Source organism: Paraclostridium dentum, from assembly GCF_048568265.1.
Classification (GTDB): Bacteria; Bacillota; Clostridia; order Peptostreptococcales; family Peptostreptococcaceae; genus Paraclostridium; species Paraclostridium dentum.
The window spans coordinates 1,326,442-1,384,112 of the sequence record NZ_CP183813.1; the positions used below are offsets into that span (position 1 = coordinate 1,326,442).

55 protein-coding genes and 1 riboswitch (1 of these 56 running past the window's edge) are annotated in these 57,671 nt (G+C 27.1%); of the genes, 48 read left to right on the forward strand and 7 right to left on the reverse strand.

The annotated features are described in order from the left end of the window. Positions 1–405: the 3' portion of a serine O-acetyltransferase EpsC gene (gene epsC, locus ACN6I1_RS05895; protein ID WP_419743077.1), read on the forward strand. Its footprint begins 111 nt before the window's first position; only the last 405 of its 516 coding nucleotides appear in the window; the start codon falls outside the window, past its left edge; its stop codon occupies positions 403–405. Between the two features lie 73 nt (positions 406–478). On the opposite strand, the gene ACN6I1_RS05900 is transcribed toward epsC, so the two are convergent. Then, positions 479–1,117 carry a heme oxygenase (biliverdin-producing) gene (locus ACN6I1_RS05900; protein ID WP_419743078.1) on the reverse strand — a complete coding sequence of 213 codons (639 nt, stop codon included), beginning with the start codon at positions 1,115–1,117 and terminating at the stop codon, positions 479–481. A 192-nt stretch (positions 1,118–1,309) separates the two neighbouring features. On the opposite strand from ACN6I1_RS05900, the gene ACN6I1_RS05905 reads away from it, so the two are divergent. After that, positions 1,310–2,098, forward strand: coding sequence for an EcsC family protein (locus ACN6I1_RS05905; RefSeq protein WP_148550583.1), 789 nt, complete (start codon positions 1,310–1,312; stop codon positions 2,096–2,098). A gap of 61 nt (positions 2,099–2,159) precedes the next feature. On the opposite strand, the gene ACN6I1_RS05910 is transcribed toward ACN6I1_RS05905, so the two are convergent. Both ACN6I1_RS05910 and ACN6I1_RS05915 read right to left on the reverse strand, forming a co-directional pair. Next, positions 2,160–2,897, reverse strand: coding sequence for a LytR/AlgR family response regulator transcription factor (locus tag ACN6I1_RS05910; protein ID WP_419743079.1), 738 nt, complete (start codon positions 2,895–2,897; stop codon positions 2,160–2,162). 26 nt (positions 2,898–2,923) lie between these two features. Continuing rightward, on the reverse strand, positions 2,924–3,859 hold the full coding sequence (locus ACN6I1_RS05915) for a sensor histidine kinase (RefSeq protein ID WP_419743080.1): 936 nt from the start codon (positions 3,857–3,859) through the stop codon (positions 2,924–2,926). 207 nt (positions 3,860–4,066) lie between these two features. Here ACN6I1_RS05915 and ACN6I1_RS05920 point away from each other — a divergent pair, with 207 nt between their 5' ends. From ACN6I1_RS05920 to ACN6I1_RS05940, 5 genes are all read left to right on the forward strand, one after another. Beyond that, positions 4,067–6,646, forward strand: a complete 2,580-nt coding sequence (locus ACN6I1_RS05920) for an ABC transporter permease (RefSeq protein ID WP_419743081.1) — start codon at positions 4,067–4,069, stop codon at positions 6,644–6,646. A gap of 10 nt (positions 6,647–6,656) precedes the next feature. Beyond that, on the forward strand, positions 6,657–7,340 hold the full coding sequence (locus ACN6I1_RS05925) for an ABC transporter ATP-binding protein (RefSeq protein WP_419743082.1): 684 nt from the start codon (positions 6,657–6,659) through the stop codon (positions 7,338–7,340). A 199-nt stretch (positions 7,341–7,539) separates the two neighbouring features. Continuing rightward, on the forward strand, positions 7,540–8,094 hold the full coding sequence (locus tag ACN6I1_RS05930; protein WP_419743083.1) for a GNAT family N-acetyltransferase: 555 nt from the start codon (positions 7,540–7,542) through the stop codon (positions 8,092–8,094). 66 nt (positions 8,095–8,160) lie between these two features. Beyond that, entirely contained in the window at positions 8,161–8,841 is a 681-nt protein-coding gene (locus ACN6I1_RS05935; RefSeq protein ID WP_419743084.1) for a class I SAM-dependent methyltransferase, read from the forward strand. 245 nt (positions 8,842–9,086) lie between these two features. Next, positions 9,087–9,677: a GNAT family N-acetyltransferase gene (locus ACN6I1_RS05940; protein ID WP_195947649.1), complete on the forward strand. Its 591-nt coding sequence runs from the start codon at positions 9,087–9,089 to the stop codon at positions 9,675–9,677. A gap of 105 nt (positions 9,678–9,782) precedes the next feature. On the opposite strand, the gene ACN6I1_RS05945 is transcribed toward ACN6I1_RS05940, so the two are convergent. Further along, the gene (locus tag ACN6I1_RS05945; RefSeq protein WP_419743085.1) at positions 9,783–9,965 is read right to left on the reverse strand and encodes a hypothetical protein; all 183 of its coding nucleotides are present in this window, start codon (positions 9,963–9,965) and stop codon (positions 9,783–9,785) included. 196 nt (positions 9,966–10,161) lie between these two features. Between ACN6I1_RS05945 and ACN6I1_RS05950 the strand changes: the two genes are divergently transcribed. Both ACN6I1_RS05950 and ACN6I1_RS05955 read left to right on the forward strand, forming a co-directional pair. Further along, positions 10,162–10,623, forward strand: a complete 462-nt coding sequence (locus ACN6I1_RS05950; RefSeq protein WP_419743086.1) for a GNAT family N-acetyltransferase — start codon at positions 10,162–10,164, stop codon at positions 10,621–10,623. A gap of 111 nt (positions 10,624–10,734) precedes the next feature. Continuing rightward, a complete protein-coding gene (locus tag ACN6I1_RS05955; RefSeq protein WP_419743087.1) occupies positions 10,735–11,145 on the forward strand; it encodes a PH domain-containing protein in 411 nt (136 codons plus the stop codon). Between the two features lie 51 nt (positions 11,146–11,196). Here ACN6I1_RS05955 and ACN6I1_RS05960 read toward each other — a convergent pair whose 3' ends face one another. Beyond that, positions 11,197–11,592 (reverse strand): ParB N-terminal domain-containing protein, encoded by a 396-nt coding sequence (locus tag ACN6I1_RS05960; protein ID WP_419743088.1) that lies wholly within the window; start codon positions 11,590–11,592, stop codon positions 11,197–11,199. A 292-nt stretch (positions 11,593–11,884) separates the two neighbouring features. Between ACN6I1_RS05960 and ACN6I1_RS05965 the strand changes: the two genes are divergently transcribed. The 19 genes from ACN6I1_RS05965 (at position 11,885) to ACN6I1_RS06055 (ending at position 30,656) form a co-directional block, all read left to right on the forward strand. Further along, positions 11,885–12,727 carry an MBL fold metallo-hydrolase gene (locus tag ACN6I1_RS05965; RefSeq protein WP_419743089.1) on the forward strand — a complete coding sequence of 281 codons (843 nt, stop codon included), beginning with the start codon at positions 11,885–11,887 and terminating at the stop codon, positions 12,725–12,727. A gap of 102 nt (positions 12,728–12,829) precedes the next feature. Continuing rightward, positions 12,830–13,633 (forward strand): ABC transporter ATP-binding protein, encoded by an 804-nt coding sequence (locus tag ACN6I1_RS05970; RefSeq protein ID WP_419743090.1) that lies wholly within the window; start codon positions 12,830–12,832, stop codon positions 13,631–13,633. Further along, positions 13,623–15,710 (forward strand): ABC transporter permease subunit/CPBP intramembrane protease, encoded by a 2,088-nt coding sequence (locus ACN6I1_RS05975; protein WP_419743091.1) that lies wholly within the window; start codon positions 13,623–13,625, stop codon positions 15,708–15,710. Before ACN6I1_RS05970 ends, ACN6I1_RS05975 begins: the two co-directional genes overlap by 11 nt. Positions 15,711–15,913: 203 nt before the next feature. Then, a complete protein-coding gene (locus ACN6I1_RS05980; protein ID WP_419743092.1) occupies positions 15,914–17,335 on the forward strand; it encodes an NAD(P)/FAD-dependent oxidoreductase in 1,422 nt (473 codons plus the stop codon). Positions 17,336–17,337: 2 nt separating this feature from the next. Further along, on the forward strand, positions 17,338–18,234 hold the full coding sequence (locus tag ACN6I1_RS05985; RefSeq protein WP_419743093.1) for an FAD-dependent oxidoreductase: 897 nt from the start codon (positions 17,338–17,340) through the stop codon (positions 18,232–18,234). 81 nt (positions 18,235–18,315) lie between these two features. Beyond that, a complete protein-coding gene (locus tag ACN6I1_RS05990) occupies positions 18,316–19,143 on the forward strand; it encodes a MerR family transcriptional regulator (protein WP_419743094.1) in 828 nt (275 codons plus the stop codon). Between the two features lie 98 nt (positions 19,144–19,241). Beyond that, complete coding sequence (locus tag ACN6I1_RS05995; RefSeq protein ID WP_419743095.1) at positions 19,242–19,721, forward strand: deoxyuridine 5'-triphosphate nucleotidohydrolase; 480 nt, start codon at positions 19,242–19,244, stop codon at positions 19,719–19,721. Positions 19,722–19,896: 175 nt separating this feature from the next. Further along, positions 19,897–20,583: a ferric reductase-like transmembrane domain-containing protein gene (locus ACN6I1_RS06000; RefSeq protein ID WP_419743096.1), complete on the forward strand. Its 687-nt coding sequence runs from the start codon at positions 19,897–19,899 to the stop codon at positions 20,581–20,583. A 148-nt stretch (positions 20,584–20,731) separates the two neighbouring features. Next, complete coding sequence (locus ACN6I1_RS06005) at positions 20,732–21,892, forward strand: iron-containing alcohol dehydrogenase (protein WP_419743097.1); 1,161 nt, start codon at positions 20,732–20,734, stop codon at positions 21,890–21,892. A gap of 185 nt (positions 21,893–22,077) precedes the next feature. Then, positions 22,078–23,049, forward strand: coding sequence for a hypothetical protein (locus tag ACN6I1_RS06010; RefSeq protein ID WP_419743098.1), 972 nt, complete (start codon positions 22,078–22,080; stop codon positions 23,047–23,049). A gap of 209 nt (positions 23,050–23,258) precedes the next feature. Beyond that, positions 23,259–23,735 carry a hypothetical protein gene (locus ACN6I1_RS06015; protein ID WP_419743099.1) on the forward strand — a complete coding sequence of 159 codons (477 nt, stop codon included), beginning with the start codon at positions 23,259–23,261 and terminating at the stop codon, positions 23,733–23,735. Positions 23,736–23,964: 229 nt separating this feature from the next. Continuing rightward, positions 23,965–24,498, forward strand: coding sequence for a DUF4825 domain-containing protein (locus ACN6I1_RS06020; RefSeq protein WP_419743100.1), 534 nt, complete (start codon positions 23,965–23,967; stop codon positions 24,496–24,498). 290 nt (positions 24,499–24,788) lie between these two features. After that, on the forward strand, positions 24,789–25,109 hold the full coding sequence (locus ACN6I1_RS06025) for a CD3324 family protein (RefSeq protein WP_220796477.1): 321 nt from the start codon (positions 24,789–24,791) through the stop codon (positions 25,107–25,109). Continuing rightward, complete coding sequence (locus ACN6I1_RS06030; RefSeq protein ID WP_419743101.1) at positions 25,102–27,006, forward strand: endonuclease MutS2; 1,905 nt, start codon at positions 25,102–25,104, stop codon at positions 27,004–27,006. Before ACN6I1_RS06025 ends, ACN6I1_RS06030 begins: the two co-directional genes overlap by 8 nt. Positions 27,007–27,252: 246 nt before the next feature. Continuing rightward, positions 27,253–27,801, forward strand: coding sequence for a GNAT family N-acetyltransferase (locus ACN6I1_RS06035; protein ID WP_419743102.1), 549 nt, complete (start codon positions 27,253–27,255; stop codon positions 27,799–27,801). Positions 27,802–28,107: 306 nt separating this feature from the next. Then, entirely contained in the window at positions 28,108–28,788 is a 681-nt protein-coding gene (locus tag ACN6I1_RS06040; protein ID WP_419743103.1) for a 5'-methylthioadenosine/adenosylhomocysteine nucleosidase, read from the forward strand. 137 nt (positions 28,789–28,925) lie between these two features. Beyond that, entirely contained in the window at positions 28,926–29,174 is a 249-nt protein-coding gene (locus tag ACN6I1_RS06045; protein WP_419743104.1) for a maltose acetyltransferase domain-containing protein, read from the forward strand. A 3-nt stretch (positions 29,175–29,177) separates the two neighbouring features. Further along, entirely contained in the window at positions 29,178–29,495 is a 318-nt protein-coding gene (locus ACN6I1_RS06050) for a DapH/DapD/GlmU-related protein (RefSeq protein ID WP_419743105.1), read from the forward strand. A gap of 87 nt (positions 29,496–29,582) precedes the next feature. Next, positions 29,583–30,656: a DUF362 domain-containing protein gene (locus ACN6I1_RS06055; RefSeq protein ID WP_419743106.1), complete on the forward strand. Its 1,074-nt coding sequence runs from the start codon at positions 29,583–29,585 to the stop codon at positions 30,654–30,656. A 50-nt stretch (positions 30,657–30,706) separates the two neighbouring features. On the opposite strand, the gene ACN6I1_RS06060 is transcribed toward ACN6I1_RS06055, so the two are convergent. Then, complete coding sequence (locus tag ACN6I1_RS06060; protein ID WP_419743107.1) at positions 30,707–32,104, reverse strand: glycosyltransferase family 2 protein; 1,398 nt, start codon at positions 32,102–32,104, stop codon at positions 30,707–30,709. Between the two features lie 202 nt (positions 32,105–32,306). On the opposite strand from ACN6I1_RS06060, the gene ACN6I1_RS06065 reads away from it, so the two are divergent. The 13 genes from ACN6I1_RS06065 (at position 32,307) to ACN6I1_RS06125 (ending at position 47,893) form a co-directional block, all read left to right on the forward strand. Further along, a complete protein-coding gene (locus tag ACN6I1_RS06065) occupies positions 32,307–32,657 on the forward strand; it encodes an SdpI family protein (RefSeq protein WP_220796472.1) in 351 nt (116 codons plus the stop codon). Positions 32,658–32,834: 177 nt separating this feature from the next. Next, a complete protein-coding gene (locus ACN6I1_RS06070) occupies positions 32,835–33,359 on the forward strand; it encodes a dihydrofolate reductase family protein (protein WP_419743108.1) in 525 nt (174 codons plus the stop codon). A gap of 112 nt (positions 33,360–33,471) precedes the next feature. Continuing rightward, positions 33,472–33,759 carry a DUF503 domain-containing protein gene (locus ACN6I1_RS06075; protein WP_406967044.1) on the forward strand — a complete coding sequence of 96 codons (288 nt, stop codon included), beginning with the start codon at positions 33,472–33,474 and terminating at the stop codon, positions 33,757–33,759. Positions 33,760–33,849: 90 nt separating this feature from the next. Then, the gene (locus tag ACN6I1_RS06080; protein ID WP_406967045.1) at positions 33,850–34,308 is read left to right on the forward strand and encodes a hypothetical protein; all 459 of its coding nucleotides are present in this window, start codon (positions 33,850–33,852) and stop codon (positions 34,306–34,308) included. 545 nt (positions 34,309–34,853) lie between these two features. Continuing rightward, a complete protein-coding gene (locus ACN6I1_RS06085; RefSeq protein WP_419743109.1) occupies positions 34,854–35,303 on the forward strand; it encodes a C-GCAxxG-C-C family protein in 450 nt (149 codons plus the stop codon). Positions 35,304–35,315: 12 nt separating this feature from the next. Continuing rightward, complete coding sequence (locus ACN6I1_RS06090) at positions 35,316–36,293, forward strand: TDT family transporter (RefSeq protein WP_419743110.1); 978 nt, start codon at positions 35,316–35,318, stop codon at positions 36,291–36,293. Between the two features lie 535 nt (positions 36,294–36,828). Continuing rightward, complete coding sequence (locus tag ACN6I1_RS06095; RefSeq protein WP_419743111.1) at positions 36,829–40,482, forward strand: bifunctional 2',3'-cyclic-nucleotide 2'-phosphodiesterase/3'-nucleotidase; 3,654 nt, start codon at positions 36,829–36,831, stop codon at positions 40,480–40,482. Between the two features lie 930 nt (positions 40,483–41,412). Beyond that, positions 41,413–41,712 carry a (2Fe-2S)-binding protein gene (locus ACN6I1_RS06100; RefSeq protein ID WP_419743112.1) on the forward strand — a complete coding sequence of 100 codons (300 nt, stop codon included), beginning with the start codon at positions 41,413–41,415 and terminating at the stop codon, positions 41,710–41,712. 171 nt (positions 41,713–41,883) lie between these two features. Next, complete coding sequence (locus tag ACN6I1_RS06105) at positions 41,884–42,297, forward strand: hypothetical protein (RefSeq protein WP_419743113.1); 414 nt, start codon at positions 41,884–41,886, stop codon at positions 42,295–42,297. Between the two features lie 231 nt (positions 42,298–42,528). Then, positions 42,529–45,123: an ATP-dependent chaperone ClpB gene (clpB, locus tag ACN6I1_RS06110; RefSeq protein ID WP_025162262.1), complete on the forward strand. Its 2,595-nt coding sequence runs from the start codon at positions 42,529–42,531 to the stop codon at positions 45,121–45,123. Between the two features lie 178 nt (positions 45,124–45,301). Beyond that, on the forward strand, positions 45,302–46,447 hold the full coding sequence (locus tag ACN6I1_RS06115; RefSeq protein ID WP_419743114.1) for a DUF362 domain-containing protein: 1,146 nt from the start codon (positions 45,302–45,304) through the stop codon (positions 46,445–46,447). A 19-nt stretch (positions 46,448–46,466) separates the two neighbouring features. After that, positions 46,467–46,610, forward strand: a complete 144-nt coding sequence (locus ACN6I1_RS06120; protein ID WP_021429391.1) for a DUF4177 domain-containing protein — start codon at positions 46,467–46,469, stop codon at positions 46,608–46,610. Positions 46,611–46,783: 173 nt separating this feature from the next. After that, positions 46,784–47,893: a glycoside hydrolase family 10 protein gene (locus ACN6I1_RS06125; protein ID WP_220796460.1), complete on the forward strand. Its 1,110-nt coding sequence runs from the start codon at positions 46,784–46,786 to the stop codon at positions 47,891–47,893. A gap of 73 nt (positions 47,894–47,966) precedes the next feature. Here the strand turns inward: ACN6I1_RS06125 and ACN6I1_RS06130 are convergent, their stop codons facing one another. Continuing rightward, complete coding sequence (locus ACN6I1_RS06130; RefSeq protein ID WP_419743115.1) at positions 47,967–48,509, reverse strand: metal-dependent hydrolase; 543 nt, start codon at positions 48,507–48,509, stop codon at positions 47,967–47,969. A gap of 204 nt (positions 48,510–48,713) precedes the next feature. On the opposite strand from ACN6I1_RS06130, the gene ACN6I1_RS06135 reads away from it, so the two are divergent. The 7 genes from ACN6I1_RS06135 to ACN6I1_RS06165 all read left to right on the forward strand — a co-directional run bounded on the left by ACN6I1_RS06135 (position 48,714) and on the right by ACN6I1_RS06165 (position 57,668). Further along, positions 48,714–50,435: a S41 family peptidase gene (locus ACN6I1_RS06135; protein ID WP_419743116.1), complete on the forward strand. Its 1,722-nt coding sequence runs from the start codon at positions 48,714–48,716 to the stop codon at positions 50,433–50,435. A gap of 118 nt (positions 50,436–50,553) precedes the next feature. Continuing rightward, entirely contained in the window at positions 50,554–51,381 is an 828-nt protein-coding gene (locus ACN6I1_RS06140; protein WP_419743117.1) for a DUF2971 domain-containing protein, read from the forward strand. A gap of 94 nt (positions 51,382–51,475) precedes the next feature. Beyond that, positions 51,476–51,579, forward strand: a riboswitch (glycine riboswitch). A 155-nt stretch (positions 51,580–51,734) separates the two neighbouring features. Beyond that, positions 51,735–52,847 (forward strand): glycine cleavage system aminomethyltransferase GcvT, encoded by a 1,113-nt coding sequence (gene gcvT, locus ACN6I1_RS06145; protein ID WP_419743118.1) that lies wholly within the window; start codon positions 51,735–51,737, stop codon positions 52,845–52,847. A 47-nt stretch (positions 52,848–52,894) separates the two neighbouring features. Continuing rightward, on the forward strand, positions 52,895–54,295 hold the full coding sequence (gene gcvPA / locus ACN6I1_RS06150) for an aminomethyl-transferring glycine dehydrogenase subunit GcvPA (RefSeq protein WP_419743119.1): 1,401 nt from the start codon (positions 52,895–52,897) through the stop codon (positions 54,293–54,295). After that, positions 54,296–55,732 (forward strand): aminomethyl-transferring glycine dehydrogenase subunit GcvPB, encoded by a 1,437-nt coding sequence (gene gcvPB, locus ACN6I1_RS06155; RefSeq protein ID WP_419743120.1) that lies wholly within the window; start codon positions 54,296–54,298, stop codon positions 55,730–55,732. Positions 55,733–55,860: 128 nt separating this feature from the next. Further along, on the forward strand, positions 55,861–57,093 hold the full coding sequence (gltS, locus tag ACN6I1_RS06160; protein WP_419743121.1) for a sodium/glutamate symporter: 1,233 nt from the start codon (positions 55,861–55,863) through the stop codon (positions 57,091–57,093). Between the two features lie 110 nt (positions 57,094–57,203). Continuing rightward, positions 57,204–57,668, forward strand: coding sequence for a pyridoxamine 5'-phosphate oxidase family protein (locus ACN6I1_RS06165; RefSeq protein ID WP_419743122.1), 465 nt, complete (start codon positions 57,204–57,206; stop codon positions 57,666–57,668). Positions 57,669–57,671 lie beyond the last annotated feature (3 nt).

A 57,671-nucleotide genomic window follows, 5' to 3' on the forward strand; every position in this document is an offset into this window, starting at 1 on the left:
CACAGAATTGCACATTACTTTTATAAATATAAAATGTTCTTTATAGCAAGATTTATATCGCAAGTAAATAGATTTATAACGGGAATAGAGATACATCCAGGTGCAACTATAGGAAGTGGAATTTTAATTGACCATGGTATGGGAGTAGTAATAGGAGAAACTGCAGAGGTTGGCAACAGAGTTACTATATATCATGGAACCACATTAGGAGGAACAGGAAAAGACAGCGGTAAAAGACATCCAACTGTAGGGGATAATGTAGTAATAGGAGCAGGAGCTAAAGTTTTAGGACCAATAACTATAGGTGCAAATTCTAAAGTAGGTGCAAATGCAGTTGTATTAAAAGATGTTCCGCAAAATAGTACAGTGGTTGGGATCCCTGGTAAAATAATAAAAAAGGAATAACTAAGAAGTTATTCCTTTTTTATTTCAGTGTAAAGTTTAAAATAATGTACGTCGAATAGGGGGAAACTAAATTTTACTTATCAAACTTCACGTAATCTAATTCATTAGATATACTTATATTAAAAACATATGAAAGCGAAATTTCATTTAAGAATTTAGCTTTTTCTTCATCACTTAAATTTATTAAATCAAGTTTTTTATGATATTCCATCACAAAAGCTTTTAAGTCTTTTATATGGTCGAACATATAATAATTAAGACCTTCATTTTCGATAGAGTAGTTTTCTTTTATTATTTTAAAGATAGTTCTACCACCAAATAAATCTGCTAAATATCTTGTATAAGCATGAGCAACTAATAATTTAGGATTTGTTTGAGAGATTTCATCTAATCTATCAACGAAAACCCTTGTTGAATCGCAAATTTCTATTGAATCAATCTTATATCCTAATAAGAACTTAGAATCATCAAGTAAAGCATTAGCTCTAAATACTTCAGGAGTTATAAATTCTTTTAAGACTTCATCGTCTTTATGCTTTTCAAGATTCTCCTCTATTGCTTTGTAAATAAAATAAAGATTATAGATGTACTCTCCGTATGTTTCAACATTAGCATCTCCATCAATTAATCTTTTTATGAACCCTGTATTTTCAGCCATATCGTGTAATCTTTTTGTGCTACTTTGAATGACTTTTAAAAAGTTCATATCCATAAAATCATCTTCTTTCTTTTGTATTGTGATTACTAATAAAATAAATACCCTAGGAAATTAAAACTAAAACATTAATTTTAACAGTTATTACAATTTTGATATATTAGACCAAGTAGGTTTAATGTATAATAAAATATACTATAATTACTAAAAGGAAACTTTTAATTAAGATAATTAAAGATAGGTGATAAAATGCAAGACTATAACAATATACAGATAAGAGAACTAGAAAATTGGAAAGAAAAGATGAAAAAGAAGCCATCAATAATAAATAAAGCATCTAAAGAAGCTCAAAATAAACTAAATTCAGTACTTCCTGAAAATTATCATAATATACTTACTACAGCTATAAAGAATATGACAAAGGTTGTTTTGTTTGGGTCAAAATATACAACAAAAGCTCCGATTGAAAATATTTCATTGCAAGAGCGAGACGAATTAGCTTATGAAAAGATTAGATTATACAAAAAAACTGCTATGCTAGAAGGAGCAGGTACTGGAGCTGGAGGAATTATTGTTGGTCTTGCTGACTTTCCTTTACTTTTAAGTATAAAAATAAAACTTCTATATGAGATTGCAAGTATTTATGGATTTGATACTAAGGATTATAAAGAAAGGATATATTTATTAAATATATTTCAATTAGCATTTTCAAGTCAAAATCATGTTAATACTATATTTAAAGATATGGAGCATTTTAATGAATCAAAAGATATACTATCAGATGATATAAACGATTTTGATTGGAGAAAGTTTCAGCAAGAATATAGAGATTATATAGATTTAGCTAAGTTACTGCAACTAGTTCCTGGGATAGGAGCTTTTGTTGGTGCATATGTAAACAATAAATTAGTAGATAAGTTGGGAGAGTATGCAATATATTCTTATCATATGAGGTTATTAGATACTAGTGGATATATAAAAGAAAATGAGAGCTTTTTATCTAAAAGTTATAAAAAAATCATATCAAGAGTTAAATAATTAAAAAATTTACAAAATAAGTGTATGTTAATATTATAATACCAACATACACTTATTTAAATTAAAAGCGTTTAGTCCTATAAAATCTATACAAAAAGTCTTTTTCTAAAGTTTTACTAAGAGTTGCACTTTCTTGGAAATTAATAAACTTTATTTCTAAAGCAGATTTGCTGGTAGGAATAACCTTATGTATCAATTTAAGATTTACTATATAACTTTTATGAGTTTTAAAAAAGTTTGGTGGAATTCTAGAATCTAAATCATCGAAATTCTCATAAAATTTTATAATATCATGATCTTTGGTATATAAGTTTACAGCTCTAGAGTTTTTCTCAAACATAACTATATCATCAAAATTAATCATATGTATCTGCTTTCTAATTTTATAAACAAATAAAGTATCATCTATAAAATTATTTGTAGCTAGTTTATGAGAATTAATGTGATCAATAGCAATATTTACAGAATCTAAAATTTTGTTTTCAGTAAATGGCTTGACTATAAAATCAACTGGATGAACTTTAAAACTTTCCAAGCTATAATCAGAAAATCCAGTTACAAAAATTATATGAACATCTTTATCTATCGAAGATATTTCTTTGGCACAATCTATACCATTTTTATGAGGCATATCAATATCTATTATAAGTAAATCTATTTTCTCACATTTAATAAAATCTATTGCTTCTATTCCATTTTTAACTTTTTTTACATAGTCCACATATCCGGATTTTTTTAGTATGTTTTCAATATCATCTCGAACAGCTTTATCATCATCACATATCAAAACTTTTATCATAAATATTTTCTCCCTATAAACTTTTATTAACAATATTTAGGTATTAAAATCGTAAACTCAGTTATAAATTCGTCGCTACTTGCAAATATATGATACCCATATTTATCTAAAATATCTTTAACTAGATAAAGACCGTACCCCCTATGTTCACCGTCTTTAGTAGAAAAGCCTTCATCAAATATACTTTCCGTATTATATATTTTAGGTCCGTTGTTTTTTATAGATATAACATATTGAAATTCATCTTCATAAACAAATAACTTTATATATTTATTATCTTTATTAAGTGTAGATAGTGAATCAATAGCATTATCTATTATATTTAATAAAACAGAACTCATATCATTAGGTTCAATAACTAGATTGTCTATAAAATCTTGTATATAAACATCAAAAGAAATATTTTTTATAAGACACTCTTCATATTTTAAAGATGCAATTGCATCTAAATAAGAAACCTTTCCGTACCTTGAGGTTTTACTTCTAAAACTATTAGATATATTTGTTATATATTCTTTAGCATCGTCGCTAAGTCCATTATTTAATAAAGAGTACACAACTTGAAGATGTTTTAGATAATCATGTTTTTGACTCCTAAGTTTACTTATAATGTTATCTTTATGCTCAATTTTAATATTTTGGGTTTTGAGTTCTGTTTTATTGCAGTTATTATTATCTATTAATTTAATAATTTTATAGCCTATATAAAAACTAATATATATAAGTAAAAAAGATAAAAATATTTTAAACAACCCACTAAACAATAAATTATAATTAAGTTTGATTAGCATAAAAACTAAAAAATTTTTTATAAGAACTGATATTACAATAGATATAAATATTGTTATTAGACCTTTTTTAGAAAGTGATAGTTTTTTAAAAAACAAAAACTTATCAAGGTAAAAATTAAGTCCTATAAATATAATTAAAATATATATAGGAAATATAATAATATTGTCCATAACTCACCCCTAAATGATTTTATATACAGATTATAACATTTATAAAAAAATATGTAAAAAATGGAAAATTACAAAGAAGCTATAAAAAAGTGAAAATTAAGTTATAAATTTATGTAAACAACCTTTAAAAACTTGAAAATTTACAATTTGATACATTTTTTAAATGAATATATAATTAAGTTATCAAATAGGGAGGAATATATAAATATGGGGAATGATTTGAGTATAGTATTAAAATACATAAAAAGTTATAAAACAAGGTCATTAGCTATAATACTAAGTATATTGCTTGGAACAGCTCTTATAGTAGGGGTGGGTACATTAGCTAGAAGTGCTCAACAAGCAGATGTAGATAGAATGAAGAGAGAATTAGGAACTCATCATGTTAAATTTAAAGATATAAATAAAGATCAATTAGAGATTGTAAAACAAGGAAATGATATAAATGAAATTGGCATAACATCTAATTATGCATCAACTGATTTAGGCGAAAAATTACCTATGAATATAGTTCGGGCAAGTGAAAATTACTTAAATAAAGACTCTAAACTTTTAAAAGGAAGGTTTCCAAAAGATAAAAATGAAGTTGTAGTAGAAAAATGGATTTTAAATTGTTTAGGTCTAGAACCTAATATAAATCAAGAAATAACTTTCAAATTATATGAAAAAGATAAGCCAGAAACATTTAAAGTAGTAGGAATACTTAGTGACAGATATAATGAAAAAAGCGTTGGAATATGTGAAATGTTTATGAACCTAGATGAATCAAACGCTAATACATTTGATACATATGTAGAATTTAATGAAAATAGTGATATATTAAAAAATATAAAAGACATATCTAAAGAAGCTAAGTTTAATAAAAAAGACAATATTAGAGAAAATAAAGAACTTGTATCTTCTATTATGGCAAATGGTCGATTAGACCAAGAAAGTAAAAACACAGCAATAGGTGTAAGTGTATTTGCAGGATTTGTAATGTACAGTATATATAGTATATCAACATATCAAAGAATAAGAGAATATGGAGTATTAAAAGCTTTAGGGGCTACTAATTTTAAAGTTTTTAGACTCATGCTATATGAACTATTAATACTTAGCTTTGTAAGTTTACCTATAGGAATATTAATTGGTATGGGTGGGGCACAAATTTTTAATAAATTGTCAGGGAATATAAACTTTGATATTGAAGGCGTAGTTACTCCATTTGTATTACCTACTAATATTATATTTTTAGCGATAGGATGTACACTTTTAGTGAGCTTCATCATAAGTATATTAACGTACATAAAAATAGCAAAAGTATCTACAATAGATGCAATAAGAAAAAATTTAAATAGTAATAAAAAAGTAAAGAAAAATAATTTTGTAGTAAATAAATTAAGTAAATACATAACTGTAACCAAAAGTGTATCTATGCGAAACATATTTAGAGATAAAGGTGGGCTAATAATTATAATTTTATCTATGAGTATAGGTGGATTAATGATTGTTAGAGATAATTATACAGATAAAGAATATACTGAAAGAATGAAAAAGTTTGAATTGAATTATTATAACAATGGAGATTTTATTTTAAATGCTAATAGTTTTTCTAATGAAAATAGTGCTATAAGCAAAGAACAGATAAATGAAATAAAAGCAATAGATGGAATTAAGGAAGTTAAAACAGCAAGTATTTTACAAACAAGAATGGATATACCAAAAGATAAATTTAATGATTTAAGTTACTATAAGGACCAAGATGAAAACAGTAAAAAAGTAAGAGGTGGACATGAACTTTTAGAAAACAAAGAAAAAAACACATATACAATTAAGCAACAAATAAAAGGTTATAATGATGAAATGATAAAGTCGTTAAATGATTATGTGGTAAGTGGTAAAATAGATACAGATAAAATGAAAAATAGCAACGAAGTTGTACTATATATGCCTCACACCAAACGTGAATATGGACGAAGTGATATTGTTATAGGCGGAGGTAAACCAGTTGTAGATATAAAGGTAGGGGACACTGTAAAGGTAAAATATCCAAAAACTAAAATGAAAACTGCAGATGATGAAGAAAAATACTGGAATATGAAAGATGAAGATAACTATGATTATGAATATTGTGAATTTAAAGTTGGAGCAATAGTTGATTACCCGTTTGCAGATGACTGCTTATATTCATGGACAAGTGGAATAGACGTTATAACAAGCAACGAATATATGGAAAAGATTACAGGAGTAAATACATATAATTTAGTTTATGCAAATGTTAAAGATGGTGCAAACTATGAAAAAATAAATAAAAAACTAGGTAAGATAGGTAGTAAAACTGCTGGAACAACAACAAAATGCATGATAAAAGAAAAAGAGATTCACAAACAATCATTGAAACAACAACAAATATATAGTTATGGAATTATATTAGTTATATTTATAATCAGCATGTTCAATATAATTAATAATGTTAGCTACAATATAACATCTAGAACTAGTGAATTTGGAATGTTAAGAGCAGTAGGAATATCAAATGAAGATTTGAAAAAAATGATAATATATGAAGGATTGTTATACGGTTTGCTTTCTAGTATAACTGTAATAGTACTTGGAATAATAATGCAAATTAGAATATACAACACTTGGGGATTTGAATATGTTGGATTAGAATTTAAAATTGCTTACATGGATTATATATTAATAAGTGTTACAAATATATTAATAGGACTGCTTGCAACATATATACCAGCAAGAAAAATAAAAGAAAGCACTATAGTAGAATCTATAAATATAGTGGAATAGGGTGAATATTATGGTAATACTTGAAACTATTAATTTAGGTAAAATATACGGGAAAAAAGAAACAACTGTACATGCGTTGAATGATGTTAATTTAAAAATAAATAAAGGGGAATTTGTTGCGATAGTAGGGCCTAGTGGAAGTGGTAAAAGTACATTTCTACACTTAGTTGGAGGGTTAGAACGACCAAGTAATGGAACTATAAAAGTAGACGGGCAAGACATATGTTGTTTAAGCGATAAAGAACTAGCCAGATATAGAAGACAAAAAGTTGGATTTGTATTTCAACAATATAATTTAATTCCAGTACTTAATGTAGCTGAGAATATAGAACTACCAGTAAAATTAGATAACAGAAAAGTTGATAAAGATTATATAAACGAATTAATAAATTTACTTGGTATTAGTGAGCGAAAAGATCATCTTCCAAGTCAATTATCAGGAGGGCAACAACAGAGAGTAGCAATAGCTCGTGCATTATCAGCTAAGCCGAGTATAATACTTGCAGATGAGCCAACAGGAAACTTAGATACTAAGACTACTGAGGAAGTTATAAATCTTCTTAAATCATCTATTAAAAAATATAATCAAACTTTAATAATGATAACGCATAATGAAAATATAGCTAAAAAAGCAGATAGAATAATTTCTATTGTAGATGGAAAATTAAATGAAAATTATTCAGCAAAGAGTTAAAATAAAAATTTTATAAAGTTTATAAAAAACTTAAGTAAAAAGTCTTGGGATAGGTGAAAAATTTATTCCAGGGCTTTTTTTATTTGAAAACTTACTAAAATAACATATAAAGGGTTTTTATATCATAAATCTAATTGTATATATACATTGAAAATTTATATTTCACAACGTATATACTTTGAAGCAATTCAAAAGGGAGTTGAAAAACGAAGTGTTAGAATCTATACAAGATAAAGATATTGCTACAGATAGACTAATACTAAGGAAATTCAATATAAGTGATGCTAGAGATATGTTTAGAAATTGGGCATCTGACAGTGAAGTAACTAAGTTTTTACAATGGGAACCTCATATAAATGAGGAATATACAAAATCAGTAATTGAAACATGGACTAAAGAATATAAAAATGAAATATCATATCACTGGGCAATTGAACATAAAGATACAAAAGAAGTTATTGGAGAAATATATATATTTAATATAAAGCAGAAAAGAAGGTGTTGTGAAATAGGAATATGTATAAGTAAGAGGTTTTGGAATAAAGGAATTTCTACAGAAGCATTAGTTTCAACTATAAATTTTATATTTAAAGAAACTGAACTATGGAGAATTATTGCTATGCATGATGTTGAAAACATAGCATCTAAAAAGGTAATACTAAAAAGTAAAATGAAATACGAAGGAGAGTTTAAATGTAAAACAAATCTAGCTGTCTATTCTATATCAAAGAAAAATAAAAAGAATTATTTGTAAGATGTAAAAAGGAATTATATTATTATGTTTATAAAGCCATTATAAAAATTGATATTAGGAGGGCACATGAAAAAATATTATCTAGCATATGATGAAAGATATAAAAAAGCACATTCTGAGGGAATTTTATGGTTTTCTAAGAATCCAACTCCAGATTTGTTAAAATGGATTGAATACTATAATATCCCAAAGCAAGATAAGATATGTGAAGTTGGATGTGGAGAAGGAAGAGATGCTTTGTATCTAGGAATTAAAGGATATAAAATTAAAGGAATTGATGCATCAGAATCTGCAATAAATAAGTGTAAAGAGTTAGCTAATAAAAACTTAGAGAAGGTTGAATTTGAAGTTGAAGAAATAATAAATCTAGATAATATTAAAATTACAAAGTATAAATGGATATATGCAGTAGGAGTTTTACACATGCTTGTAGATGACAATGACAGAAATTTATTTTTAAAATCAATTTATAATATGCTAGATACAGGGGGAAATGCACTCTTAGTAAATATGGGAGATGGAGACGTGGAGATAAAAACTGATACATCTAAGGCATTTGAAATACAAGAAAGAAATAATAACAGTGAAGGTAAAAAAGTTATGGTTGCATCTACCTCATATAGATCTATAAATTGGGAAAATCATATAAAGGAATTAGAAAATGCTGGTTTTTTAATTGAAAAGACTATAAATACACAAAACAATGAGTATGGAAATTGCATGGTCGTATATTTAAAAAAATCTTAAAATAATAAAGATAAAAGAGGGAGTTTAAACTCCCTCTTTTTTTTAAAAAGTACAAATAATATTTCAATTGTTAGTTAATAGCAAATTGATTTTTTTTAGAAATTTAGTTAATAAATTTACATTTATTAAAGGGTTTTAAGTACATATATCTAAAATATATCAAAGTAAGAGAATAAATAGGATAAAAATAAAATAAAATTATTTTGGGCGTAAAACTTTAAAATAAATAATTTAGGGGGATATAAATGATAATTTGTAAAAATTTATTCATAAGAACATTGGAATTAGGAGATGAAGAGTTTTTATACAAATGGTGGAATGATGGAGAAATGATGGAACACTCTACTCATGCATTTGGAATTTTAAATAGTAAGGAAGCTATAAAGCGCAAATTGTTCAAAGAGTTTGAAAATGAAACAATGTTTCCAACAGATAAAAGATTTATAATTTGTAAAAAAGATGATTCAACACCAATAGGTGAAATTAATTATTGTAATTGGGATAGTAGAAGCCAAAAAGCAGAGTTAGGAATAAAAATTTGCGATATAGACGAACAAGGGAAAGGTTATGGATTAGATGCTTTATATCACTTTATAGATTTTATGTTTAAATTTTTAAATTTAAATAAAATAGAGTTGACAACTATGGCTGATAATAAAAGAGCACAACAATTATATAAAAAGCTTGGATTTAAAAATATAGGAATAATTAGAGATGGTTACTTTGATAGTAGATTTGGTGAATTTTCAGATGTAGTTTATATGGACCTAATAAAAAAAGAATGGGAAGTTTATAAATATGAATTTGAAAAGGAATTTTTAATGATATATAGATAAGTTATATTTTATATAAAAATATAATTTATGATTTTAAATTGAATTATATATTAAAGGAATATTTAACATATACAACTTTAATATATAATTCAATGAATTTAAAAATTAATCAGTATAACCAGTAAGTTCTTTATGATTTCGTAGGGCTCCAATAGAAGAAATTATAGTTAAAATTAAATAAATAAATCCGAAACTACTATTACATGAAATATTCCATATAGTAGCTAGAAGTAATATTAATCCTAAACAAAACCAAATATTTCGTCTTAACTTCAAATCTCTATTCATAAAAATACCACCTTTTAAGATATAGTTTTAAAATAAGTCTAACAATATTTATAATTACCATAAAAATCAAAAATAAACACAAGAGTATGTACATGAATTATTTTTATAAATAAAATTCGACTTTAAGTAGCAAAATCCTTTAAACTTATAGTATATATGATAAAAAATAATTACTGGATGTATTTTGGAGGGTGAAATGAGCAATATCAATATAAAAAGAGTAGTTGAATATATAGAAATACCATATGAATTATTATACTTAGCAGATCCATCTAAAGAATCAATAAATGATTATATAAGTAGAGGTAACTTATATGTTGCATCTATTGAAAATGAAGTTGTAGGTGCATATGTAATGTTAAAGACTAGACCATTAACTGCAGAGATTATGAATATATCAGTAAATGAAGCGTATCAGAAAAAAGGTATTGGAAAAGTTTTAATAAAACATTCTATAAGTACAAGTAAGAATTTAAATATTAAAACACTCGAAGTTGGGACAGGAAACTCAAGTATAGATCAATTAGCTTTTTATCAAAAGTGTGGATTTAGAATAACAGGGGTAGATAAAGACTTTTTTAAAAAACATTATGAGGAGAAAATAATAGAAAACGGAATAGAATGTATAGATATGATTAGGATGAGTATGGATTTATAATTATATGCCAGATTATAAATCATTTAATTAAAATACTATACACTTTACTTGAAATACATATTGAAATATGATAATGTTACATAAAATAAATTATTTTGGAGGAGATTTTTAATGGCTTTTTTTAATAAGTTAGCAGGATATGGATCGATAGATAGTTCAGCAGGAAATAAAATTAAAGATTATCTAATAGATGGAGAAGAGATAATACAAGCCTTTACTTTTATAAGAGACTCTATAATATTAACAAATTATGGAATATATTTAGTAGATGTTCAAGGGGTTAGTGGGAAAAAAGTAGAAGTTAAGTTTTTCCCTTCTAAAAACGTAAAAAGTATATCTTTTGAATCTGCATCTACATTTGATTTAGATGTTGATATAAAAATAGGAGTTGATGGAAATACGGTTATAAGTCAAAGTGGTATACCTCATAATGCACCTATTTCATTTAAGGTTCCTAAAGCTCAAGCTGAAGAAGCTAGAGAAATTGTTAAACTTGTAAAAACAAACTATTTAGTTAGATAAGTAAATATAAATTAAAATAAAAATACACTTAGTAAAGTACTAAGTGTATTTTTATTTTAATTCTTTAAGCAATTTATCACAGTAATTAACCCATAAAATTTCATGTTCAAAATTAGGGATTATCCTGTCATTTAAACTTTCTATAGATTCAAGTCCCATTTTTTTAGATTTATTATGAATAGTTAAATAAAGCTTTGTAGGTCCAGGAACATCTTCTATTGGATGAATTTGTGCAGATATAAATTCTTTGCCGTTTTCAAAGGCAGCCATAGCCCTTGAGTGGCCATCTATAAGTGCGTATTCCCCATCAATTACCCCAACTAGTACTGGAGGAAAGACAGGATTTTTATCTTCATTATATATTTTTCTTATTTTTTCTAATTTATCTTTATTTATATAAAAATTATTTGGTCTTAATTCCTTTATTGGAAGTTCTTTTAATATCATTTTAGTCCCCCTTTTTCAAAATTATCAGCTAGATTTAATATATTAGATATACGAGCAAAATGTCCTTTAATTTAATGTTTTTTTATTAAAACAAAGAATAAAAGAGGTAAGGAGTATAAATCGTAGAATAGTTAAATAAAAGTAGAATTAAGACACTATATAGATTAAATAAGGGTATAAACAAGGAAAAAAGTAAGAAATTTAAATAATTAGATTTTAGTTCTAGGATAAATTGGTTATCAAGATAATTTTAAAATATATATATGACTAAATAAAAGGAGTGTTAGAAATTATGAAGTTAAAAATAATTGGAAGTGGAGGATGTGTTGCACTTCCTAAGCCACTGTGTAAATGTAGAATTTGCAAAGAAGCTAGATTAAAAGGACATCCGTATTCTAGATATGGATGTAGCTTATTTCTAGAAGATTTAGGAATGTTAATAGACACACCTGAAGATATAACTCAAGCAATCAATTTTTCAGAAATTGATGAAATAAATTATGTTTTATATAGTCATGTTGATCCGGATCATACTCTTGGAATGAGGGTATTTGAACATATAAGATTAAACTGGTTAGAAATTTCTAAAGGAAAAGAATGTACTAATCCAGTAAATGTATTAGCTATGGAGCATGTAATGGAAGATATAAACTCTATAAATTTTAAATTTGGGTCATATTTAGATTATTATGAAAATGTTAGAAAGTTAATAAGAAGAAAAGCTATAGAAAGTTCTATAATAATAGATGGAATAAAAATAAGTTTTTTAAAGGCTAATCATGCAACTGTATTTGTATTTGAAAAAAATAATAAAAAAGTTATATACGCTCCTTGTGATGTAAAACCATTTCCAAATGATATTATATTTAAAGAGGCAGATTTACTTATAATAGGAAATACGGTTGTTGGAGACAAACTTAAAGATGGATTTATTCTAGAGGCAGATAATCCCCTTAGAAAAGAGCTATTTACATTAGATGAAATACAAAATTTAAAAAATAATTACAGCATAAAACATGTTATTATAACGCACTTAGAAGAAGATTGGGGTAAGTCTTATGATGATTATATTAAGCTAGAAAAACAATATAAAAATATAAAATTTGCATATGATGGAATGGAAATTGAAATTTAGACTAATTTCAGTCCTTATTTTAAGGATTTTAATCCATTGATATTTAAAATAATAAAGGGTAAGGTGTATAATAAGATTTAAAGAATTTAAAAGGGGGATAAAATGATAGAAGTAAACAACTTGTGCAAAGCTTTTACTAGAGTTGTAAAAGATGACAATTCTAAAAAAAAGAAAAATTTAACTAAATTTAAAACAAAAAAAGAAGAATTTTTAGCAGTAAATAATATTTCATTTAATGCAAAAGAAGGAGAAATCTTAGGAATACTAGGTCCGAATGGAGCAGGGAAAACAACTTTGCTTAGAATGCTTGGAGGAATATTAACGCCTACATCTGGACACATAGAAGTTTGCGGATATGATTATTCAATAGATAAAAATGCAGCTAAAAAAGAAATTGGATATCTATCTGGAAATACAAAACTTTATAATAGACTTTCTCCAAGAGAATTATTAACAACTTTTGCAAACTTATATGAAATGCCAAAAGATGAAATTGAAAAATCTATAAATGAAGTTATAAATATAATGGATATGGAAAGTTTTATAGATAATAGAATCGAAAACTTATCAACAGGTCAAATTCAAAGAACATCAATAGCAAGATGTCTAGTTCACTCACCTAAAATATACATATTCGATGAGCCAACATTAGGATTAGACGTAATTAGTAGCAAGTCTATAATTGATTTTATGAAAAATGAAAAGAAAAGAGGAAAAACTGTACTATACTCAACTCACTATATGGAAGAAGCTGAAACTTTGTGTGATAAAATAATTATGATACATCAAGGAGAAATTATTGCAATTGGGACCCCTGAAGAATTAAAGGAAAATACAAAAACTAATAATTTAAGAGATGCATTTATAACTCTTGCAAGTGAGAGGGGGAATTTATTTGAGGAATAAAATAGTAAAACAAATATTTAAAAAAGAAATTTTAGATATATTAAGAGATAAAAAAACTATATTTATGATGATTATACTACCAATAATTCTATACCCTATACTTATGGTAGGTATGACTCAAGTTATGTCTATGTCTATGAATAGTATGGAGAAAAAAAATATAAATATAGCTTTTAATAAAAATCCAAATAAAGCTTTAGTTTCAGTAATAGATGAAACTAATAAAGAAAGAAAAAAAGATAATAGTGAAGTAGGACAGATAGCGTTAAAAACTACTGATAATTATAAAAAAGATTTAAAAGATGGAAATATAGATGCTTATATAAATATAAATGATAAAAATGGATACCTAAATTTTAATGTTTATATAGATTCATCTGAAAATTCATCAAGTATTGCACAGGAAGAAGTAGAAAAAATATTAAATACATATAAGGAAGAATTAGTAGAAAATAAATTAAAAGAAAGTGGATTAGATACAAAATCTACACTTGAGCCATTAAGTTATAAAACTTTAGATGTGGCAAAAAATGAAGAAGTAGCTGGGCATTTAATAGGACAGATATTACCATTTGTATTAATTATGGGACTTTTAATGGGAGCTATATATCCTGCGATAGATGTTATGGCAGGAGAAAAAGAAAGAGGTACTTTAGAAACTTTATTTACACTACCTATAACAAATTTAGAGTTGGTTATGGGAAAATATTTAGCTGTATCGCTTTGTGCAGTAGTTTCCGCAATTTTAAATATTTTATCTATATTTATAACAATGGCATTTTTACTTGCAACTCAAGGTATGGTAAGTGAAATGGGAATGATAAGCATTGATTATTCACAAATGATACTTCCTGGAATAATTACACTTATATGTGTATGTTTATTTGCTATGGTAGTGTCAGCTGTAAGTATGTGTGTATGTTCTTTAGCTAAAAGCTTTAAAGATGCTCAAAACTATATAACTCCAGTTACATTATTTGTTATGATACCATCTTATGTTTCTATGGTTCCTACTATTGAATTAGATAGCTTCACAGCTACAATACCTGTAGTTAATATATCTTTACTTATTAAAAGTGTGCTAACATTTAATAGTAATATAAGTTTAATAGCTTTAGTTTTACTATCAAACCTTGTGTTTGTTATAATAGCTGTATTGTTATTATCGAAGATGTTTAACTCGGAAGAAATTTTATTTGGAAGTAGCAAAAACTTTGCATTACTAGAGAAAAGAAGCAACATTAAAAAAGGAACTATGCCTTCTGTTGCGGATGGAGTTACTTTGTACGCAGTTGGAGTAGTATTGTTAATATACGTAGGAAGTTTAATTCAATTAAAATTTGGAACTGCTGGGATAGCGGCTACACAAATTATGATTATTGGTATGCCATTAATATTTGCATGGTATATTAAGTCTGATTTTAAAAATACATTTAATATAAAGATACCTAAAATACAACATGTACTAGGAGGCATAATCCTTTGGGGTGGGGTATTTGTAGTTATTAACTTAATAAGTCAAATATTACTTTATTTATTCCCTCAAAATATGCAGGTTGTAGAAGGTTTAAACGAGGCATTAAAAGTAGATGATAGTATATTATTAAATTTAATAGTTATAGCAGTTATGCCAGCTATATGCGAAGAAATGTTTTTTAGAGGATTTGTATTTACTTCATTTACACAAAGTAAAGAGAAGAAAGCTCAATTATGGGGTGTGATCTTTAGTGGTATATTATTTGGATTTATGCACATTGACTTTATAAGAGTTATACCAACTAGTATTTTAGGAATTGCACTGGGTTATGCTGTTTATAAGAGCAAATCAATATTTATACCTATGATAATGCACTTTTTAAATAATTCAATTTCTGTATTTGCAATGCACTCAACAAAATCTGCTGGATTAATAGGAAAATTAAATGAAATTTTAACTATAGACTTTAGTAATTTTGAGGCATTTAAACTTATTATACTTATAATTGTAAGTTTAATATTAGTGTTTATAGGAATTAAACTACTTAGTATAAATAAGAAAAATAAAATAAAATCTAACAATGAAAAAGAGTTAATTTAATTAACTCTTTTTTTCGCTTAAGGAGACTGTATTTGCTAAAAAAATTTTAAATTCTATTGTGTTATTATTAAAAAAATTAATGATTATTATTAAAATTATAAATTTTACTTATAGTGAAAATGGGTATATACTATATTTGAAATTAGAAAAGCTAAAATTTGACAAAAAATGATATGAAAGCTCTTTATGAAGGAGGAATCAGTATGAAAGATATTACTGTAATAGGAGCAGGTGTAGTAGGATGTGCCATAGCTAGAGAGTTATCTAGATATGACTTAAATATATTAGTAATAGACAAAAATGAAGATGTTGCTGAGGGAATATCAAAAGCAAATAGCGGTATTATACATGGTGGGTATAATGAAAAAAAAGGAACTCTAAAAGCAAAATTAAATTTAGAAGGAAATGAAATGATGGATGATATATCTAAAAAACTTCAATTCCCTTTTAAAAGAAATGGAGCTTTAGTACTAGCATTTAATGAAGAAGAATTAGAAAAAGTAAAAGAATTAAAGGCTAATGGAGATGAAATAGGTGTTAAGGGACTAGAAATTTTAAATAAAGATCAAGTTTTAAACCTAGAGAAAAATATAAATAAAAATGTAGTTGGAGCTTTATATGTAAAAAGTTCTGGAATCGTAAGTCCTTATGAAATGACATTAGCATTAGGTGAAAATGCAGTTGAAAATGGAGTTGAGTTCAAGTTAGGACATGCTGTAGTAGACATAAAAAAAGAGTTAGATTTTTACAAAATAGAACTTGATAATAAACAAGTTGTTGAAAGTAAGATAGTTATAAATGCAGCAGGATTAGGAGCAGATTATTTAACTTATTTAGTTAGTAATGAAAAGTATGAAATTGATCCTGTAAAGGGTGAGTATTGCTTATTTGATAAAGTTGCAGGAACATTATGTGAAAAAACTTTATTCCAAGTACCTAGTAAATTAAGTAAAGGTGTTTTAGTTACACCAACAGTAGATGGGAATTTATTAATAGGTCCTAATGCAAAACATAGTGATACTATAGAAACTTCAAGAGAAGGTATAGATGAAATATTAGAAAAGAGTCAAAAGACTATAAAAGACATTCCTGTAGCAAGAGTTTTAAATACATTCAGTGGATTAAGACCTAAAGTTTGTGGGGGAGATTTTATAATAGAAGAGTCTAGAGATTGCAAAAATTTCATAAATGTAATAGGAATAGACTCACCGGGATTAACAGCAGCACCAGCTATAGCTAAATATGTAGTAGATATAGTTTGTAAAAATGTGCAATTAAAAGAAAAAGAAAACTTTAAAGAGACTAGAACTAAAATGGTTAGAATGAGCGAATTAAACATTGAAGAAAAAAATAAATTAATAGCTCAAAATCCTTCTTACGGAAAAATGGTATGTAAGTGTGAATTTGTAACAGAAGGTGAGATTATTGATGCAATAAGAAGACCACTAGGTGCTACGACATTAGATGGAATCAAGAGAAGAACTCGTGCCATGATGGGTGGATGTCAAGGAAGTGGATGTATGATTCCAATAAGTATGATATTAAGTAAAGAATTAGGAATAGATATAAGTAAAGTAAATAAAAACTGCAAATCTTCTACAGTTATTGGATATAAGGAGGTTTAATTATGAAAGCATATGACTTAATTATAGTTGGTGGTGGAGCAGCGGGTATATTATGTGCCATAGACGCTAACGAAAAAGGAATCAAGAATATATTATTAATTGAAAAAGACCCTGTATTAGGTGGAGCTTTAAATTTAGGTGATTATAATATAAGTAAAGAAAAAACTATATTAGGAAAAGATTACAAAGTTAGTTTATTAAATAAATTAGATAAATGCAATATAGATGTAAAATTAAATACTATGGTTTTAAAAATAGAGGATAATAATGAAGTTCTTTGCACTAGTCCTGAAAATGGTATAGAAAAAATAAAAGGCAAAAATATTATACTTGCAAATGGGGCAAAAGAAGGTTCAAGAAAACCTGTAAATATGGTAGGAGATAGATGTTCTGGAATTCTTACTGTAGGAATGGCTAAAAAGATATTCAATATGCCTCATATGATTCCAGGTAAAGAAATCCTTATAGCTGGAAATGCTACATTGTACATGATAGAAAAGGAATTAAAAGATAACAATATAAATGTAGTAGGAATTATTACGACTGATAAAGGTGCTAATACTTATGGATTAACTGATAATATATATGATAACTATTCAATAGAATCTATATATGGGCAAGGAAGAATAAATAGAGTTAAGTTATCTAAAGGAGATCAAGAGATATTTGTAGATTGTGATACTTTGATATTTTCAAATCCAATGCTTTCAGATGGATTAGTAGCTATGAGAAGTGATATTAAATTAAATCAAGTAACTACAGGCCCGCAAGTTGATAAAACATTTATGACATCAAGAAAAAATATATATGCATGCGGAAATGGAATCTTTATACACAACTCTATAGAAGATATAGAAAATGAATGTAAAGAAGTTATAGATAATATTGTTTGTAAGTAAGTGTTAATTTATAAAGTAAATAAAAATAATTATAGCCTATAGAGTTGTTCTATAGGCTATAATTATTTTTGAGGTGATATTATGAAACTTTCAACAGGACAAGTAAGTAAGTTATTCGGAATAAGTAAAGACACATTAAGGTATTATGATAATTTAGGGATTTTAAAGCCTGATATAAATAAACAAAATGGCTATAGATGTTATTCTCAAAAACATTTAGATCAATTGAATTTAATTCTTTTAACAAAAGATTTAGATATATCTTTATCTGATATAAAAGAAACTATAGAAAGTGAAGAACTTTGTGAATATAAAGAGCTAATTACAAAGCAAGAAAGTATGATAGAAGAAAAGATTGAAGAGTTAAAGAAAAAACATGCTCAATTAAAAAATTTAAATAAAATAATAAAAACTATAGAAAGCTATGAAAATGAGTATGATTTTAATAAAATAAGTATATATGAGAGTACATATAAATTTTATGGTGTTGAGATAAAGAAGATGCTAGAAAAGGAAAATAGCATAAAATATGTAGAGTATTTGGATGAAAATTTAAAATGTATGAATGAAGAATGTTACTATACTTTGTATAATGTTATTAATAATGAAAAAATAATAGAAGATGAAAGTATTCTGTTTTTAAAAGAAGAAGAAAAAAATAAATATATAACAAAAAAATATAAAGATGAAAATTTAGATTTATTAGAGAAAGTAGTCGCTGGTGAATTTGTATCTGTGAATTTTTATGGTGATTTAGATGAATTAGAAAAGTATTTGATGTTGATGAATAAACATTTTAATAAAAATAATAATTTAGATACAGAGGTGTTTATAAAATATGACTTTTATATTCCTAAAAAAGTTGATGATGATAAATACTTTGCTCAAATTATAATGAAACTTAATTAACTTATATAAAAAACTAATAATATATCTGTTTTTGATTTGTTATACAAAAATAGATATGTTATTATAAGTATCAAAGATATTTTTAAAGGAGAAACATAATGAAAGTAAGAGGATTTGAAAAAGTAAGTAAAGCAGAATTTGAAAAAGCAAATGCAGATATAGCATATGAAGAGTTAACATTACCTAATAGAGCAACAAAATTTGCTGCAGGATATGATATAAAAAGTACATTGAATTTCACATTGGAACCAGGAGAAGATATAGTAATTCCAACTGGTTTTAAAGCATATATGCAAGTTGGAGAAATGATAGCATTATTTCCAAGAAGTGGAATGGGATTTAAATATCAAATACAATTAGCAAATACTGTAGGTATAGGCGATGGTGACTATTATAATTGTGAATCTAATGAAGGTCATTATTTTATAAAATTAGTTAATAGAGGAAAAAAATCATGGGAAGTTAAAGTAGGTGATGGTATAGGACAAGCTATATTCATGCCAATACTTTTAGCAGATGGAGACGACTTTGAAACTGGCGAAGTAAGAACTGGTGGATTTGGAAGTACAGGTAAATAATAAATAATCAAAAGACCCCTATGTCGTAAATTACGATATAGGGGTCTTTTGATTATTAAAAAATCATTGACAAAAAAATATTGATAGAATAGAATATTAATGAAATTAATTATCATTATAAAATGATATAAAATACGAATTGATAAAAATTCTAAAAAATAAAAGGAGAATGAGCATGAGATTAGTTTATTCATTAATATTTACAGCAGCGCTCGCACTAATTTATACAAAAAGTATAAAAAAGCATTCTAAAATTTTTTATAGTATAGCTATGGCTATATCATCGATTACGATAATTTATGAAATTTATAGGTTAATAAGTGATACAAAAATGCAAGGATTTATAGGTGAATTAGAAAAAGCTTTTATGAAAGGAAATGTATCAATAGCATTTTTCTTATTGGTAATGTTCGCAGGAGCATTAAATCCTAAGTGGAAATTAACAAAAAAGTTATTAAGCATAAGAGCTGAATCTGCTATACTAGGGTGTATACTTTTACTTCCACATGGAATAATGTATATAGTACGTTTTATTAATAAAATATTAGTACATAAGCCAATAACAACACTTTACATAGTATATTTGATAGTTGGATTAATAGCATTTATAATAATGATACCACTATTTATAACCTCATTTAAAAATATTAGGTCAAAAATGTCATATGCAGATTGGAAAAAAATTCAAAGTTGGGCATATCTATTTTACTTTTTAGCATATGTACATATAGTACTTGCCCTTATTAATGATGATGAGATTGATATAATTAAGTTAAGTATATATACAATAGTATTTTTAGCATATTTCTTACTTAAAATTATAAAAAAGTATAAGTTAAAAAGTAAAAATACTAATAATTAATTTAGGATAAACATATAAAATGGATACTTTAAATATTTAAAGTATCCATTTTATGATTCTAAGATTACTGTCAATTTAATGTTATAAAATAAAATAGGAAAATATGGTATTATATATAGAGATATATACAATAAGGAGTTGATCAACAATGTTAGACTTTACTTTTCACAATCCAACTAAAATAGTTTTTGGGAAAGATAAAATAGAAGAATTAAAATTACTTATACCAGAGGATGCAAGAGTTTTAGTCCTTTATGGTGGAGGAAGCATTAAAAAATTTGGAACTTTAGATAAGGTAAAAGAAGCTTTAAAAGGGCGTGAAATATTTGAATTTTCGGGTATAGAGCCAAATCCTAAATATGAAACATTAATAAAAGCGGCAGAAATAGTTAAAAAAGAAAATATAGATTTTTTATTAGCGGTTGGCGGTGGTTCAGTAATGGACGGAACTAAGTTTGTAAATTTAGCAGCTAACTATGATGGTGAAGACAAAACTGATTTATTAAACTATGGGTTTAATCCTGTTCCGGTTTCTAAGGGGTTACCTATAGGAACAGTCGTTACACTTCCAGCAACTGGATCAGAAATGAATGGAGGAGCGGTTATCTCTTACAATGGAGGTAAGTTCTCTGTTAGAAGTCCTTTATCATTTCCTACATTTTCAATCTTAGATCCAACACTGACATTTACTTTACCTAAGACACAAGTAGCAAATGGAGTAGTAGATACATATATACATGTACTAGAACAATATGCTACATATTCTGTTGATGCAAGATTTCAAGATAGAACAGCAGAAGGAATATTAAAGACGTTAATAGAAATCGGAAGAGATACTATAGATAATCCAACAGATTATGATTTAAGAGCTAATTTAGTTTGGTGTGCAACTATGGGGCTTAATGGTCTTATAGCTGCAGGAGTTCCTCAAGATTGGACAACACATAAAATAGGACATGAATTAACTGCTTTATATGGAATAGATCATGCTAAAACCCTAGCAGCCATACTTCCAGCACTTTGGGAAGTTAGAAGAAATGAAAAAGGATCTAAACTAGTTCAATATGCTGAGCGTGTATGGGATATAAAAGAAGGTAGTGATGATGAAAAAATAGATCTAGCAATAAGAAAAACTCGTGAGTTTTTTGAAAGCGTAGATATGCCAACTCATTTATCAGTATATGGACTTAAGAAAGAAGATGTTGATACTGTTGTAAATTCTCTTGAATGTCATGGAATGACTAATTTATCAGAAAGAGGAGATTTAGGATTAAATATAAGTCGCAAAATAATAGAAAAAGCACTTTAATTATTTTGTTTTAAATTAAAATAAAAGCTATAGTTTTATAACTTATAAAACTATAGCTTTTATTTATAAATAGAAAAATATATTATATGAAATTATTGTATCAAAAAAATTAAAAATACAAAAAACGAGTTATTTAATTATAAAATGAGAATAATAAAACTACTAAAACTAAAAGGAGACTAATTATGCTAAAGACAAAAATTACAATTTTAATTTTAGTGGCTTTAATGGGAAGCACAATAGTGTCAAATGCAAATGAAGTTAACACACAAGACCTGATTCTAGGGGGATGTAAGTTAAAACAATGCGAAATAAAAAGTGATAAAAGAACAAAAAATTATGACGAAGAAAATATTATAGAGAGATTTTTCAGGCCATCTAAACTTCCAATTTTAAATGATAAAGACGAAAGTTCACTTTATAATATGTATGGCAGTAAAGATATAAATTTAAAGATACCAAACAACCTTTTAAAAACTCCAGAAGATACGATAATAAATTATTTTAGTGTTTTAAGAGAAGCTGCAAATCCAACTGAAGATAATCATACAGGATGTGGATCATTAGGAGATACAAGAGGGCCTTACCCTGTTGCATATAATTTTTTATCGAATTCATATAAGCAAGGTCATAGCTATGAAGAGTATTTAAAATCATTTGAAAATAAGCTTCATATAAATTTAATTAAACTTAATAAGTTGCCTAGTGATGAAAACAATAAAACAGATTTAAAATACTTTGTTGAATTAGAAATAATAGAAGGAACCAATGAAAAGAAAGGTGTTTTTGCTTACTATTATGGATATATTTATCTTAACAAAGAAAATGGAGTTTACAAGATAAAAGATATGCAGTATGCACCTGAGAATTATTTATGTGCACCATATCATGGTTGGAACTATGACGCTAAACTAGTAGTAGAGATTAAATATAGAGATTGGTGTTCTTTAGTATCAGGAGACGTAAAGGTAAAACAAGATGGATATGAGAAAAAAGTATATTTTAAAGACAAAGATGGAAATCAGTATTATGTGCTTTTCTATCAACTAACTAATGGATATGATATAAAAATAGCTGACTACAAGAAGAATAAGAATGGTAAGTGGGAAGTTATATATATAAACCCTGAGAGCTGTTTAGAAAAGAAAAATTCTTAGAAGAAAAAATCCGAGTATAATTAATTAACTCGGATTTTTTCTTCTAAGTAAATTAATTCAAAATGCATTTTACAACACAATATAACATTTAACTAGCAACATATAAGTATAGTTATTCTAATCAATATTAATTAAACAGAGTCAATAATAATTTTAATATATATTTGTAATGTTATTAATTAATGCTAAAATAGAGTAAGGAGGGCATTATGAAGAAAATTTTAGATTATATAAACAACTTAAGTGAAGGTAAATTCATAGCCTTATCTATACTAGTGGCATTAGTCTGTACGGTACCTTTTGATTTTTTCAAAATTTATTCTAACACATACATGGGGTTAGAATTTTCAGGGACTATGTCATTTGGATGGGACTTTTTAGTAGCTGTTATTATAGGACCAATAGTTGAGTCTATATTAATAGTTATAGTTAGTAAACTTATAGGGCAGGCAACAGATAATAAATTTATGATAACATTTATAACTGCAATATTACTTTCAGGAATTCAAAACTATAGTTTACCTTATGCAATTATAATTTTTATACCATCTTTTATTTTTGTTTCAGCATACACATTATATAAAAATAATAAAAAATTTAATTCATTTTCAATAATGGTAATTATAAATATGCTATATAGTGTTATACAAATTGGATTTACGATTTTAGCAAAAAAAATTATTTAAATAAAAAACTATGGTCTAAAATAGTCCATAGTTTTTTATTTGTTTGAATAAACGAAATTAATAATATTAATTCAAAATACGAATATATTAATAATAATAATTTTATAAATTTATAAAATTATTATTAAGCTATAAAAAGATTAGTTACAGTGTGGTAACAGATATTAAAATAAGTTTCCAAATTATGTATAATCATTAGTACTTAGAGCGAATTTAGGGAGGGGTGCAAGTGAAGTATACACGTTTAAAATTGAGAGTATTATTAGTTATAATGTTGATTGGAGTATTTGGTATAATTGGATGCAGCAAAGTAAGTCAAGAACAGAGCGAAATAACATTAGGAGAAAAAGTTGAAAAACTATTAAAATATAAAGGTTCTACTATAGGAGATAATAGTGCTGTTGGAAATATCTCAAATTATTTACTTGCAAGTGATAATCTACAAGGATTTGAATTAAAAACTGGGGAAGAACCTTACGAAATTACATTAAAATATAAAGGATTTGAAGAGTCTCAAATTATTATAAGCACAAATGAAACAATTACTCTTCCGTTTTCAGATGTAATGATAAAAAATTCAATGGTTTTATTTTCTCTTATAAAAAATGTAGATATTATAAATTTAGAGTTAGATGATGGATCAACTATTACATACAAAAAATCGGAGTTAGTTGATGCATATGGAGATAAATATGGAAAAAATTTAGAAAAAATAATAGAGAATAAAACTAGTCTAGAAAGTTTTTTAACAGGAGAAGTATAAAATAAATAATATATAGTTAAGAATCTAAGCATACAAAAGTAAGATTTGCTTAGATTCTTTTTTAGTAAATTGGAAAGTTTAATTATAGTTGTTTTTTACATTGAACTAATATGTGTTATATGAAATAATATATATTAAAGAAAATATAGAAGGAGAGTAAATTATGAAAAATAATAATTATAAAGAGCTGGGAGTTGTACTTCTTAATAAATAAGGAGTTACAAATAAATGGACTCCTTATTTGTTAAGTTTGCAGAATGTACAACTTAAAAATAAAGGAGATTATAAAATTGAAATATAAAAATGCAAAAAATATATTACCTCAAGATCTACTACAACAAATACAACAATACATTCAAGGTGATGCAATTTATATACCTATAGATAATAATGAAAAAATACCATGGGGACAAAAAAATGGAGCTAGAGAAGCTATATATGCTAGAAATAAAAGTATATTTAAGTTATATAAACAAGGTTATTCAATTGATGAAATAGTAAACATATATAATTTATCTGAATCTAGTATAAGAAAAATAATATCGAAAATAAAAAAAGAAACTGGCAAAGATAAGGCTGATTTAAGCCTAGGAGGTACTACAAATGAATAAAATGGCTTTAGAAAAATTACAGCTAAATGAGTTTAAGGAAATGGTGAAAGTTCATTGTGTTAGTTCTCTAGGTAAAGATCTCATAGATAAATTAAGTCCAAGCAAGAATTTAAGTGTAGTAAAAAGAAGATTAAATGAAAATAAAGAAGCTAAAAATGTACTTTTAAATAGTAATCATATACCTTTAGAAGGTCTATTTAATATATACTCAATTATTGATAAAGTTGAAAAAGGTATGGTTTTAGATCCATTGGAGCTTATAAAAGTGGAGGACTTTTTAAGAGGGTGCAAAAAAATCAAACAGTTTATGAACGAAAAAGAATTTTACGCACCTACATTAAGTTCATATTCAGTCAATATAGCTGAGTGCGACTTTATAGAAAATGAGATAAACTACAGTATAAAAGGAAATAAAGTTGATTCTAACGCTTCTAAAGAATTAAAAAGAATAAGAAGAAATATTGAAGTATGTGAAGATAAGATAAAAGAAAGATTAAATAAGTTTTTAACATCCAGTAACAATAAAAGGTATATTCAAGAATTTATAATTTCAAAGAGAAATGATAGATATGTTATACCTATAAAGTCTTCATATAAAAATGAAGTTGATGGTACAATTTTAGATGCATCATCAAAAGGAACCACAGTTTTCATAGAACCTAATAATGTATCTAAATTTAGTTTAGAACTAATTAGTTTAAAATCAGATGAAAGTATAGAAGAATATAAAATATTATCGTATTTAACGGAGTTAATATTTGAAAAATTAGATGAAATAAAATTGAATGTGGAAATCATAGGAGAGTATGATATGGTTTTTGCAAAAGCTAAATACAGTTTAAACAATAAATGTATAACACCATTAGTAAATAATAAAGGTTATATAAAAATAATAAAAGGAAAACATCCTCTTTTAAAAGGAAAAGTTGTTCCGCTTGATTTCGAAATAGGTAAAGATTATAGAAGCTTAATAATAACAGGACCAAATGCAGGAGGCAAAACATTATCACTAAAAACAGTAGGATTGCTTACATTAATAGCACAGTGTGGATTTGACATAAGTGCAGATGGAAATACTGAAATTAGTGTATTTGAAAATATATTTGTGGATATAGGAGATAATCAAAGTATAGAAAATGCACTAAGTACATTTTCATCGCATATAAAAAATATAGCAGAAATTATGAATTCTAGTAATAAGTCTACATTAGTATTATTTGACGAAATTGGAAGCGGAACAGAACCGAATGAAGGCGCTTCGTTAGCTATATCAATATTAGAAGAGTTTTATCAAATGGGATGTATAGTAATTGCATCAACTCATTATGGTGAGATTAAAAATTTTGCTGATATGCATCCGGAATTTGAAAATGCGGGGATGTTATTTGATAAAGAAACACTAGAACCTTTATACAAATTAGTCATAGGTAAATCTGAAGATAGCAATGCGTTATTCATATCAAAAAAAATGGGAATAAGAGATAAAGTTTTAAAGAGAGCTGAGTTATATATTAATGATAAACAGTATAATTTAGAATTAGTTAAGAGAAGCAAAATAGAAAAATATGATGAAGTAGAAGAAAAAGGTATAACAAAAAATGATTATAGTATAGGGGATAAGGTCTTTTTATTAGAAGAAGATGACTATGCGATTATTCGTAAAGAGGTTGATAAGTTTAACAATGTAGAAGTTTTATATAAAGATGAATTTATTCAAATAAATATAAAGAAAATAAAGCCATATTTAAAAGCATCACAGTTATATCCAGATGGATATGATATTGATAGCTTATTTATTTCGTATGAAAATAGAAAGTTAGAAAAAGATATTAAAAGAGGTTCTAAAAAAGCTTTAAAAAGTATTCAAAAAGAAATAAAAAACAATAAGTTAAAATAAAAAATATCCATAGCATAAAATTTGCTATGGATATTTTTTATTTTTATAGTTTTCATAAAAATAAGTGAATTTCGATAAATGTAAATGTTAAAACAAATAAAAACAAACGAAATTATGCAAAACAACAGAAAATATTCGAAAAATATTGTATAATAGAGTTAGTGTTTAAAAAATAAGAGAGATTATTGTTGATATATAGATATTTAGAACTGTCTTGAAAATATATTCGTATATGGAGTGGGTATTATGAAAAATATAAATTTAAAAACTGAAAGGTTATTATTTAGAAAAATTTATAAAGATGATTATTCAGATATTGCAATCATACTTCAAGATATTGAGGTTATGTATGCATGGGAAAAATCTTTTTCAGACAAAGAGGTTAAACAATGGATAGATGAAAATATAAAAAGATATGAAAATGAGGGATATAGCTATTTTCTAGTAACTGAAAAAATGTCAGGGAAAACGGTTGGGCTTGCGGGGCCTTTAATTGAAAATATAAATGGAGAAAAATTTATAGGCATTGCATATATTCTAAAGAAGGAGTTTTGGAATAAAGGTTACGCGACTGAATCAGCAAAAGCTTGTATTAGATATGCTTTTAATGAATTAAATGCAGATGAAGTTGTAGCACAAATAAGAACTAACAATATAAATTCTAAAAATGTAGCTAAAAGGCTAAATATGAAACAAGTAGATAAATATATAAAAATATATGACAAAAAGGAAATGGAGCATTTGATTTACTCTATAAAACGTGAAGACTATTTTGAATTATTTGGAGAAAAATAAGAACTTTGCAATATTAACGATAATGTACACTCTTAAAAAATCTAAATCTATAGATTAAATTTAAATTACAACCTCTTTAAAGATATATAGCAAACATTTTTAAAATGTTAAGTTAAATAAAATTTTACTAAATTATTTTTACAATTTAGATAAAAAATAGGGACAATGTGCTATAATTAACCTTAATATAACATATTTGTAAAATTAAAATAACTTTACTTTATCTAAAGGTTTAGAACGATTCAACGTAAGTAATATTATATATAACTATAATATATTAATTGAAAAATGAGGAGATAGAGTTAAATGATTGGTATAATTGGATCAACTAGTATCGAAATACAATCTATAAAGGATAATATGTTCATAGAAAGAAAAGAGAAGTATGCAGGATTTGATTTTTATATATGTAAGTATAAAGAGTTAGATGTTATAGTTACAAGTTGTAGTGTTGGAAAAGTAAATGCTTCAAGTTGTACTCAAATATTAATAGATAAATTTAATGTAAAAAAAATAATTAATACTGGAATCGCAGGAAGCTTAAATGAGAATGTAAAACTTGGGGATATCGTTATTTCAGACGATATTACATATCATGATGTTAGACCGATTCAGATGAAAAACTGTTTTCCATTTAAGCAATATTTTAATTCAGATGAAAATCTTAAAAATATAGCACTTAGAGCATATGAAAATAGTGATTTTAATTTCCATAATTGTCATATTGGAAGAATGATAACAGGAGATGCATTTATAGCTGATACGGACTTGAAATATAGATTAATTAACGATTATAGTCCATATTGTGTAGAGATGGAAGGCGCAGCAATAGCACATGTATCTGATATAAACAATGTACCATTTTTAATAGTAAGAAGCATTTCTGACAATGCAGATGATAATGCGGCAATAGCGTATAAAGAATTTGAAATAATAGCATCAAATAATTCTGCAAAGTTAGTTATAACTATGTTAGATCTTATGTAAAATAGAATAAATCAATTAAGCTGTATCGAATTTGTTAAAATTAAAATGTATATACAAACTATATACACATTTATTTTTAAAATATTTTGATACAGTTTTTTTATTACGATGCTATAAATTTATAAGAGGAGAACAAGATGACTGAAAAAGAAAAGCTATTAAATGGGGATTTTTATAATACTAGAGATAATGAACTTATAATTATGTATAAAAAAGCAAGAGAATTAATCAATAAATTTAATACAGAGTTGATAGAAAATCCAAATGAAATTTTAAAAGAGTTACTTGGAAATGTTGAAGAAGGGGTGTGGATCGAAAAGCCATTTTTCTGTGACTATGGAAAGTATATTTCAATAGGTAAAAACACATTTATAAACTATAATTGAACATTGCTAGATTGCAATAAAATAACTATAGGTAAAAATGTACTGATAGGACCGGGAACTGGAATTTATACAGCAACACATCCTACGAACTATATAGAAAGAATAAATATAAATAAAGATGGAGAAGCTCCATATAAAACTTATGCACTACCAGTAAAGATAGGTAATAATGTTTGGATAGGAGGTAATGTAAGCATAATGCCAGGGGTTAAAATAGGAGATAATTGTGTTGTAGGAGCTGGAAGTGTTGTTACAAAGTCATTATCTGATAATGTAGTTACAGTTGGAAATCCATGTAAAGTGATAAAACATATAGACTAAAAATTTAAATATGGATATATAATGGAATTAAAATTTAAATATTAGTCTATATTTAAAGATATAAAGCTAAAAAAGAGAGGTAATTAAATGGAAATATCAAAGGTTTACTATTGTAGTTTATATTCAGACTCACAAAGTAGAAACTTACCAAACAATGTAAAAAAATTATTTGAAAGGGCTGGCTTTAGAGAATTTATAAGTAAAAATGAGCAAGTAGCGATTAAATTGCATTTTGGAGAAAAAGGAAATACTACATATATGAGTCCTGTTGCTGTTAGACAAGTAGTTGATAAAGTAAAAGAACATGGTGGAAAACCATTTTTAACAGATACAAATACTCTTTATTCAGGGAGCAGAACAAATTCAGTAGATCATATAACAACGGCTATTGAAAATGGGTTTGCTTATGCGGTCGTAAATGCTCCAATAATTATAGCAGATGGCCTATATAGTAGAAATTCAGTAGATGTAGAAATCAATCAAAAGCATTTTGATAAAGTGAAAATTGGTGGAGAAATATATAATTCGCCTACAATGATTGTAATGAGTCATTTTAAAGGGCATGAGATGGCTGGATTTGGAGGAGCTCTTAAAAATTTAGCAATGGGGTGTGCAAGCGCGCCAGGAAAGCAAATGCAACATTCAGATGCAAAACCAGGTGTAGATAATGATAAGTGTATTGGATGTAGTAAATGTGCAAAATCTTGTCCAGTAGGAGCGATAAACATCGAAGAAAAGAAAGCTAAAATAAATCATGATATTTGCTATGGATGTGGGGAGTGTCCAACTGTATGTCCAACTAGAGCTGTAACTATACAGTGGGAAACTGATTCTGATATATTTGTAGAAAAAATGGCTGAATATGCATATGGAGCTATTAGCAACAAAAAGGATAAAGTAGGGTTTATAACATTTGTTATGAATGTAACTCCACTTTGCGATTGTGTTCCGTGGTCAGGAAGACCTATATCTCACGATATAGGAATACTTGCATCTAAAGATCCAGTTGCGCTTGATAAAGCTTGTTATGATTTGGTATGTGCTGAAATGAAGCATGATGTATTTAAACATGCACATCCAGGTGTTAATGGAATGAGAGTTATAGACTATGCACATGAAATGGGAATGGGCAATAAAGAATATGAATTAATAAAAGTTTAAAATGAAAATGCCGCCTATAAGAGTTTATAGGTGGCATTTTCATTTTAAACTTATTTCCAAACTCTTTTTGCTCCAAATAACTCTTGAGTATATCCATATAAAGAAACCGGAGACATTATAAGTTGATAGCATAAAATGAATAAAACAAGACCAATTAAATTTTTTCTAACTTTAAGGTTTAAATTTTTAAAAACTACATTAGCTTGGTAATAGTATAGTATACCGAAACTTAAAAAAGTAAGAGGCAATACTAATAGCATCATAGGACCAACTATAGCATAGTTACCCCAGAAAAGTGCTAAAATTAAGCCTGGAATCCAGAAAAATGTATAACTAAGGTCCATATATGGAATTATTAGATCTATTCCAGTTAGAAATTTAGAAAACATAGATGGCTGTTTCCAGGGTTTAACTTCTCTAAGCCCCTCAATCATGCCTCTAGCCCACCTTGAACGTTGCTTTATGAAGTGTGAAAATTTTGTTGGAACATCTGTAAAAGCTATTGCCATAGGCTCGAAATACACCTTTTTGTTTCTAGCAAGCATCTTCCACGTAAGAACTATATCTTCTCCTATAGCATCTGACCATCCTCCTAGTTCAGATACAACTTCAGTTTTATATAATGAGAATGCCCCTTGTGCAACTAGTGTTCCTTGATATAACCCTTGCATTCTTTTAATAGATGATATACTTAAGAAGTAATCCCATTCTTGGATTTTAGACAACCAATTATCTCTACTATTTCGAACAAGCATTGAACCAGCAACAGCACAAACTTCATCTGATGAAGATTTTATTCTTCCAACAAGGTTTCTTATAGCATTTTTATGAATTAAGGTATCGGCATCTAATGTTATTACCAACTCTGTATTCACATGCTTCAACCCATAGTTAAGTGCGTTGAATTTTCCTGGAGTAGGTTCAGACAATAACAAGATATCCATATTTAATTCCTTCATAGCTCTTTTTACTTCTGAGCTAGTTTTATCATTGGAGTTATTGTCAATTACTATTATGTGTATATTTCCATTATAGTTTTGATTGCTAACATATTTTAAAGTATTAAATATACCAATCTCCTCATTGAAAGCAGAAATTAAAAGAGTTACATCATCGTCTGCATTATAATTGTTCAATTCAGGCTGCTTGTCTAACAATAAACTGACTATTAAAAATATGTTCATAAAACCGGGTATAAGAGCAATCCCACTTACTATAGATACTGCCCAAAAGTGATTAAGTATAATGGATAAATCATCAATCCAAGGTTCAGATAAACTAATTGCTATCAATGTCCACAATATAGAAATTATTAAGCTTATAAAAAATTTATTTTTTACACTTATATAAACTTTAGAATTATTTTTAAAATTATCATTTAAGTCATTTGAATTATAAATAGGGGCATTTTTAAATTCTTTTTTTGTATCACTAACTACTTTTTCCATTTTAAACACCGCCTTACATTTTATAGACTTAGACAATATTACCTAAAAAAATAAAGTAATTCTAGTGTAAAATTAAGGTAAATGAGGCTATATTATATATAAAGCTTGTAAAATATATAGGTTTGTACTAATTAAAAAATAAAGGATAATTTGTTAAAAACTTGAATATACATACATTTATAGGTAAGAAGGGAGGGGTTTGATGATCCAAGCATATTATCCAAATAATATATACCATTTAGGCATATTGATGATTGGTATTGGGATTGCTATTAGATACTTATCAGGGGAGTATCCTAATGGATTTGGATATAAGTCTGCAATCTCTAAAAGAAATAGATATTATTGGAAAGAAGGTAATGAATATTCAGGGAAGATTTGTATAATATCAGGCTTTTTATATACTATATGTTTTTTCATAATAGATACATTTAATATTAATATTGGTAATGAAATTTTAATATCAATAATGGCATTTACTGTTTTGATGTTTACTATAATATCACTTACTGAATATCATTTATATAAGATTTATAAAATCAACCATGCTTAATAAATATATTTTAAAAAGGCATTTTAATTAATATAAAATGCCTTTTTTATGTATTTTAATAGAAACATTCATTTTAAATAGTTCATAAGTTATTAGATATTATAGTTTATAATAAAATTACATCAAAGATCTAAATGAGTAAATAATAAATAAAAAAAATAAAGTGAGGTCAAAACAATGAGTAGAAAAATAATTTTAAATTTAGCTATAAGTATTGATGGATATATAGCATCTGAAGATGGTGGATTTGACTGGATAGTTGGAGATGGAGATAAAAGTTTAGATACAGAGAAAAAATGGGATTTTAATGGTTTTTTAGATACTATAGATATAGTAGTAATGGGTAAAAATTGTTATGATCAAAACTTTCATAAAGATTTTAAAAATAAAAAGGTGTATGTTGCAACATCTAAAAACTTAAAAGATTATGAAAACATACATTTTATAAAAGGTGATATAGTAAAAATAATTGAGAAAGAAAGACAAACAATTGAGAAAAATATATTTTTATTTGGAGGGGGTAAAGTTATTGATCCATTTATAAAAGCCGATATTATAGATGAATATGTAATAGGAATTATACCTACTATATTAGGTAAAGGAAGAAAATTATTTTTAGAGAATAATCCTAAAATAGACTTACACTTAGATGAATATATTACTGATGAGGGGGTTGTAATTCTTAGATATTCAAAAAGATAAGAAGCTACGACCTTGTATACTTATTTTATGTTTGAGTAAAATGAATATGATTTTGATTAAATATAATAATAATTACATATAGTTAAGTTTATATTTTAGAAAGGAACAGTATATGAAAATATATATTTTAAAAGTTGATTTAAGAGCTGTATGGGTACATTCTTTAAAAGAAAAAAGAATGGTAGTAAAGAGTATAACAAGTAAACTCAAAAATAAATTTAATATTTCTGTAGCTGAAATTGAAAACCAAGATGTACACCAGATTGTTACAATAGGCATAATTGGAATATCTTTAGATCAAAGCTCTTGTTATAGCAATAAAGAAAATATAATAAATTTTATAGAAACAAATACAGATGCAGAAATTATTAACATTGATGAAGATGTATTAAATATATAAAAAAAATTAAAAATAATGTTAATTAAGAATAGATTTCATATTTATGAGAAATCTAATTGTAGTATATATTAAAAAGGAGTTTTTATCATAATGAAAAAAACATTTGTATTAACGTTAATTCTAACTTTATTATGTACTACAACTATTTTTGCACAACCTAGTGAACATGTAATGTTATCTGTTAAAGATTTAATTAGAGTTCAAAATGACTTAGATATAATTATCAAAAAGATTATTTCGTGTGAATACGATAAAATATCTATGGAAAAAACTCTTAAGTTTGATAGTGAGGTTTTAAGTAGTATATTTAATAAATGTCATACTAACTACAATAAAGAAGCATCAAATCTCATTAGAAGAGAAACAGATACTATTTTTTATATTGCTTCCGTATATAGGTTATCTATTAATGGAATTTTACTGTATTTAGAAGATAAAAATAACTATGAAGTTTATTTTTTAGATTCTATATCTCAGTATAAAGTAGGAAAACTTGTTTTAGATCAATTTAGGCAAACTTTAGAAAAAGTATACAAAGTTAAAATATAAAAAAGCTAATTTAATTAAATTAGCTTTTTTTATATTTTAATTTATATTATAGGTATTTGTATACTTGTTGGATTTTTAGCCCAATCTTTAAACCTATATTCGAATTTCCAACAAATATCTGTTAAAACCCTAAAACCACTTTTACTAATTCCTTTTTCAAAGAAAATTTCAATAGAACTAATTTTGTTGGCTAATTCTTTATTTATAATTATATTATAATTATTGTATTTAAAAATTACATCTAATTCATTAGCATCATCCAGAGCTATATCAAATACAGGACCAAGTCAATTGCTTATTCTACGTATGTAAATTCTAAAAGATTGTTGATTGCAATCTTTAAGCATTTTATCAATTGCTAACTTTCCACTTTCTTTAATATTAAAAATCAAAAAATCACATCCTTTTAAAAATTATACTAAGTTAATAGTTATAATCTATAAGATACCCACTATATATAGGAAATATCAATTGTACAAAAAATAAATTAAAAATTATAATAAGTGTGTAAATTATAAAAATAATGTATAATGGAGGAGAAATTTGTGAATAAAGAGCAAAGAGTGTCAGAAATAAGAAAAATAGCAGAAGGATATTTTGAAAGAGGTGAATTTTTCTGTTCAGAGGCAGTTGTAAAAACTATAAATGATGAATTAGGAAAACCATTTAGTGATGAAGTTACAAAGTTAGCTTCAGGATTTCCAATTGGGGTTGGAAAATCAGGATGTCTTTGTGGTGCTGTAAGTGGTGGTGTTATGGCATTAGGAATGGTATATGGTAGATGTCATGGAGAAGCAATGCATGAAGATATGTTTAAATATGCAGCTGATTTACACGATAGAATAAAAGAATTATATAAAAGTACTTGCTGTAGAGTTATGACTAGAAATTTTGAATTCCAATCACCAGAAAGAAAAGCACATTGTATTAAAATAACAGGAGAAGTTGCAGCTTATATAGCTGAAAAATTAATAGATGATGGTAAATTAAAATAAGTAGGTGTATATATGGAAGCTAAAAATAGAGAGGTTAAGTCAAATTTTGAAGACATGCCTGTTGCAATAGCTGGCATTGCACTTGGTTTTATGAGCATATCTACAGCACTACTTGAGTTTAATGTAACTTGGGTACGTCATATAGCTGTAATATTTTCAATACTATGTATAGGATTTTTATTAATAAAGTTAATATTACACCCAAATAAAGTAATTAATGAGATAAAGCATCCAATGGCTGGGAGTATTTATCCAACTATATTTATGACACTTATGTTAGTAGCAGTGTACTTAGTTGAGATAAATCCATCAATAGCTAGTAGTTTATGGTTAGGAGCAACAATACTGCATTTTCTAACATTTATAATGTTTGCTGTTTATATGATTAAAGATTTTAAAATGGAAAATATGATTCCAAGTTGGTTTATACCGACAGTTGGAATTGGGCTAGCAGCTGTTACAAGTAAACCTATGAATATGCCTGGAATTTCTAAGGTATTATTTTATTATTCACTTGTAGCGTTTATAGTATTATTTCCTATTATGATATATAGACTTTTATCTATGGAAAAACTAACTGGACCAAAGGTTCCAACTTTAATGATAATGGTAGCTCCAGCAAATATATGTTTAGCCGCTTATTTTGCAATTGCAGATAAGCCAAATGCTATGTTTGTAAGTATTTTAGCAGCTGTTTCATACGTATCACTTTTATATGGATATACAATACTTCCAAAACTTATAAAATTACCTTATTCTCCAGGTCTTGCTCCACTTACTTTCCCACTTGGAATAAGTGTTGTTGCATCTCAGAGATATGCAAAATATCTGGGCAAGGTAGGATCTCCACTAGAGAGTACGGTTAGAGCATTTTTATATGTTCAAGTTATAATAGCTATATTAGTTATTGGATATATAGTAATAAAGACAGTTGAATTTTTATATAAAAAATTTAATGTAAATAAATCTAAAAATGCAAATGCTATGTAGTAGTACAATTAATTATATATTAAATATGATAAAAATTAAAAAAATTTAAATTATGGTATATAATTTAATGAAATGGTTAATATATAATCAGACAGTTAATTAAGGTTGATTGTCAAACCAATACTTACTATTCAAAAGCTAGATAAGTTCTAACCTTTTGGTAGTGCCTTTGGGAGTGATGGTGACTCGGTACTTGAAAAAGTATCATATTAGATATAATGAATCTACTAGATAATCTCGGTCTACTAGAGTGCAGTTAGTTTTAGTCTAAAGTCCAAAGATTAGAGTTCAAGCTAAATTGCAAACTATATTTAATAAAAGTCAAAAGAGAAATAGGATGTAATTAATATTACTCCTAAAAAAAGCACTGATTTTGAAAGCGAATGCTGTCAAATCAGTGCTTTTTCTTTTTATATGAAGTTTAAAATAATATATTTTAATTATATTAAAATAAAATTATATTGATATTTTTGTAACGATTTGATAGGATAATATTGAAATTTAAAAGAAATGTTTTTATAAAGGGGAGAAAAATATGAGTTATAAAAAGGGAGTAAAAAGATTAGCAGCAATAGCCATATCAGCAGGAGTTATAGCTCCAATTATGCAACCAACAGTTGTAGAAGCTGCAAAAAAGGGGAATTCAACTATTGATTTTCGAATAATGGCTACAACTGATTTACATGCTAATATAATGGATCATGATTATTTTACAGACAAACAAGATCCTAACATGGGATTATCAAGATTATCAACTATAATCGAAGAGTCGAAAAAAGAAGTAGATAAAGACACAAAAAACAAAAATATAAACAACTCAATATTAGTAGATAATGGAGATGTAATACAAGGTAACCCATTGTCCACAGTATATGCAATGAATGAAGAAACAAAAGTTAAACCAGGAGAGAAATACCCTGTATATGAAGCATTAGATATATTAGGTTATGATGCAACTACATTAGGAAATCATGAATTTAACTATGGACTTGATTTTTTAAAGCAAATAACAAAGAAAAATGTAATGAAAACAAATGTTGTTAATGCAAACGTTTTAGATAATAATGGAAAGCATATATTTAATCCATATAATATAATAAATGAAACGGTCATAGATTCAAATGGTAAAAAACAAAAAGTTAAAATAGGTATAACTGGAGTTGTTCCACCTCAAATACTAAATTGGGATAAGAAGAACTTACAAGGTAAAGTTAAAGTTGAAGATATGAAAACTTCAGTTGAGAAAATAACCAAAGAATTGAAAGAAAAACATAAGGTTGATATAGTAATAGCTTTAGCACATACTGGAACAGGTGAGAGCGATGAGCATATAATGAACTCTGAAAATGCTGCATATCAATTAACAAAAGTAAAAGGTTTAGATGTGGTTGTAGCAGGTCACTCGCATTCGACAACGCAAACAGAAATGAATGGAGTCCAAATTATACAGCCTGCTAACTGGGGAAAAGAGTTAGGAATAGTTGATTTAAAATTGGAACAAAAGGGAAAAACTTGGGTTGTTAATGATAAAGAAAGTAAGATATCAAGGAAAAATGTAAAAGAATTAAAGCCAGAAAATAATCCAATTATAACTGAAAATAAAGATTTGAAAGAAGCACATGAAGCTACAATAGAATTTATAAATAATCCTGTAGGAGAAACAACTAAAGAGTTAAATAGTTTCTTTTCATTAGTATCAGATAATGAAACAGTTGAATTAGTAGCACAAGCTCAAAGGTGGTATGCTAAAAATAAAATAGACCAAGGACAAGACGAGCTTAAACAATATAAAGATTTACCTATACTATCTGCAGCAGCTCCATTTAAAGCAGGAGGAAGAGAATTTAATGATGCAACTAACTATGTAGATATAAAATCGGGAGAGCTTAAAATAAAAGATTTATCAAACTTGTATTTATATGATAATACGATAAGTATATTAAAGATAAATGGAGCACAAATAAAAGAATGGCTAGAAATGGCAAGTGGTATGTACAACACAATAAATCCTACCTCAAACGAAGATCAGCAATTGTTTAATCCTGCATATAGATCATATAACTTTGATTCTATAGAAGGTCTTACTTATGAAATAGATGTAACTCAAAAAGCTAAATATGACAGCAATGGAAATACTATAAATCAAGCCTCACAAAGAATATCAAATTTAAAATACAATGGTAAAAACTTAGATCCAAATCAAGAATTTTTAGTAGTTACTAATAACTACAGAGCAAGTGGAACTTTCCCTGGAATTAAAGATGCACAAGTAGTTTACTCATCTCCTGATGAAAATAGACAAGCAATAATGGACTACATAAAAGAAACAGGAACAATAACTCCTTCAAAAGATGGTAATTGGAGAATAAAGCCAGTAAAAACTAATGCTAAAGTTCTATTTAATTCTCATAAAAATGGAGAAAATTATTTGAATGACCTACCGAGTGTGAAAAAAGTAAAAGATTTAGGAAATGAAATGGCTAAGTATGCTTATGATTTAAGTAAAGGAGAAGTTGAAAAAAATACAGTAGATGTTCAATTGTTATCGTTTAATGATTTACATGGGCAATTTGATGTAGATTCTAAATTGGGTGGAGGTATAGATAATTTATCTGCGTATCTAAAAAAATTACAAAGTGAAAATAAAAACACACTTACACTTTCAGCTGGAGATGCTGTAGGCGGAAGTCCTGCTGTTACAGCATTAAAACAAGACCAACCAACTTTAGAAATAATGAAAGGAATGAATGTAGATGTAGTAACTACGGGAAATCATGAATATGATGAAGGTACAAGCGAATTAGCTAGGATAATACAAGGAGGAACTCACTCATCAGGACTTAATTGGGAAGGATCTCAAAGCTTTAATTGGGTAACAGCTAACGTTGTAGCAAATAAAGATATGAAGTTTGGAAATAAGGAAGTAAAAAAAGGAGAGCCAATACTAAGCCCATATACTATAAAAGAATTTGATGGGGTAAAAGTAGGTGTAATAGGTATAGTAACAACAGATACTGCAAGAAAAGTTGTACCTGCAGGTATAAAAGATGTAGACTTTATAGATGAGGTGAGTGCTATAGATAAATATACTAAAGAGCTTCAACAACAAGGTGTAAAAACTATAATAGTATTATCTCATGTGCCAGCACTAACAGATAAAGATACAGGAAAACTTGTAGACTTAGAGGGTAGTAGCGATATATATGATATATCTCAAAAGGTAAATGATGAGGTTGATGTAATAATGGCAGCTGATAATCATCAGTTTGCAAACTCAGTTGTAAAAAGAGAAGGAAAAGATGATATAGTAGTAACTCAAGCGTATTCTAAATCTACTAATATAAGTGATATAGATTTAGTTATAGATAAAGAAAGTGGAGATGTGGTATCTTCAAAATCAGAAATATTACCAATAGACCCTAAAAATATATCACCAGATAAAGCTGTCACACTTATGGTTCAAAAAGCAAGGGAAGATGTTAAACCTTTACTTGAAAGAAAAGTAGGTTTCGCAGAAGAATTTATTTCAAGAAATATAGAAGGTGCAAATGGAGAATCAGAACTTGGAAGAATGATAGCAGATGCTCAACTATGGGCAGCTAAAGAAAAAGGTGAAGATGTTCAGATATCAATGATGAATATAGGTGGAGTAAGAGCCGATTTACAACAAGGTGATGTAACATATGAAGATGTGTACACAATACAACCATTTGGAAATGATTTAACAAAGCTTACATTAAGTGGGGCACAATTAAAAACAATTTTAGAAACTCAAAATATACATGATTGGGTAATTGGTATGCAACAAGGAAAATACAATAGGCCAAGAATGTTACAAGTAGAAGGATTTACATATAAATGGCATCCAGAACTTGTTAATGGTAATTGGGTTGTAAAGGTAGATAGCATAAACTTAAAAGATGAAAATAAAACACAAGTAACAGATGATATGAAGATAAATACAGTAGCTAATATATTTTTAGCACAAGGTGGAGATGGATTTAGTACGTTTAAAGAAGTAAACTATGAAGTTATTATGAGTGATTTAGAAGCTTTTGAAAAATATACTGAAGCATTTTCAAAATTAGATAATGATAATGATGGAACGACTGGATTAAACAAACCAGATATAAATAAAAATCCTAACTTAGTAAACTTAGATCAGAACTTTGATGACAAAATTGATTAATTAAAAATAAAAAAATTTAAATTAAATACATATTATTTATGAGAATGGTTAATATATAATCAGACAGTTAATTAAGGTTAATTGTCAAACCAACACTTACTAAGCAAAAGCTAGATTATATCTAACCTTTTGGTAGTGTCTTTGGGAGTGATGGTGGCTAGGTACTTAAAAAAGTATCATATTAAATATAATGAATCTACTAGAAAACCTCGGTCTACTAGAGTGCAGTTAGTTTTAGTCTAAAGTCCAAAGGTTAGAGTTCGAGCTAAATTGCAAACTATATTTAATAAAAGTCAAAAGAGGAATAGGATGTAATTAATATTACTCCTAAAAAAAGCACTGATTTTGAAAGTGAATACTATCAAATCAGTGCTTTTTAATTTGTAGAATAATAACTGCATAATAATTTTAACTTATAAAAAATAATTAAAAAGTTTTTTAAAAGATACATATTATCTATGAGAATGGTTAATATATAATCAGACAGTTAATTAAGGTTAATTGTCAAACCAACACTTACTAAGCAAAAGCTAGATTATATCTAACCTTTTGGTAGTGTCTTTGGGAGTGATGGTGGCTAGGTACTTAAAAAAGTATCATATTAAATATAATGAATCTACTAGAAAACCTCGGTCTACTAGAGTGCAGTTAGTTTTAGTCTAAAGTCCAAAGGTTAGAGTTCAAGTTAAATTGCAAACTATATTTAATAAAAGTCAAAAGAGGAATAGGATGTAATTAATATTACTCCTAAAAAAAGCACTGATTTTGAAAGTGAATACTATCAAATCAGTGCTTTTTATATTGAATAAAGAGTGAAAAAATTTAATTTCAAGAATTTTGTTTATTATCTATTAATAATGGATATATCTATATATAACACAATAATTTCTTTATATAAAAGAAAACAATTACAGATTAGGAGATATAGATATGGCATTAGAAATGGAAAAATATTTAAAAGTAAGAAAAGCTCAAGGACAAGGAGCTAGAACTGTTGATGAACTTAAAGAAATATCAGATATAGTTATTGAAAACGAAGAAGAACTTAAAGAAGTAGAAACTCTTATAAAAAATGCATGTAAATGTAAGAATGTATCAATCGAAACAATAGTAGAAACAGTAAAAAACGGAGCTGATACAGTTGAAAAAGTTGGAGAAGTAACTAAAGCAGGAACAGGATGCGGAAGATGTAAAGGAATTATATCAAACATAATAGAAAATAAAAGATAATTAATTATGATTTTATTATAGCTTTAAAAAGGGATATGTATTAATGCATATCCCTTTTTAGTTTTAAAGTTTTAGAAAAATAAATTTTAAGAATTATTTAAGATAAAAGAAAGATTACTTTAAGATTTAAATATTAAAATATATTTATAAATTAACTAAGGAGATGATTAAATGAATATTAAGATATATAAAAAATTAGCTATAGTATTAACTTTATCAATTGTTATTTTCAGTGCCACAGGATGTGAGTCATTAGGCTCTTTTAACCTTTTTCAAATATCAGATTCTAATAAAGAATATTCTATATCAAGTATACTAGAAAATGCAGCTTCAACAGTTGAAAATATTACTTCTGATGTAATTGGATTTACAAAAGATTTTATAGGAGATAAAGATTTCAGAGAAAGTGAGATAGAAAAAATTAAAGAAATACCAAATGAAATTAAAAATAATATTGATATATTTGAAAAAAATTCGGATGGTTTTGGATTAAATGAAAATAATATGATTGTTAAATGGGCTTCTGATGTATATCAAACAATTAAAGATTCAATAGGAAATTTAGTAGATAGAATAAAAATTTAAAATAGAATAAATGATAAATTTAAAGCTACACCTTAATTCATTAAGGTGTAGCTTTGTTTTGTATAAGAACATAAAAATAAAAAAATATATTGACAAAGCTAAATCATAAATATATTATATTAATAACAACTTGTTAGCACTCGACTTTATAGAGTGATAATAAAAATAAAATTAGAAATTATTACTTATAAATAATTAATATATATTATAGATAACGGAGGTATTGTGTATATGAATATAGAAAAAATGACAGTAAGAGTACAAAAAGGCTTAAATGAAGCTTTTAATATAGCGGTAAAAAATCACAACCAACAAGTGGATGCAATACATCTATTAAGTGCACTTGTAAACCAAGAAGATGGTCTTATTCCAAATATACTAGAAAAGATGAACGTGTCTGTTGATGCATTTAATAACAGTATAAATTCAGAACTTAATAAATTACCACAAATACATGGTGAAGGGATAAATTCACAAGGAGTAACAGCTACAAGAAAGATAAATGAAATTTTAATTAAAGCAGAAGAAATATCTAAAGAATTTAAAGATGCATATATAAGTGTAGAACATGTCATGATTGCAATAATGGAAGTTGAATCAAAAACAAATATAGGTAAGATATTAAAGCAATACAATATAAATAAGAATGATTTTTTAAATGTACTATCAAAAGTTAGAGGAAATCAAAGAGTAGAAAGTCAAGATCCAGAAGGAACTTATGAAGCATTAGCTAGATATGCTACAAACTTAGTAGAATTAGCTAAGAAAAACAAGTTAGATCCTGTAATAGGAAGAGATGAAGAAATAAGAAGAGTTATAAGAATATTATCAAGAAGAACTAAAAACAATCCTGTATTAATAGGAGAGCCAGGAGTTGGTAAAACAGCCATAGTAGAAGGACTAGCTGAAAGAATAGTTAGAGGCGATGTCCCTGAAGGATTAAAGGATAAAGTAATATTCTCATTAGATATGGGATCTTTAATTGCAGGGGCTAAGTATAGAGGTGAGTTTGAAGAAAGATTAAAAGCAGTTCTTAAAGAGGTTCAAGGTGCAGAAGGTAAGATAATTTTATTTATAGATGAGATACACACAATAGTTGGAGCTGGAAAAACTGATGGAGCAATGGATGCAGGAAACTTAATAAAACCTATGTTAGCTCGTGGAGAACTAAACTGTATAGGAGCAACTACTTTTGATGAGTATAGACAATATATTGAAAAAGACAAGGCTCTTGAAAGACGTTTCCAACCAGTTATGGCTGAAGAACCTAGTGTTAATGATACAATTTCAATACTTCGTGGACTTAAAGAAAGATTTGAAATTCATCATGGAATAAGAATACATGATAATGCTATAGTTGCAGCTGCAAAATTATCTGATAGATATATACAAGATAGATTTTTACCAGATAAAGCTATAGATTTAATAGACGAAGCTGGAGCTATGATTAGAAGTGAGATAGATTCTCTTCCAACAGAGCTTGATACAGTGAGAAGAAAGTTATTAACATTAGAAACAGAAAGAGAAGCATTGCTAAAAGAAAATGATGAGAAAAGTAAAGAAAGACTTGAAAAACTAGGAAAAGAGTTAGCTGAATTAAAATCTAAAAACGACGAAATGACTGCTAAGTATGAAAAAGAGAAAAGTCAAATATTAGAAATAAGAAATTTAAAAGCACAGCTTGATGAAGCTAAAGGAAATGTTGAAAAGTATGAGAGAGAGTATGACTTTAACAAAGCAGCAGAACTAAAATATGGAGTAATACCTAAATTAGAAGAACAAATAAAGGCACATGAAGAAAAAATGCAAGAAAGCTATGAAAATGCTTTATTAAAAGAAGAAGTAACAGAAAATGAAATTTCTCAAATAGTTGCTAAGTGGACAGGGATACCAGTTACTAAACTTGTAGAGGGAGAAAGAGAAAAACTATTAAAGTTAGAAGATGAACTACACAAAAGAGTAATTGGACAAGACGAAGCTGTAACTGCTGTAAGTAATGCGGTAATACGTGCTCGTGCAGGACTTAAAGATGAGAATAAGCCAATAGGTTCATTTATATTCTTAGGACCTACGGGGGTAGGTAAAACAGAGCTTGCTAAAACTCTAGCTAATAACCTATTTGATAGTGAAGACAATATTATAAGAATTGATATGTCAGAATACATGGAAAAACATGCAGTATCAAGACTTATAGGGCCTCCTCCAGGATATGTAGGATATGAGGAAGGTGGACAATTAACAGAAGCTGTAAGAAGAAATCCATATTCTGTATTATTATTTGATGAGATAGAGAAAGCACATGAAGATGTATTTAACTTATTCCTTCAAATATTAGATGATGGAAGACTTACTGACAATAAAGGCAAAACAGTAGATTTTAAAAATACTATCATAATAATGACTTCAAATATAGGTAGCTCATATTTATTAGAAGCTGGAGAAGATATTAATGATGAAGCTAAAGAATTAGTTATGAACGAAATGAAGAGAAGATTTAAGCCAGAATTCTTAAATAGAGTTGATGATATTATAATGTTTAAACCATTAGATAAAGAAGGAATAAAACAAATTATAGACATCTTTATGAAATCTTTAAGAAATAGATTACAAGATAAGAGCATAGAAATTGAAGTTACAGAAAGAGCAAAAGACATAATGGTTAAAGAAGGATATGATCCAATTTACGGAGCTAGACCATTAAAAAGATATATAAGTAATGTACTAGAAACTATGATAGCTAAAAAGTTAATAGCAGGAGAAATATATAACGGATGCACTATAGTAGTTGATGAAGAAAATGAAAATATAAATATATCTGTAAAATAGTTTAATGAAATAAAATTAAAAAGTACTACCTAAAACTTAGGTAGTACTTTTTGTGTGATTTTAAATTTTGAGTGACAAAATTGTAACGCCATATAACTTTAAATATAAACGTACCAAATTTTTTTATGCTAAAATAAAAAAAGAATGTAATTTAAATGGTTAAAAAGAGGGGATTATTATGAAATTTGTATCAATAAGGAAATGTGATGATTATAACTATGAAAATATAAAAAAATCAATAGAGAAAAACTTAGAAGATATTGGCGGAATAGAAAAATATATAAATCCAAATAGCAAAGTATTAATAAAACCAAATTTGCTTATGAAAAAGATACCAGAAGAAGCTACAACAACACATCCAACAGTAGTTAAAGTTGTATGCGAAATGCTTCTTAAATTAAATTGTGAGATAGTAATTGCTGATAGTCCAGGAGGCCCGTATACTACATCAGCTTTAAAAGGTATATACAAATCAACTGGAATGAAAGATATAGCGGATGAATTAGGTGTAACTCTAAACTATGATGTGAGTGAATTAAAAGTAGAAAATGAAAGCTCTAAAGCATTAAGATTTATGGATATAATAACTCCAATAAAAGAAGTTGATCATATAATTAATATATGTAAATTAAAGACTCATGGTATGGCTACATTTACGGGAGGAGTTAAAAATCTATATGGATCTATTGCGGGATTAAAAAAAGCAGAAATACATTATAGATTTCCAAGCGAAGAAATATTTTGTGAAGATGTATTATTAGATATATGTTCATATGTAAATCCAACACTAACTATTATGGATGGAATTGTTGGCATGGAAGGAGAAGGACCTTCTGCAGGAAGTCCGAGACATATTGGAACAACTTTAGTATCAACAAGTCCATATGCGTTAGATTCAATAGCTTGCAAACTTATAAATTTAGATATAAACAAGGTTCCAACTGTAAGAGGAAGTATAAAAAGAGGATACATAAAGAACGATTTAAGCGATGTTAAAGCAATAGGTGATGATATAAGTCAATTTGTTGTAAAGGATTTTAAAATACCAAAAACAAGCAAAGATTTTAGGTTATTATCATCGACTTTACCTAAGTTTATACATGAACCTCTTACGAAATTATTAACTCCAAAACCAGTTGTTTCTTACAATAAGTGCGTGAAATGTAAAAAGTGTATAGAGGCATGTCCAGCAAAGGTTATAAGTTTAGATTCAAAAATAGAAATAGATTTAAGTAAATGTATAAGATGTTTTTGCTGCCATGAACTATGTCCTAAAAAAGCTATAGATATAAAACGAAGCATAGTATTTAAGTTAATAAAATAATAATAATTGGAGAGTAAATATGAAAAAATTTGAATATCAAGTATTAACACTTGAAGGATTAGATATAGAAGATGAACTAAATAAATACGGGCAAGAAGGTTGGGAATTAGTAGCAATAGACCAACGTGGAAGACAGTATTTAAAGAGAGAGATAAATATATAAGTATAAAAGGCTAGTTGAAATAAATTTATTTATTTTGAACTAGCTTTTTAGCTGAAGTTTAAAATAACACATACTTTTAAAAATAGTGTTTAACAAAATTCTACCGAAATACATATAATAAAAAGTGTCAGTGTAATTTAAATGCACAAAATTTATTTTAGGGGGAGTGTTTCATGAGGGTAGACTGCAAACTATATGAGTTTAGGGGTGTATGGGTAGCAACAGTATATGATATAGATTGGCCCAAGACAAAAAATGATGCTGAAGCACAAAAGAAAGAATTCATACAGTTATTAGATAAATTGCAAAGTCTAAATTTTAATGTAGTTATGGTTCAAATTAGACCTACATCAGATGCTTTTTACAAATCAAAAATCAATCCATGGTCATCATATCTTACAGGAACACAAGGAAAAGATCCAGGGTATGACCCACTTCAATTTATGTTAGATGAAACACATAAAAGAAATATGAAGTTTTATGGATGGCTAAATCCATATAGAGTAACTACTAAAGGAACTGATTTAAGTGTATTAGCAGATAATAATCCAGCAAAATTAAATCCTGACTGGGTTTTGGAATTTAAAGATGCACTTTCATACAATCCTGAAGATAGAGAGGTAATAAACTATTTAGCAACTACAGTTTTTGAAATAGTTTCTAATTATGATGTAGACGGAATAATATTTGATGAATATTTCTATCCAGAAGGTTATCCTATGCCAAAATGTGAGTGTAAATGGATATGTAAATGTGGATGCTGGGAATGTGTAAATGTTGGAGATTACAGAAGATCAGCTATAAATTATTTAATAAAAACTATATATAAAGTTATAAAAGCTACGAATCCAAAAGTTCAGTTTGGAATAAGTCCTTTCCCAGTATGGAAAAATAAGAGTAGTGACATAAATGGATCTAATACAAATGCACAAGAAGGTTATTATGCTTTATATTCAGATCCTTTAACTTGGATACAAGAAGGAACTGTAGATTTCATAGCACCACAAATATATTGGGCAACTAACGACAAAAAAAATCCGTATGAAACACTAGTAAGATGGTGGTCAAACGTAGTGGAAGGCACAAATGTAAAACTATATATTGCACAAAGTATAAATAAGGCAGAAACAGCTAAAGAGTTAGATAAACAAATTGCTATAAATAGAGAGTACCCAGAGGTTAAAGGAAATATATTGTTTAGTTATAGAGATATAGCTAGTAATAATGAAGGTATAGTTCAACAATTAGAAAAGGCATATTCAGAAAAGGCATGTATCTTATAAAAAATAGCCCTTATAATAAGATTTATTTAAACAATAGAAATATATGTTTAAAAAAACTATTATAAGGGGTTTTTTATGCTAAATATTTAATTAAATTAAAAATATACATTACAATTAAAATATTTGTAAGTAAACTCAAAAAAGAGTTAAGAGAAAGCTCAGCATTAGAACCAACCTTTATTACAGGCGCTAAAGGTAACCTGTATTTTTTACAAGATGGATAAAGAAGACAAACTCCACTAGAGTTGAACATATCCAAAAGTATATGAGATATGCAACCTAATATAAAACCATAAAATATTATAGATATATATACATCTAAAAATACAAAGATGTAAGGATAGAATAATTTAAATAAAATATTTATTAACAATGATAAAAAAATTAAAAAGTATATAAATAAGGCACTGTGAGTAAAGCCTCTGTGGTGAAGCTTATTATTAATTATTTTAGATAAAATATGAAACTTTTTTCCTAAGTAGGATTGTGGACAGTCTATGTCAGGAAAAATAGAACCTAATTTTAAGAAGTAAATATATAATAACAGGAAAATAGAAATTTCTATTAAATTGAAATTGGAAATTATGTAATTATAAAATGGACCTAAAAATAACATGCCTAAAAATATACCGCCATTGATATGAGTGTCATATTTAATTTAAATCACCTCCTATAGATTATATTCAAAATATAGAAATATTTTCATCAAATTATTCTGAAAAATTACGGAAAAGTTACGTTGAAAGTGTATATGTAGAAAAATGTAATATATGATGCTAATATTTAGGTATTAATAAGTGGTAAAATATGGGAGGATGAGATGAAAAAGTGGATTAAAAACAACTTATGGATATGGAGGTTACTTGTTGTAATAATTGTACTAGTAATAGTAAATGGAACTAAAAGAAACTCAGACAAAGAATTTGACAGTGGAAGCAATATAAAAATTGAAAAATTAAATACAAATCAGATTGATAATTTAAAAAAATTATGTAAAGTATGGGGTGTTGTAAAGTACTATCATCCTGAGGTTGTAGCTGGGAATGTAAACTTTGATTATGAACTATTTAGAGTTATGCCAGATACGTTAAATGCAAAAAATTCGCAAGAAGCTAATAAAGTAATATATACGTGGGTTAAGAACATAGGAGATGTAGAAGAAAATTCTAGTGGTAAAAATGCTGAAAACAAAAAAATAGCTCTTGAAAGAGATTTAAGTTGGATAAAAAATACTAATTATCTAGATAAAGATTTAAGTCAATTACTAGTTAAGATTTCAAACTCTAACATTTCAAAAAGAAACAAAGCTTATACTACGTTTGATAAAGAGGTAGGACTTTCTAACTTTGAAAATGAAAACCTATATGAAGAAATGGACTATGATGACGATGGTTACAAATTGCTTGCTTTGTTTAGATATTGGAATATAATAGAATACTATTATCCATATACAGATATAATAGAAGAAAATTGGGATGAAGTATTAACTACATTTATACCTAAGTTTGTAAATACTAAAAGTGAGTTAGATTATAAATTAGCAATTTCAGAACTTACAACAAAAATACATGATCCACACGCAGCGGTATATGATATAAATGAAACTTTAACTAAATACTGGGGAAATAAATATGCTCCTATAGAATTTGATTTAGTTGAAGACAGTATTGTAATTAAAAAAATATTTCCTAAATACAAGAATAAATGCGAATTGAAGCCAGGAGATATAGTATTAGAAATAAATGATAAAGACATATTTGAAGTTATAAAAGAAAAATCTAAATATAGATCTCTTTCAAGAAAAGAAGCTATTGTAAATTGCTTACAAGGATATTTATTTAGAACTTCAAATGATAATATTAAGCTAAAACTAAAAAGAGATGGGAAAGACATAATTAAAAATGTTAAGTGTTATAATGATCAATCAATGTTTGATATAAAAGAGCCATCACACAAGCTTTTAGATGGAAATATAGGATATATTAACCCAGGACAATTATCGAAAAATGAAATAGATAAAATAATGAACAAATTTATGAATACAGAAGGTATTATAGTAGATTTAAGAGAATATCCATCTGAATTTATTGTTTATGATTTAGGTAAAATGATTATTTCAAAACCAACAATTTTTTCAAAAATATCTGTACCTAGTCAATCAGTTCCAGGGGAATTTATATTTGAAAAAGATCAAATTGTTAACCCAGATGATAAAAAGCATTATAAAGGAAAAGTAATGATATTAATGAATGAAAGAAGTCAAAGTCAATCTGAGTTTACTGTAATGGCACTAAAAAAAGGAACTAATGCTAAAGTAATAGGAAGTAACTCTATTGGTACCGATGGAAATGTAACAGAGGTTTATTTGCCAGGAGGTGTAACAACTTTAATAACTGGACTAGGAGTTTATAACCCAGATGGCTCACAAACTCAAAGAATAGGTCTTAAACCAGATATTTACATAAAGCCAACTATAGATGGAATAAAAGAGGGAAGAGATGAACTTTCAGAAAAAGCTATAGAAGTTATAAAAAGTAAATAAAAAACAAATATAAGGCTAGAAAATTTTCTAGCCTTATATTTATTTAAATATGTGCACATAATTATTAGTATATAGAATGAAATAATAAATAATTATTAAATCAAGGAAAGACAAATATATGAAAATGAAATGGGAAGAAAAATTTATCGAACTATATACTAAAGGGAAAGTGCAAGAAGCTAAAGATTTAAAAAATATACATGTTCCAAGTAAGTTATACAAATACCAAAAAATAGATGAAAATAGACTGAAAAATTTAGAAGATGGAAAGCTATACTTTTCAAATAGGGAGCACTTAAATGATCCCTTTGACTTACTACCAGTACATTATAATGAAGATGAGATAATACAGTTCTTAAAAGGAGAAGATTGTCCAGCAAATAACTTATCAAAATCAGAAATAATAAGTAAGATAGATAAAGTTTTAAATAGTTTTAGTGATCATATAAAAATACTATCTCTAAGTACTAGCATATATAACATACCTCTATGGACTCATTATGGAGATAACCATAGAGGTATGTGTATTGAATATGATATAGATAACTTAGATAGAAATAGTGATTTTTATGATTGCTTGCTAAAAGTAAGTTATATAGATAAAAAAGTAGAAATAACTGAAGTCTTAAAAAATACTTTATCTAATCTAATAAATAATGATGAGTTAAAAGTAGATTCTATGTTTTTATTATATTTCACATTGACAATGAAACACAAAAGCTGGCAATATGAAAATGAATGGAGAATTATATTAAAAAGTAATAGTGGGGAATGTGGGATAGAAAAAAGTCTAATGAAAGTAAAAGCTATTTACTTAGGAAAAGATTGTAGCAAAGAAAATATAGAAAGAGTTATAGAAATTTCTAAAAAATTAAATTGTAAAGTTTATAAGATGGAATATTCTAAAGGGATTGATTTTAGATTGATACCACAGAAGATATATTAAATTAAATAAATTTAAATTTGATTAGTTAATAAAATTTGTTGACAATTAATAAATTAAGATACTACAATTTAAATATAAAAATTAAATAAACCAGGTGATGTTAGCGAGAGATACTTTTTAAATAAAGAGCCGACGGAGAAATTTGAATAACTTCCAATTTTCAAAGAAACTTTCAGGCAAAGGAATCGTTAACTGATGGATCTCTGGAAAGCCCTTAATTGTAAGGCGCCGAAGAAGAAATGATACTATAAGTATTAAAACTTTCAGGTACAAGAAACAGAGGATATAGGAATATTATTTATTTCTATATCCTCTTTTTAATTTTCTAAAAATATATTAAGGAGAAGTTTGATATGGAAAATTTAAAAAAAACGTATCTACTGAGTGCACACGAAGCTTTAGGCGCAAAGATGATAGACTTTGCGGGATGGTATATGCCACTAGAATATGAAGGCTTAATAAAAGAACATGAATCTGTAAGAAATTATGCTGGATTATTTGATGTATCTCATATGGGAGAAATTATTATAAAAGGTGCGCAAGCAAAGTCTTACTTACAAAACTTACTTACAAATGACATAGAAATATTAGAAGATAATCAAGCTATATATACGTTTATGTGCTATCCTAACGGAGGTGTAGTTGATGATTTATTAGTTTATAGATTCGATGAAAATAATTTTTATTTAGTAATAAATGCTAGTAATATAGAAAAAGATTTTAAGTGGATGAATGAAAACAAACAAGATTATGATATAGAAATAGAAAACATCTCTAGTGAAATTTCAGAACTTGCAATTCAAGGACCTTTATCTCAAAGAGTACTTCAAGAAATATGCGATGAAAATTTAGATGAAATTAAATCATTTTACTTCAATAAAAATATAAAAGTTGACCAAACATCAGTTCTAATATCTAGAACTGGATATACAGGCGAAGACGGATTTGAAATATATTGCAAAAATGAAGATGTAGAAAAAATATGGAACAAATTATTGGAAGTAGGTGAAAAATATAAACTTAAACCTTGTGGATTGGGTTGCAGAGATACATTAAGATTTGAGGCTGGATTACCCCTTTATGGAAATGAATTAAGTGAAGCTATAACGCCACTAGAAGCTGGTTTTTCATTCTTTGTAAAGTTAGATAAAGGTAATTTTATAGGAAAAAATGAATTAAAAATGCAAAAAGAAAAAGGTTTAAATAGAAAGCTTATTGGATTTGAACTTACAGGTAAAGGTATAGCAAGACAAGGGTATGAGGTTATGGCTTATGAGAATGTAATAGGATATGTAACAACTGGATATAAATCTCCAACTTTGAATAAAAGTATAGGATTTGCTCTTATAGATGCTAATTATTCAGAAATTGGAAGAGATGTAGATATATGTATTAGAAAGAAAAAAGTAAAAGCAAAAATTATTAACAAAAGATTTTACAAAAAACCAACAGAGATTCATGCTTAAAAATAGATATTAAAAACTGAATATAAAACTATTATGGAGGTTGGGTTATGTTTAAATATATACCGATTACAGATGAGGATAAAGAAAAGATGCTAAGTGAAATAGGAGTAGAATCAGTAGATGAGTTATTTAGTGATATTCCTAATGAATTAAAGCTTAATAGAGATCTAAATTTAGAAACTTCCAAAAGTGAAATAGAAGTATTAAAAAAAATAAAATCTATAGCTAAAGAAAATAATAGCATAGATAACTTGACTTGTTTTCTAGGAGCAGGAGCATATGATCACTATATACCATCTGTAATTAAACATATTACATCAAGATCAGAATTTTATACAGCATATACACCATATCAGGGAGAAATAAGTCAAGGGACATTACAAACTATATTTGAATTTCAATCAATGATTTCTGAACTTACAGGAATGGATATAGCTAATGCATCTATGTATGATGGAGCTACTGCAAGTGTAGAAGCTTGTGTAATGGCACTAAATAGTGGGAAAAATAAAAATAAAATACTAGTAGCAAAATCTATAAATCCTGAGATTATGGAAGTTATAAAAACATATATGAAATTCAAAGATATTGAAGTTATAGAAATCGATTATGATAGAAAAACAGGAAGAGTTGATGTAGATAGTTTAAAAGCAAATATAGATAAAGAAAGTGCTTGTATGTTAGTTCAAAGTCCCAACTTTTTTGGAATTATTGAAGAAATGGAAGAAATAGAGTCTATTACTCATCAAAACAAAGCAATGCTTATTATGAATGTCAATCCAATAACTTTAGGAGTTTTAAAATCACCAGGAGAGTTAGGTGCGGACATCGCTGTAGGAGAAGCTCAACCATTAGGAAACTCTTTAAATTTTGGAGGGCCATTTGTAGGGTTTATGAGTACAAAATCTAAAAATATAAGAAAACTTCCAGGAAGAATAGTAGGAGAAACTATTGACTCAAGAGGACAAAGAGCATATGTTCTAACACTTCAGGCAAGAGAACAGCACATAAGAAGAGAAAAAGCTACGTCTAATATTTGCTCAAATCAAGCTTTGAATGCCCTTTCAGCTACGATATATATGGCTACAATGGGATATAAGGGATTAAAAGAGGTAGCAAATCAGTGTATTCAAAAATCACATTATGCTTGTAATGAATTAGCAAAAACTGGAGAGTATGAAAAGGTGTTTACAGGAGAGTTTTTTAATGAATTTACAGTTAAATCTAAATATCACAACGTAGATAGTATTAACGAAAATTTATTAAAAGAAAACATAATTGGTGGATTTAATTTAGAAAATAAATTTAAAGAACTTAATAACTGTTCGTTATATTGTGTTACAGAAAAAAGAAGCAAGGATGAAATTGATAATTTAGTTAATGTTATATCTAGTATGGGCTTTAAAGATAGTAAAGAAAAAATTATTGATACTATGGGGGCTATATAAATGAAAGATTATAATAAATTATTAATAGAAATTTCAAAAGAAGGAAGATTTGCATATTCACTTCCTCCTATAGATATAGATGAGGATGAAAATTTAATTCCTGATAATTTAAAAAGAACTATAAATCCGAAGTTGCCTATGGTAAGTGAAGTAGATGTTGTTAGACACTTTACACTTTTATCAAATAAGAACTTTGGAGTTGATACAGGATTCTATCCACTAGGGTCTTGTACTATGAAATACAATCCCAAATTAAATGAAGACATAGCATCAATAGAAGAATTTACTAATATACATCCTTATCAAAATGAAAAGACAGTTCAAGGTTCACTTCATATAATGTATGATTTTTCAAATATGTTAAAAGAAATAACAGGAATGGATGAAATAACATTACAACCATCTGCAGGCTCTCATGGAGAGTTAACAGGCTTGATGCTTATAAAAGCATATCATGAAAATAGAGGCGATTTTAAAAGAAATAAGATAATAGTTCCAGATTCAGCGCATGGAACAAATCCAGCGAGTGCAAATCTATGTGGATGTAATATAGTGCAAATAAAATCCGATAAAAATGGATGTGTGGATATTGAGGCTTTAAAAGAAGTGCTAGATGATACTGTTTGTGCTTTGATGCTTACAAATCCAAGTACATTGGGTATATTTGAAAAAAATATAACTAAAATTGCAGATTTAGTACATGAAGTAGGTGGACTATTGTATTATGATGGCGCAAATATGAATGCTATTATGGGAATTAGTAGGCCTTCGGATATGGGATTTGATGTTGTTCATCTAAATCTTCATAAAACTTTCTCAACTCCACATGGAGGAGGAGGACCAGGTAGCGGTCCAGTTGGAGTTAAAAAGGAATTAATCCCATTTTTACCAGTTCCAATAATCGAAAAGCATGAAAATAGATATTCATTGAATTATAATAAAGAGAATTCTATAGGGAAAATAAAAAATTTCTATGGGAACTTTGGAGTTATACTAAAGGCATATTCATATATTTTGACTATGGGTTCAGATGGGTTGAAACTAGCAAGTGAAATGGCTGTACTAAATGCAAACTACTTAAAAGAAAGACTTAAAAAGTACTATACATTACCTTTTGACACTGTATGTAAGCACGAATTTGTATTAAGTGGAAAAAAACTTGGAGAAGTAACTACTATGGATGTTGCAAAAAGACTTTTAGACTATGGATATCATCCTCCAACAGTGTATTTTCCATTAATTGTAGATAGTGCAATAATGATAGAGCCAACTGAAACAGAAAGCTTAGAAACTTTGGATAGTTTTATAGATGCAATGATAAAAATATCAGAAGAAATAAAAGATAATCCGGAGATATTGATAAGTTCTCCTCATAATACACCAGTAGGTCGATTAGACGAAACTAGAGCAGCTAAAAAACAAATTTTAAAATGGTAAATAAAAATGAGGTGCTTATTTATAGGCATCTCATTTTTATTTACCATTTTAAAATATCTAAATAAGGCATATAGATTTAGTCAATTGAATAGTAATTTATTAATGTTATATAAATTAGGGGGGATTTCATGGAATTTGAAATTACAAAGGAAATTTTCACTGTGAATTTGGACATGATAGCAACTCTAGCACTAGCTACATTACTTTTGCTTTTAGGAAATTACTTAAGAAAAAAGATTAGTTTTTTAGACAAATTTTGCATACCAGGGCCAGTTATAGGAGGTCTTTTATTTGCAATTATAATATTTATTTCAAAGACTGTAAATTTATTTAACTTAGAGATGGATACAACTTTACAATCACCGTTTATGATAGCTTTTTTTACCACGATAGGATTAGGAGCTAGCTTTTCTCTTATAAAAAAGGGTGGAAAGTTATTAATAATTTATTGGATATTGTGTGGAGGACTTGCTATATTTCAAAATGTAATAGGTGTTATAGGGGCAAAGCTAACAAATATAAACCCTCTTATAGGTATTATGTGTGGAGCTGTTTCTATGGAAGGTGGTCATGCAAATGCGGCTTCCTTTGGGGCAACTATAGAAGGGTTAGGTGTAAATGGTGCGGTTACAATAGGGATGGCAGCAGCTACATTTGGTGTTATTTTTGGAGGAATTATAGGAGGGCCAGTTTCTAGATACTTAATAGATAAGTACAATTTAAAACCATTAGTAGAAGAATATGATAAAAATATATCAGTAGAAGAAACGGCAGGAATAAAATTAAGTGACTCATTCAATTCAAGTACTATGATAACTCAAATTGCAGTTATAGCATCTTGCATGACTATTGGAAATTTATTTGGGTCATGGTTTTCAAATGCTACAGGTGTAGTACTTCCAGGATATGTAGGTGCAATGTTTGTTGCAGTTTTATTTAGAAATTTAAACGACAAGATAAATATTGTGAAAATAGATTTATATTCAGTTGATATAATAAGCAATGTTTGTTTAGGAATATTTTTAACAATGGCACTTATGAGTATCAAATTATGGGAATTAGCAGGACTTGCAGGACCGATGATAGTAATAGTTCTTGCACAAGTTATATTTATAGCATTATATGGAATATTTATTGGATTTAGATTATTAGGAAAGGATTTTGATGCGGCAGTTATGGTTTCAGGTATGTTAGGTCATGGACTTGGAGCAACTCCAAATGCATTAGCTAATATAAATTCTGTTACTTCTAAGTATGGAAATTCAACAAAGGCTTTTTTAATAGTACCTTTAGTTGGAGCATTTTTAGTAGATTTAGTGGGAATACCTACAATTGTAACTTTTATAAACTTTTTTAGTTAACTATCCAAAGTAAAAAATATAATTTGGTAATAAATAGGGTGGATAAATATTCACAAAGAATATTATAAGTGCTACAATTTACTAAACTGTATAAAAGGAGACTTGTAGATATGTTTAAGCAAATGAGAAGAAAAGAAAGACAAATTGAAATTGTAGAGGCTGAAGAAATTTTAAAAAATGGAGAGTATGGGGTTTTATCTACAAATGGAGAAAATGGATACTCATATGGTACACCACTAAGCTATGTATATTTTAATAACTCAGTATATTTTCATTGTGCATTAGAAGGACAAAAGCTAGAAAACATTAATTATAATAACAAAGTTTCATTTTGTGTAGTAGGCAAAACTTGTATAATTCCAGAAAAGTTTAGCACAAAATATGAAAGTACTATTTTATTTGGAGAAGCTAATGAAATTTTTGGAGAAGAAAAAAATGAAGCTTTAATAGAGATATTAAAAAAATACTCTCCTGATTTTATAGATAAAGGCAAATTGTACATAAAAAATGCTGGAGACAAAACTAAAGTAATAAAGATAAACATTAATAAAACCTCAGGCAAAGCTATTGTATAAATT

Bases quoted from the DNA above. Each gene is read 5' to 3' on its own strand.
- ACN6I1_RS05900 (WP_419743078.1), bottom strand. From the start codon at position 1,117: ATGGATATGAACTTTTTAAAAGTCATTCAAAGTAGCACAAAAAGATTA.
- ACN6I1_RS05905 (WP_148550583.1), top strand. From the start codon at position 1,310: ATGCAAGACTATAACAATATACAGATAAGAGAACTAGAAAATTGGAAA.
- ACN6I1_RS05910 (WP_419743079.1), bottom strand. From the start codon at position 2,897: ATGATAAAAGTTTTGATATGTGATGATGATAAAGCTGTTCGAGATGAT.
- ACN6I1_RS05915 (WP_419743080.1), bottom strand. From the start codon at position 3,859: ATGGACAATATTATTATATTTCCTATATATATTTTAATTATATTTATA.
- ACN6I1_RS05920 (WP_419743081.1), top strand. From the start codon at position 4,067: ATGGGGAATGATTTGAGTATAGTATTAAAATACATAAAAAGTTATAAA.
- ACN6I1_RS05925 (WP_419743082.1), top strand. From the start codon at position 6,657: ATGGTAATACTTGAAACTATTAATTTAGGTAAAATATACGGGAAAAAA.
- ACN6I1_RS05935 (WP_419743084.1), top strand. From the start codon at position 8,161: ATGAAAAAATATTATCTAGCATATGATGAAAGATATAAAAAAGCACAT.
- ACN6I1_RS05940 (WP_195947649.1), top strand. From the start codon at position 9,087: ATGATAATTTGTAAAAATTTATTCATAAGAACATTGGAATTAGGAGAT.
- ACN6I1_RS05945 (WP_419743085.1), bottom strand. From the start codon at position 9,965: ATGAATAGAGATTTGAAGTTAAGACGAAATATTTGGTTTTGTTTAGGA.
- ACN6I1_RS05950 (WP_419743086.1), top strand. From the start codon at position 10,162: ATGAGCAATATCAATATAAAAAGAGTAGTTGAATATATAGAAATACCA.
- ACN6I1_RS05955 (WP_419743087.1), top strand. From the start codon at position 10,735: ATGGCTTTTTTTAATAAGTTAGCAGGATATGGATCGATAGATAGTTCA.
- ACN6I1_RS05960 (WP_419743088.1), bottom strand. From the start codon at position 11,592: ATGATATTAAAAGAACTTCCAATAAAGGAATTAAGACCAAATAATTTT.
- ACN6I1_RS05965 (WP_419743089.1), top strand. From the start codon at position 11,885: ATGAAGTTAAAAATAATTGGAAGTGGAGGATGTGTTGCACTTCCTAAG.
- ACN6I1_RS05970 (WP_419743090.1), top strand. From the start codon at position 12,830: ATGATAGAAGTAAACAACTTGTGCAAAGCTTTTACTAGAGTTGTAAAA.
- ACN6I1_RS05980 (WP_419743092.1), top strand. From the start codon at position 15,914: ATGAAAGATATTACTGTAATAGGAGCAGGTGTAGTAGGATGTGCCATA.
- ACN6I1_RS05985 (WP_419743093.1), top strand. From the start codon at position 17,338: ATGAAAGCATATGACTTAATTATAGTTGGTGGTGGAGCAGCGGGTATA.
- ACN6I1_RS05990 (WP_419743094.1), top strand. From the start codon at position 18,316: ATGAAACTTTCAACAGGACAAGTAAGTAAGTTATTCGGAATAAGTAAA.
- ACN6I1_RS05995 (WP_419743095.1), top strand. From the start codon at position 19,242: ATGAAAGTAAGAGGATTTGAAAAAGTAAGTAAAGCAGAATTTGAAAAA.
- ACN6I1_RS06000 (WP_419743096.1), top strand. From the start codon at position 19,897: ATGAGATTAGTTTATTCATTAATATTTACAGCAGCGCTCGCACTAATT.
- ACN6I1_RS06005 (WP_419743097.1), top strand. From the start codon at position 20,732: ATGTTAGACTTTACTTTTCACAATCCAACTAAAATAGTTTTTGGGAAA.
- ACN6I1_RS06010 (WP_419743098.1), top strand. From the start codon at position 22,078: ATGCTAAAGACAAAAATTACAATTTTAATTTTAGTGGCTTTAATGGGA.
- ACN6I1_RS06015 (WP_419743099.1), top strand. From the start codon at position 23,259: ATGAAGAAAATTTTAGATTATATAAACAACTTAAGTGAAGGTAAATTC.
- ACN6I1_RS06030 (WP_419743101.1), top strand. From the start codon at position 25,102: ATGAATAAAATGGCTTTAGAAAAATTACAGCTAAATGAGTTTAAGGAA.
- ACN6I1_RS06035 (WP_419743102.1), top strand. From the start codon at position 27,253: ATGAAAAATATAAATTTAAAAACTGAAAGGTTATTATTTAGAAAAATT.
- ACN6I1_RS06040 (WP_419743103.1), top strand. From the start codon at position 28,108: ATGATTGGTATAATTGGATCAACTAGTATCGAAATACAATCTATAAAG.
- ACN6I1_RS06045 (WP_419743104.1), top strand. From the start codon at position 28,926: ATGACTGAAAAAGAAAAGCTATTAAATGGGGATTTTTATAATACTAGA.
- ACN6I1_RS06055 (WP_419743106.1), top strand. From the start codon at position 29,583: ATGGAAATATCAAAGGTTTACTATTGTAGTTTATATTCAGACTCACAA.
- ACN6I1_RS06060 (WP_419743107.1), bottom strand. From the start codon at position 32,104: ATGGAAAAAGTAGTTAGTGATACAAAAAAAGAATTTAAAAATGCCCCT.
- ACN6I1_RS06065 (WP_220796472.1), top strand. From the start codon at position 32,307: ATGATCCAAGCATATTATCCAAATAATATATACCATTTAGGCATATTG.
- ACN6I1_RS06070 (WP_419743108.1), top strand. From the start codon at position 32,835: ATGAGTAGAAAAATAATTTTAAATTTAGCTATAAGTATTGATGGATAT.
- ACN6I1_RS06075 (WP_406967044.1), top strand. From the start codon at position 33,472: ATGAAAATATATATTTTAAAAGTTGATTTAAGAGCTGTATGGGTACAT.
- ACN6I1_RS06080 (WP_406967045.1), top strand. From the start codon at position 33,850: ATGAAAAAAACATTTGTATTAACGTTAATTCTAACTTTATTATGTACT.
- ACN6I1_RS06090 (WP_419743110.1), top strand. From the start codon at position 35,316: ATGGAAGCTAAAAATAGAGAGGTTAAGTCAAATTTTGAAGACATGCCT.
- ACN6I1_RS06095 (WP_419743111.1), top strand. From the start codon at position 36,829: ATGAGTTATAAAAAGGGAGTAAAAAGATTAGCAGCAATAGCCATATCA.
- ACN6I1_RS06100 (WP_419743112.1), top strand. From the start codon at position 41,413: ATGGCATTAGAAATGGAAAAATATTTAAAAGTAAGAAAAGCTCAAGGA.
- ACN6I1_RS06105 (WP_419743113.1), top strand. From the start codon at position 41,884: ATGAATATTAAGATATATAAAAAATTAGCTATAGTATTAACTTTATCA.
- clpB (WP_025162262.1), top strand. From the start codon at position 42,529: ATGAATATAGAAAAAATGACAGTAAGAGTACAAAAAGGCTTAAATGAA.
- ACN6I1_RS06115 (WP_419743114.1), top strand. From the start codon at position 45,302: ATGAAATTTGTATCAATAAGGAAATGTGATGATTATAACTATGAAAAT.
- ACN6I1_RS06120 (WP_021429391.1), top strand. From the start codon at position 46,467: ATGAAAAAATTTGAATATCAAGTATTAACACTTGAAGGATTAGATATA.
- ACN6I1_RS06125 (WP_220796460.1), top strand. From the start codon at position 46,784: ATGAGGGTAGACTGCAAACTATATGAGTTTAGGGGTGTATGGGTAGCA.
- ACN6I1_RS06130 (WP_419743115.1), bottom strand. From the start codon at position 48,509: ATGTTATTTTTAGGTCCATTTTATAATTACATAATTTCCAATTTCAAT.
- ACN6I1_RS06135 (WP_419743116.1), top strand. From the start codon at position 48,714: ATGAAAAAGTGGATTAAAAACAACTTATGGATATGGAGGTTACTTGTT.
- ACN6I1_RS06140 (WP_419743117.1), top strand. From the start codon at position 50,554: ATGAAAATGAAATGGGAAGAAAAATTTATCGAACTATATACTAAAGGG.
- gcvT (WP_419743118.1), top strand. From the start codon at position 51,735: ATGGAAAATTTAAAAAAAACGTATCTACTGAGTGCACACGAAGCTTTA.
- gcvPA (WP_419743119.1), top strand. From the start codon at position 52,895: ATGTTTAAATATATACCGATTACAGATGAGGATAAAGAAAAGATGCTA.
- gcvPB (WP_419743120.1), top strand. From the start codon at position 54,296: ATGAAAGATTATAATAAATTATTAATAGAAATTTCAAAAGAAGGAAGA.
- gltS (WP_419743121.1), top strand. From the start codon at position 55,861: ATGGAATTTGAAATTACAAAGGAAATTTTCACTGTGAATTTGGACATG.
- ACN6I1_RS06165 (WP_419743122.1), top strand. From the start codon at position 57,204: ATGTTTAAGCAAATGAGAAGAAAAGAAAGACAAATTGAAATTGTAGAG.